Raw genomic sequence first — 50,257 nt, forward strand, 5'->3', positions numbered from 1 at the left:
CCGGACATGGTTGTGCCAATATTGGCGAAGATAATCGGTGGTTTATTCGGGTTTTCCTTAAGAGCGGACTCTAGCGCGTCATAATCCATTTCGCCATTCGCCTGAGACTCTACAACACAGTGTTCGACGTTGAGAAAGCGAACAATCTTCATCACCGAATAGTGAGTATCCTTAGAGAAATACACTACACCGTCAGGGAAGCGTTCACGTGCCAGGTAGCATCCGTACATATTGCCTTCAGTGCCACCATTGGTGACATAGCCCCAAGCTTTTTCTGAGTTGGTATGAAACAGCTGACAAAAGTACTCAACAACATCCTGTTCAAACTGAAAGGTATTCATTGGGTAGTTCGACGTTTCCGCCCAGTCACCAACGTTGTTAATGGAAAACTGGAAGAAAGACGATAAGTCCTGATAGTCGTAATCTGTCGCAACTGGATATCCCAACATCTGATGTTGGCTGTCGAGGCAAACTTTGTAAAACTCCCTAAGTCTTTGAGTATCATCATAAGAAAGTGGCATGTTCAATCCTTTACGTCCGATTTATCGACGTCTAAATGCCCTTTTCGACAAGCAATTACAACAATAAATCGAACGCTAAATTCGGATGTGTGACTGGCGATAGAAAACCACTATATTTAGCTGATGAAAGACTAAGAGAGTAGTTGTTAAAATATTATATATATCAATTATTTCTAGTTAAAAGCATTGATGTGTCTGCGCTTTTTCAGGCCCTTAAATAGTGACTTTGAACAATAGCACCCAGATGAGTTTCACTCTTATGCAGCTTGAAATTCAATGGTTTCACTAAGTCACCAAACAGCGGCGCGCCACCACCAAGTAATACTGGAATCGTAGTGATGACCATCTCATCAATCAGGTCTCGCTGAAGGAAGCTTTGTACTGTTTTTCCACCATCAATGTAGAGTTCTTTGTAGCCCTGACCATTCAATTCATTCAACACATCCTTCAGCTCACCTTTGACCAGAAAGACCTTGTCTTCATAACCTTCAGGCACCTTGTCCATTGTATTGCTCAATACAAAAACAGGTTTAGAGTAATGCCACTCACCACCAAAACCTAATACCACATCCAATGTGTTTCGCCCCATCACAAGTGCATCGACACGCTCCACGATTGCAGAGAACCCCATGTCATGATTGTCTGGGTTCGGGACCGAATGCAGCCAATCAAGGCCACCTTCTTTATCCGCGATATACCCGTCTAGACTAGTAGCAATAAACACGATGTTAGACATAAAACAGCTCCGATAGTGATAGATAAAATGAACTCGACACTATTAATTCTACAATGTAGAATTAATGAAAATACTATAACGAGATAACAAAATGACTGTCAAGAAGAAACGCGGAAGACCAGCAGGAGAAAAAACTCAATTGGGTGAGGAACGCATTCTTTCGGTTGCAAAATCAATGATGAAAGAGCAAGGAAAAATTCCCAGCATACGGGCACTTGCCAGCGAGTTAGATGTCGATGCGATGGCCATCTACTACTATTTCAAAAACAAAGATGCGCTGCTGGAAGCCATCACGGTTTCCTTGATTGAAGACATCTATCTGCCTAAGACTAACGAAAACTGGCAGCATGAGCTCACGCAGTTAGCAACCAGCTATGTCCAGTTGTTGAAGAGCTATCCAGGATTATTGACCACGTTGCTCAGCATGGAATCTGTCAGCCCAGCGATGGTCTTCATTGAGCGTTTCAAATCTATTATCGCACCATTGTCTTTAAGCGAAGCGGAAGAGCGTAATGCCATTGATCTTTTGGCGGATTACCTTCACGGGTTTGCTTTAGCCCTTAACTGCAACCCTAACACCGACCAACTCGATGAAAACATGATGACAGGGCCGCTTTCACTCTATTGCCGAGCTTTAATGTCTGGTCAATAAGGTAAGGGCTATGCTGCGTAGTGGCAGGGTAAGCAGTTACTCATTTCCGATTTAAGCCAACTGACGAATGGCTTTCTTAATGGCGAATGATGTTCGGCGGCTTGGATGGCAACATACTTGTGCCCAGTGAGAGAAAACCCCATAGGTGCGATTAACCGCCCCTGCTGAATGTCATGGTGTACCAGTGGGTAAGAACCTATAGCGATCCCAAGCCCGTCACTGGCCGCCTGCAAACAAAAATAGAAATGAGCAAAGCTTTGCTGGGATTTTGTTGTGACTCCTGAGAGAGACGAAGCATTTAACCACTCTTGCCACGCTGTTAAACGCGTTTGAGAATGCAGCACCTTGGCATTTTGTATATCACCTTGAATGCTCTCCCAGTATTCTTTGGTACACACTGGCCCCGCCCACTCTTCCACCAAAGAAGTTATCTGATAGTGCGACGGGATCGGGAAATCATCACGACGAATCGCGACATCCAGCCCCGCATTGACGAGATTAATTGGGCCACCTGCCGTGGATAAGCGGACATCCGTCCCTGTTTGAGAGAAGAATTCGTCCAGCTTGGGCATCAGCCAGCGCATTGTGAGCGTGGGTTCACAAGACACTTCCACAGAGTGAGCATCGAGGCTGTTGAGCTTGGCAACACCTGCCGATAAAGCGCCAAACGCCTGCTCGGTATAGCTCTTGAGCAGTTGCCCTTCTTCCGTTAGCACCACATTTCGACCTTGTTTATGAAACAGGCGCTTATCCAAATACTGCTCTAATGTCTTGATTTGCTTACTGACGGCCCCATGGGTCAGATTGAGCTGCTCTGCTGCCTGCGTATAACTGCTGGACGAGGCGGCGATGTGGAATGCGTGAAACGCTTTAAGGTGGCGCATATGTGAAATTATCTCACAACTCTATGGCAATACTTTCGATTATAGAAAGGAGGAAAGCTTCCTACAATAGCTGCATCTTATAAACAAAATACAAAGGTTCACAATGGAATTTGTTAGCTTAGCCGTGCTCGGTTTCTTTATTGTCATTAGTCCCGGGGCGGATTTTGTCTTAGTGTTGAGGAACAGTATTCAACAAGGAAGAGCGGCAGGTGTTTGGACAGCCATTGGCATTAGTACCGCGATTACGGTTCACATCGCCTACTCTATTCTAGGTATTGGTTACTTAATTTCACAAAACCTTTTTCTTTTCCAATGCCTGAAATATCTCGGCGCTGCGTATCTGATTTATCTAGGTATAAAAGGATTTTTATCCAGCAGCCACGAACTAGAGCAACAAGCAGGTATGGAAAGCCATCAAGCTCAGTGGCGCTATGCATTGCAAGGCTGGCTATGTAACGCATTGAACCCAAAAACCATGTTGTTCTTTGTCAGTATCTTTAGCCAAGTCATTTCTCCCAACGGCGAAGAAATGACTCTAGCGCTGTTTTACGGTGGCTATATGATTCTGCTCCACGGGCTGTGGTTTGGTTTAGTCGCCGTCCTGCTGACTTCGCCAACCCTTCAAACGCGCTTGCTGAAATTGAAGAAAAGGCTGGAACAAGCCTGCGGCATTGCGCTTGTCTCTTTCGGTGCCTTATTGGCAACCAAAGCGTGATAAGAATCAGTCAAGCAGTTGCTTGAGGTGCTCTTCCAACCATAAGAGTGCTGGCCCCTTACCTGAACTTTTCAAGGTCGCCACATCCACAGGTGGGCTCCAAGTCTTGTGATCAATCGAAACACGTAACTCAACCAAGGCGCCTGACTCAATAGCAGGATCCACCATGTGAGCAGGCAGATAGGACCAACCTAAGTTGCCGTGCAGAATAGTGTGCTTAATCGAGCTAAAACTGTTTGACCACCACACCTTGGACGCCAGCACGGGAAATTGCTGTAAGGTGGCGCCTTGGTTACCACGCGGTAACAACTGACGGTATTTGATGGCATCAGTGATCGTGACCGTATCCAGCTCAGCCAGAGGGTGAGCTGGATGGCAGATCGCTTTAAACGGCAAATGCCCAATAAAGCACGGGTGAATGTCCTGACTAAAATCCAAATCAGTAAACATGATGCCAATGTCTGCCAGACGTGAAGTCAAAGACTCGACGACATCCATACTGGCGGTCGAAATCAGTTCAATCTCTGTGGCCGGAAAGGCCTCCGCAAACTGATGAAGTATCTTCGGTAAACTCGGCACCATGAGCGCATCGTCGACGGCAAGACGAATGAGTTCCTCATCGCCGTTTTCAATCGATTCCACTGATGCGTTCAGCTCTTCCACCTGCAAGACAATCGCTTTGACCTGCTTAAACAACTGACGCCCTTCACGGGTTAGCGTTGGCTTACGCGTCGAACGATCAAATAGCTGAATATTCAGATCAATCTCTAGATTGTTGATTCCCTGACTCACCGCTGACTGCACTTTGCCCAACTTTCTCGCACTAGCGGAAAAGGAGCCCTGCTCAACGGCTTCAACAAACATCCTTAGTTGCTCAATGTTATACATATCATCATTCGTGATAGTTACTATCTTTATTCAATCATAAATACCGATACTATTTATAGCAAATAATCAGTACATAAGTGAGAGAGAAACAATGTCACATAAAGAACGCATTCTACATATGGTGCTATTTGAACTGGTTGCCTTGATTTTAATGGCGACGCTAGCAACGCTGATCACTGGAAACGGCGCGGGCAAAATGGCGGGGCTAGCAATCGCACTATCGCTGATAGCGATGGGTTGGAACTACATTTACAACTATGGTTACGACAAAATATTCGGCGCAGACCGCAGTAAGCGAACCGCCAAAGTACGTATTCTGCACGGGCTCGGATTCGAATTAGGCATGATGATCATCTCTTTCCCAGTTCTAATGTGGACATTGCAACTCGGATTCTGGTCAGTATTAGTCATGGATATTGGCGTGGTGATTTTCTTCGTCCTTTACTCCATCGGCTTCAACTGGGTTTACGACACTATTCGTCAACGTATTACCGCTCAGCGACTAGCCACTTCAGCATAAACACAGATTCACGGGCTTTGGTTTTATCAAAGCTCGTGGTATTTAGCCGCTGTTCGCTTTACACTTCGCTTATGACTCCGCAAATCCACTTCATTAATGCTCACTATTTCAAACACAGTCACGCTTCAGGCCTGGGAGATTCAACTTACGGCAATTCGCGCTCAAGGTGCTGGCGGCCAGAATGTGAATAAAGTCTCTTCTGCGATACACCTGCAGTTTGATATAAAGCACTCAACACTTCCTGCGGTTTATAAAGAGCGCTTGCTGGCCTTAAATGATTCACGCATCTCCAAAGAAGGCGTTATCACCATCAAAGCGCAGCAATTCCGCACTCAGGAGCAGAACAAAGAAGACGCACTTAATCGTCTCGCCGAATTGATTCGCTCCGCTAATGTCGTACAGAAAAAACGCCGCGTAACCAAACCTACAAGAGCTTCGAAAGAAAGACGCCTAAAAGCCAAAGGGATAAAGTCACAAACTAAATCCTTGCGCGGTAAGGTGAGCCACTAAAAGAAGCACCGTTGGCCAAAGCGAGTGCGCGCCTGCCACAAAATATCAGCCTCAAACCACTGACGTTTCGCGTCTTGCTTTCTTCCCTCCGAGACAAAAGGTTCTGTACTAAACTGAACGGTATCTGTTTTGATTTGGTGCCAGGTTGGATTGTTATGCAACGTAAGTTTATACGCCGATATATTCCAACCAGCCGCCCAACAAACCTTTGCTACTTAACCGCGATGCTATTGGCTTCATTCAGTTCATCACAAGCAAGCGACACTCAGCTTCAAGGCAACACTCTAGTGACTCAGCTTGCCGAACACTTTTCTTCATCAACACTTTCATTCGATCAGCGAGAAGATGAGCTTCGCTGGTTTCAAAACGCCGCGAAGCCATATCAGGGAATGAAGATTAACGTGGTGTCGGAAGACATTCCCACTCACCGTTATGAATCGCTCGAACTGGCCAGAATGTTTACTCAACTTACTGGCATACAGGTAATCCATGAAGTCGTTGGGGAAGATGACTTGGTTAAGCGGTTGCAGCTACACATGCAAACTGATTTAAGTATCTACGATGGCTATGTCAATGATACCGACTTTATTGGTACCCACATCCGTAGCCAAAAAGTTGTGCCGATTTCCGAGTTTATGAAAAACGAATGGAAACACCTCACACTGCCTACATTGGATATCGACGACTTCATTGGGCTTAAGTTTGCAAAAGATGAAAATGGCACGGTTTACCAGTTACCCGATCAGCAATTTGCCAATTTGTACTGGTATCGACATGACTGGTTCAGCCGTCAGGACCTTCAACAACAATTTGAACAAAAGTACGGCTACCCTCTCGCAGTGCCACAAAACTGGCGAGCCTATCAGGACATTGCGCATTTCTTCACCTACGACGTAAAAGAGATAGATGGAGAACGGATTTGGGGACACTTCGACTACGGTAAATATGAGCCTTCACTTGGCTGGCGTATCTCTGATTCTTGGCTCAGTTTAGCGGGAGTTAATGATGTCGGTTTACCGAGCGGCTCTCCAGTGGGCGACTGGGGAATCAGGGCTGAAAACTGTGTGCCTGTCGGCTCTAGTGTCAGCAGAGGAGGCGCGCTGAATAGCCCCGCGGCTATCTATGCATTGGAGAAGTACAAATTTTGGTTAAACGAGTATGCGCCACCGGAGTCAAAAACACTGACCTTTCGCACGACAGCGGATTGGCTGGCGCAAGGCAAAGTCGCCCAACAAATTTTCTGGTACAGCGCCTTTATCCCGACTCTGCTCGCCCCAGATTCAAAAGTGATCGATGAAAACGGTCACCCGCTATGGCGGCTGGCTCCTTCCCCTCGTGGACAATATTGGCAACCTGGCATGAAGTCGGGTTATCAAGACGCGGGATCTTGGACGTTTTTGCAGTCCACTCCAGCGAAGCAGAGAGAAGCAGCTTGGCTATACGCTCAATTCACAGTGTCGAAAACCGTGAGTTTTGACAAACTACTTCACGGGTTTACCCCCATCAGGCATTCAGATGTCCACTCTGAGGGCTTTACGCAGTTAAAGCCTAAGCTCGGAGGGTTAGTTGAGTTTTACCAAAGTCCGGCCAAACACGTCTGGACCCCTTCCGGAGTGAACATTCCTGATTACTCAACCATGGCTGCAATGTGGTGGCAGCACATCGGGGATTTTCTGTATAGCGATATCACCGCAACACAGACACTGAATCAGCTCGCGGGTAAGTTTGATCAACACCTCGCAACACTGTCTTCCGACGACTCTCTGCTCTGTCGCCCTCAACTCAGCAAAGAAAGGCCTGTTGAGTATTGGCTTAACCAGCCCGGCTCACCTTGGCCTAAGCGCGTAGGCGAACCTGAAGGTAAAACGCTCCCATTCTCTGAGGTTTATGACGTATGGAATACCTTAGAAGATTAATCGTGTTTTATGCACTCACCTCATCCATGTCCTATGCAGATAACATTCGGCTTTTTACCTTCTATTCACCGCCACTGGTAAACGAAGAAACCAGTGCGGACGCTGGTGATACTTACTCTATGGTCACACAACTCTTCGAACGCGCCAGCGTTAACTTTGTGATAGGCCACTCTCCTGAAGCAAGAGCCATGAAGTCAGCTCAACGGCTGGAAAATGTCTGCTCCTTTCCTGTCGCCCGCTCACAAATTTTGGAAGCCAATTTCCAGTGGATAGGGCCTATCGCAATCAGCCAGTACGCCCTGTACCAAGCACCAAACAATAAGCCACAGCTGCTTTCTCTACAGGATGCTTCCCCTTACCAAATTGTCGCTTATGAAGGCTACAGCATAGCCCAACAACTCAAAGATCAGGGGTTTAAGATTCTGATGACCAAAGAAATTGATGATGGTTTACAGATGCTCCGGCGCGATGGTATCGACTTATGGTTATCAGACACTCGCACCGCACAGGCACTGTCGGAAAACTTGGGCATTGAGCTCTCTACTCAACCATTGGTGTTTCTTACCGATATTAAGTACCTCGCCTGCAACAAAGCCATTCCTGCTAACCAGCTCAGTAGACTTCAGCAACAAGTCAACAGCATGATTAGAGCCGGAGAAATTATCCTGATACCACGGCTCAACTAGCCGTGGCGACAACGTGAGACTATCACTCACTCTTACTCGGTTTGCTTTCGAACATCTGATTAATAAACAAGGCTGACAAAATGATAGCTAACGCTAGCCAAGTGTTGCCTTGGACAGACTCATCGGTAAGGAAAACACCAATCAATACGCCGACGGCGGGAACCAAATAATTGGTCATCGAAGTGAAAACCGCGCCCGCATTTTTAATACTCATCATATAAAGGTAATACACGACACCAGCACATATCACACCTAGGTAAAGCAAAGATATAACTGATGACGTATTCGGGTGCGACTGATTGAGCGGTGCCGTCATCAAAGCAATCACAGTCAGCTGAACACTGGCCATACATAGAACATTACGCGCCACAATAAGTGGGTGCTCGCCTTTGACGCGATTAAGTAGCAGCAACGCAACAGCAAAACAGATAGCAGAGAACACAATCGCCATCGAGCTAACAAGATCGATACACCCTGCCTGAGTGACAAGCTCAGGATAAAATAACACCAGCAGCCCACCGAATCCTACGATAACGCTAATCGCACTACCTATACTGATTCTCGCGCCTTTAATAAATACAGGCGCAAGCAATAATGCGTAGAAAGGCAATGTTCCCATCAATATCGCCGTAATCGAGCTTGATAACTCCTGCTGTGCCCAAGGGACCAAAACAAACGGAATTGCCGCCTCCAAAAGGCCAATTATTGCAAACAGCCCCCATTGCCTACTCACACTGGTTATGCCGATCATTTTGCATATCAGAGTTAATGTTAGTGCACCGAGAATAGCGCGGAATGTGCCTATCCATACTGGGTCAAATCTCATCAGCGAATATTTCTGGAAAACAAACTGAGAGCCCCAGATGAGCCCGATCGCAAGCAGAGTTAAATAGTTTTTAAACATGACGTGATTACCTAAAGTGCATCATTTTTCACTAGATGTGTATGTTGTCGTTGTTGGAATAAGTTCGGTGGGCACATCGATTACATCGCTGTAAAAGCAACCGCATCCACCTCTATTTTCATCCCATCAAGCGCCAACCTAGGTACTGGGATCAACGTACTGGCAGGTAAGCGATCAGAAGGCCAACGCGTGAGCATCTCATCACTCCAGACTTTCAGTTTGCTTTCATCGTGATCGACGATTAACACGGTAATTTTTAAAACATCGCCGAAGCTGATTGCATGGGCAGTCAGAGCAATATCTAAGTTGGTTAACACACTCCGCACTTGCTGGCGAAAATCTTCACTTAAACGGTGCTCGACGCCTTCTCCACCACTTTGGCCTGAGATATAAACAAGCTGCCCGTTAGAGGGAGCCGTTACTGTGTGACAAAAGCCATACGGTGTTGGATTGAATAAATCTGAGGGATTATGAAAAGTAATTGTTTTATTGGACATTTTTTACCTTCTAGCCATTTTAAGTTCAAATCTCAGGCACTATAAAAGCTCAACTTAGCTTGAGGTCAATAGCATTTTTTAGTCCCGCAGATATAGCCAAAAGCGGGATAACAAATAAAACCCACAGACATGTATTTTCTGGTTCGCTAAGTATGTCGAAAGGCTTTATTGCGAGCAAAAATGTTATGTTATAACATAAGAAAAAAATAATAATGGAACATCAGAAAATACACGGTTTGGGTGAATGTTATGGACACAATCGAGACAATGATTGAACAGGCAGAGAAGCGCTGCCGGGCAAATGGAAAGCGGCTCACTTCAAAACGTAAGCAAGTACTCACAGCGCTCCTTCATGCTGATAAAGCCCTGTCTGTTTATGAGTTGATTGACTATGCAAAAACTCACTTTGGCCAAACGGTTCAAGCCATGTCTGCTTACCGAATTCTGGAGTTTTTGGAAGAAGAGCACTTGGCACATAAGCTCAACGCCTCAAGCAAATACGTCGCCTGTGCTCATATCCATCACGAGCACGAACATGGCGTCCCCCAGTTCTTGATTTGCCGCCAATGTAATAAGACTCAGGAACAAACTTTAGACCCATCCCTTATTACCAACCTAGAGTCAGATGCCAAGCAAGTCGGGTTTAAGGTGTTGACACCACAACTAGAGATCGATTGCCTGTGCAGTGAATGCAGCCAGAATTCCGATTAACACTCAGTAACTCAGCCAAAAGGAGCCGGTCCAACATTATGACCTCAATACTAATTAAGAATGCACACATCGTCAGCGACGGTATCGTGAGTCAAATGGATGTGCGTATTGTCGGTCAAAGAATAGAGAGAATAGAGGCAGATATTGTCGCCACCTCGGGTGACGAAATTGTCGATGCAAAAGGAGGTTACCTACTGCCCGGAATGATCGATGATCAGGTGCATTTTCGTGAACCTGGCCTGACACACAAGGGATCCATCGCTTCAGAGTCACGAGCGGCAGTAGCCGGCGGTATTACCAGTTACATGGAGATGCCAAACGTCAACCCTTCCACGACCACCATTGAAGCGCTCGAACAGAAATACGCGATTGCAGCCCAGCACTCCTGCGCCAACTACGCGTTTTACCTTGGCGCTACCGAGGATAACCTAACTCAAATACAACAGCTGGATCCAACAAAGCACTGTGGTGTAAAAGTGTTTATGGGCGCTTCAACAGGTGACTTGTTAGTCGAACACCCGCAAGCATTAGAGCGAATCTTCGAGGAATCGCCCACGTTGGTAGTAACACACTGTGAAAGTAGCCCTATCATCGCCCAAAACAGCGAAAGATTACGGCAATCTCGCTCGGTATTCACTATTGAAGACCACCCTATACTCCGTGATGATGCCGCATGCTTTGCGTCTTCATCATACGCCGTTTCATTAGCTAAAAAGTACCGCACGCAGCTGCACGTTCTTCACATCACTACGGAAAAAGAGCTTTCGCTATTTGAACCGGGGCCCATTCAACAAAAACACATCACAGCCGAGGCATGTGTACATCATTTGTGGTTCAGCAATCAGGACTACGCTAAGCGAGGCAACCTGATTAAATGTAATCCAGCGATTAAGTACGCCAGCGACCGAGATGCCTTGATCCAAGCCTTGCACACCAATCAGATTGATATCATCGCTACCGACCATGCACCGCATACCTTGTCAGAAAAACAGGTGCCATATGAACAGGCTCCCGCTGGTATGCCATTGGTCCAACATGCCCTACTGAGCTTACTCGATCACGTCGACAAAGGAAGGCTGAGCTTGACTCAGGTGGTCGAGAAAGTATCGCACAATCCAGCACTCAGATACGCGATTAAAGACCGAGGATTTATTCGCGAAGGTTACTACGCCGATCTGGTGCTGGTCGACAGAGACAATTCCACCAGCGTCACTCATGACAACAGCCTGTATCACTGCAGCTGGAGTCCATTCGCAGGTCACACCTTTTCGTCGAAGATCCAAAGCACTTGGGTGAACGGCAACAAGGTATTCGACGGGAAACAAGTGACTTTTGAGCCATCAATCGCCAGTGCCCTGTCCTTCACACGTTAGAAGCAGTTCCTATCCACTGAGATATTAAAATGTTAAGAAGAAACCCAAACGGGCATATGCCTGTCGTCTCCGAAACGGCATTCATTGACCCAACCGCCATCATCTGTGGCAAAGTGATTATTGAAGACAATGTATTTATTGGCCCCTACGCGGTGATACGAGCTGATGAAGTTAACGCGCAGGGAGAGATGGATCCTATTGTCATCAAGCAGGATACCAATATCCAAGACGGCGTTGTGATCCACTCCAAAGCAGGCGCAGCAGTGACCATTGGTGAACGCTCTTCTATCGCCCACCGCTCCATCATCCACGGCCCATGTGAAGTTTGCGATGACGTTTTTATCGGTTTCAACTCGGTCGTTTTTAACGCGACGATAGGAAAAGGCTGTGTCATTCGCCATAACTGTGTTGTTGATGGTTTAGATTTGCCTGAGCAATTTCATGTACCACCAATGACCAATATTGGCGCAGGCTTTGATTTAAGTAGCATTTCTAAAGTCCCGCCTGAATATTCAGCATTTTCAGAGTCCGTTGTCTCTGCCAACCACACCCTTGTGAAAGGGTATAGGAGAATGGCCAATGAGCTCTGAACAACCAATCAAAGCGGTTCCGACAAATATCGTTACTGGCTTTCTCGGCGCGGGAAAAACCTCTGCCATTCTTAAGTTACTGCAGCACAAACCGGCTGACGAACGCTGGGCAATTCTGGTTAACGAGTTCGGTGAAATCGGTGTCGATGGAAGCTTGTTTCAAGGCCAACATAGTCAAACAGAGCAAGTATTTATTCGTGAAGTTCCCGGTGGATGCATGTGCTGCGCGGCTGGGCTACCCATGCAAATCGCGCTTAACCAACTGCTTACCGAAGCCAAGCCTGACCGTCTTCTCATTGAACCGACTGGCCTCGGCCACCCGAAAGAAGTATTGCAAGTGCTCTCTTCTGACCATTATCAACAAGTCCTGTCTTTACAAAAAACACTCACGCTGGTTGATGCGCGGCAGCTGTCTGATGAGCGTTACACACTCCATGACACATTCAACCAACAGATTGCGATTTCAGACACCATAGTTGGCAGCAAAGTCGATTTATATCAAGGCGATGAGAAACGGCAGTTAGACGCTTATGTGACAAAGCTGGGTGGCTCGGACAAACGAGTGATTTTCGCCGAATTTGGCAATATTCCTTTTGATGAATTTGAGGGGCCTACTTTAGCTAACGAACAAGGCGGTCACCATCACCACCATGGCCAATCAAAACCTCTGGCCGCTGACCTACCTATGCCAGAGAGTGGCATCATCAAAGCAGTAAACGAAGGTGAAGGTTTTCGAAGCATTGGCTGGCGCTTCTCACCAGATAAAGTTTTCAGCCGACGAAAACTGGCGTTAATGCTACTTGAACTGAACGTTGAACGTATGAAGGCTGTATTCATAACCGATATGGGCGTTTTAGGCTACAACATGACTTCAGACGGATTGACCGAAGTGGTTCTGGATGATGGCTTTGAAAGCCGCGTGGAGTTTATCTCAGACAACCTTGACGATGCGATTGAAGCCCAACTGCTGGCTTGCGTGATAGCCTAATCAACAAAGTCTCAGAGGGTAGACAGTCCGTCTACCCTCTACACATCCACTTTACAATTTTACACGTACTTTTTCGGCCAATGCCATGGCTATATTGCTGGCACAATACGCACTTTCATTGATGAAATGGGGGTACACTTCATTGCTCCCTTGCCAATGCACATCATATCCATTGAACGTGGCAAGGATTGGCTCTCCGGGCTTAACAACTTCAAAGTCTTTCCCGCAAATTGTCGGGTGAACCGTCGCGATACGCATCCCATCATTGTCCAGAGGAAATGCGACGTCCTCTAAGTAACGATATGCATCATACTCGGCACCGTGAACGGTTTTACCTAAGTTGTGTAGTTCAATGAAGTCTAACACTGCGGTAAGTAAGTTTTTCATCAGATCTAATGTTTCATAAGTCAAAGCACCGTGTGCTTGCGCACCGACTTCTAACATCACACCATACTGTCCAACCGAACATAAGTAGGGCTGCTCATGCCATGGTTTACGATCTTCAAATAGTATATTAGCACTCGGCATGCGGTGCTTCACGTATGACCCCATTTGATTGTAAAAAGGATCATCTGACAGCAGGATCAGCGTTGCGCCCATGTTGCTGGCCGTGTTGTGTAAATCAATAATCAGTTGGTTTTGCGCATCGCCATATCGTTCTGAAAATTTTGTGGCAAGTTCAGACTCCTTTGACTCTGAAGCTCCCGGTAATGTCTTTGTTGAAAACTCGCGGTTTAAATCACATTCAACGAAACGAACACGACGCTCTACCGCCTCAGGGTTACCTACTACATTGTTAACCTCAAACGTTGATCGGTCGGCGGGGTAATGTCCATCTCTGATCAGCTTATGGAGATAAAGGCCTGTTAGCTCATTACCATGAGTGCCTGCCACGAGAAGCACTCGGTTTATTTTCGGCATAAATTGACGTCCTAAGTTAAATACAATGCAATCAATAGAACGTTATAACATAACAATTTAATATTCGCGACTCGATGAGAATGAGAGAAACGTATTCTTGATGTTAAACCGGGACATCCAGCAACAACCTCCCCATAGGGTTCACCAGTACTAGATAGACGAAGAAGTAAAAGCAGTAGCAATATAAAATCAGTGGCTAGGAACTAGAGATGGCGTATAAAAAATGGCTCCCTTTTATTGGGAGCCATTTGTTGTGAAGGTATCAGCTAGGGGTTACCCCCAAGCACCTTTACTGAGGGTTAAGACCAAGAGTTTGTAGAACAAGCTTGAAGTTATCTTGTCGCTCTTTAATCGCGTGAACTTCACCACTCACCGGACAAGTGTGATCCGGACAACCTCGGTTGACGATACCGGATACTGCATCAATAAACTCAGTACCTTGCAAGCCACCGTCTACATACTTCTTCAACTCAGTGTGATAGTTCCAGTGTGCGTATGGACCACCTTCATCGTTGTAAGCCTGTACCGAGGTTACCCAATAGAACAAGCCCGCAATCCACTTGATCTCTCTATTCTCTTCCGAGCTACAAATCAGCCCAGGGTTAGAACAGAAATCAAGGTCAGCATAAAGTGGGTTAGCAGGTGGTGCTTCTACCGTAACCCCATTCACTGTTGTACCGACGGTATCAGGGTCTACGTGCGAACGGCCCATGAAGTGGTTCAATGTACCGAAGTTCTGACGGCCTGTGGTTTGAATAACACCACGGCCCCACCAACCACATCCTTGGACAGTACCGTTAGTATCAGTGCCGTCCCAAATAAACGAGCCTGCTTTTTGATCAGCGTAGACTTTACATTCATCACGCTCCCATACCTGTTTCGACGTATCGACAACAGTTGGCACTTCATTACAGTGACCGCTGTTCGTCCAGCGCCCAACATTACCGTTCACTAACAGTCCTTGCTCTTCCAACACCGAATCCGGAGCTGCGAAGATAGGGGCAGGTGCACCATACCACTTGGCATTGGTTAGTGCGCTCACTTCCATCTTCGGATCACGAGGACAAGAGTATGGGTGATCCTGACCCGTCACCGGATCCATACCATAGTCAGCATACTTCTGACCTAGCTGACCACAGCTTGCAGTCATAGGGTAGTTAACAGGTGCACCGTATCTCACTTCAGACCAGTTGTTTTCATCACAAGCATTGTAGCGAATCGTCTCTTGCATACTCTGTGACAAGAATGCAGCAATGGCGACTTTGGCATAAATGGTATTCGTTGCATCATCTGCCACGTCATCCAATAGCCAGAAGGTATTCCCTGCTACACCAACGTTGTGCATAGAGTTAAGGCCCGCTAAGAAATCAGCCCACTTGTACACCGTTGAAGGAATCCACTGTGATTGAGGTGTTTCAAACAGGAATGCTTGGTTGTTCATTGCTGTTTCTGCACTGGCTAACTCATTGTTCAATGAATCAATGCGAGTTAACGGCCCATTCGTGACACTTTCTCCAGCATAATAAAGCGGCACAGTGGCGCTTTGGTAGCGAGCAATTTTATCGCTCAAATCCGCCGTATCAGTATCAAACGAAATGGCGAAGATGTTGCTGTGCGCGGCTTTACGAATATGGCGGTCACCATTCGTATTCCCCAAGAAGTAAGACGCGGTTTGCGTGGTAGGAAGAGAAGACAGCAGTGCTGGCGTTTGGAGATAATCAGTTACTTGTTTGACGTATTCCAAAGCGTAATGCCACTGCTCATCAGTTAGAGCAGGCGATGTGCTTACTTTGGTGAAAGCAACAAAGTCTGCTTTGGTCAACGACTCTGCTTTATACAGTTCAAAGCTAGACAATAAATCGGACGTTGCGCCTGACGCTGCATTCCAGACCGCTCTGCGACCAGAGTGAGTATCGTAAGCAAAATCACCGATACTTAATGTCCAACCAAACGTGGCTTGAGGCGCAAGTGTTGAGATAACCAGATTGTACGCCTGAGCCCAACCTTGTGCATCGTCACTTAGCGCATTGATATCATTGATATCAATTTGGCTACCTGTCGCATCAACAGCGGCAGTAAGCGCTTGCTTAACCGCAACGGCACCTAATGCTTGGCCTTTGTCTGCAGTCGCAGCATCCAGTACATCACTATTGATAATAACCGATGTTGAACCCGCAACTTCTACTGCTTGAATAAGAGATACAAACGCATTAGTTAACTTCGTTGTATCAGAGAGATCCGAGCTACCGATAGTATCAATCACTAGCGTCGCTGGTGCATTCAATGTCGCAGGGCTAGTCACGACAAAATTGCTTGGCCATCCGCTCACTTCAAGACGAACAGGATCCATTGGGTTTGGTAGTGACAGTAACGGTGCCGTACCCGGAGGTGTACTATCACAATTCAGGTGATGTCCCCAACTATCATCGCTACCAGGAACAGAAGCAGTCCACCATTTCGCTTCATAAGCGATATTGTCGTTTACCATGATGTCCCCACCGTTCGCATGATCTCCACGCGTCCAGTTTGGATACACATTGAATTCGACACATAAGTCATCAACTGGTCCAGGGGTAGGATCTGGGTTTGGCGTCGGACCTGGGTCTGGTGTCGGATCTGGGTCCGGTGTCGGATCTGGGTCCGGTGTCGGATCTGGGTCCGGTGTCGGATCTGGGTCCGGTGTCGGATCTGGGTCCGGTGTCGGATCTGGGGGTCCGGTGTCGGATCTGGGTCCGGTGTCGGATCTGGGTCCGGCGTCGGATCTGGGTCCGGTGTTGTATCGCTGATCAATTTCCACGGCGAGTCCCATTCATTTGCATACTCATCCGTTGGGCTTTGCCCAGCATTAGCCCACCACTTGGCTTCATATGTCTTTCCATCAATTGTGACTTGTGAGCCACCAGAGTAAGCCTTGGTTGAGTCATAAGGTTCCGCTGCATATAAACTGCCGCTTAAAACAATACACGCCAACGTGGTCGCTATCTTGTTCATCCTAAACATAAGTCTACCTTTGAGTTAATTTTATAATGTTTGTTTCACGCTTAATAAGGGTTTTAGATTCACTAATCAGATAAATAATGATCTAAAAATAAGCTAGCACCTTCCAGCCGTTTTATCTGGCCAATCCGCTGATTTCGCACCGTTATGCGGCTAATATCACGCGAATTTAGCCATTTTATTCCCAGTTAGTTATCGAGTTAAAATAACTTATGTACGCGTTAAAGTAGCTATTTACAGAATGAAATTTGGGGTAAGGGGTAGGTAAAGTTTAGTTACAAAAGAATGTGCATTTTGAGATGTAAGTGGCTCAATATATTGAATTTATTTCGAATATTATCGTTGAACGAATTATCATTAACTGGCCAGTCCATTAGCGGAACACTATGGTCCAGTAATCGCATGCAAACCTTGGTTCTGCATGAATGGCACAGCTATCCAAGGCTACTGATGTAGCCTTGGTGCTTTTATATAGGGTGACTTAGCGTGATTCGAGTGGATAAGAACGGTAACTCCACATACCGTAAGTTCGTAGAGCATCTCGGTAAATACCCAGCAGCTCGCTGTCGCTAGCCTTTGCCAGCTCTTTTAGCGGTTTGTCTGGGTAGCCTACCGTGTCAAACGTGATACCTTGCGGGCCTGTTTGCCAGCTTGCCACTTCAAACAGAGTCTGCCCACGTCTCACGTGGCTCGCAGAGCTGATAATGGTGGCGTGTTTGATGCCGTGACGAGCCAAAGCGTAGCTGCTAAACAACGCATTACCGACTGTGCTGGTCGCATAGTTTTCTTCGATGATGCGATCTTTACTTACACCTTTAGAAATCAACCAGTCTGCCATGAGTTTGCCTTCCGTTTTATGGTTCTTTGGCACCCCGCCCGTTAACACAATCAATGCATCAGGGTTGGCTTTCGCCATTGCTAACGTTGTTTCTAGGCGTTGAATCAATATTTCATGCATCGAGCCATCTGGATTTAGTGCGTAGCCCAAAGTCACAATTGCCCCTTTGTCATCCAGCTTGCCTTTGTCCGCCGAGTCTTTCAGCGGTGTCGCCAACACGCTATCTACGGTTTCAAAGAGACGAGTAATGTCAGCCGCTTTGCCTGCATTTAAGGTATTCAGCTTTTCCATATGCTTACTTGATTCAGCATCATTGCCTTTAAAGCGTTGCCAAACGGCTAAGTAGGCATGCAAATCAACATCATCAGGCGCCACTGCCAAAGCTTGTTCAAACAGTTCAATCGCTCGGTCAACATTCTTGTTGTAGATCTGCGCATTCGCCGCTGAAATCAGCAAGTCGGTACGGTAAGGCTCAAGCTCATACGCTTCCAGAAGTCGATTCGTAACGATTTCCATATTGCTTGGCATTTTTGCAGTAAACCCAGCGTGTGAGATACGCGCTGGTGACTTAAATGCAGTGACTGCGTCTGCCAACAATTGATCCACCACTTGGCGCTTAGTCACGAACTGCGCGTAGTCCGTTGACGCTTGAACCGTCGCGTCGTTCGCAGCCAAAGAGTAAGGAGCAGCAGTGAGCGCCAGTGCGCCACCAAGAGCAAGGGCAATGATGTTCTTTTTCATGTAGAGGTCCTGATGTTGTTATGTTCGAACTGTGTCGATTAATTTTTTCGCAGTGTAAATTTACTCACCAGCAAAACCGTGAACCAATACGCATTTCATGCTTATGGCATTGATAAGGCTTTGAAAAAACGAATTAAGATCACAAATCAACAGCATAAATAAATCCACACAGATAATAATTTCACCTCATCAAATAACTTGTTATAGGCAACCCATCTGTTGTTATTGAGATAACCAAAAGTTAACCCGTCTCTTTGTATCATTCGATCTTACACTGAAAAAGAAGGACGAATTGGAGTCAGGTTTCGCAGTGCTACGTTATCCAACGTGACCTTGTTGGCTCCGGCGTTATCAACACAAGGACAATCTGATGAAACACACCCAACAGCAGGTCAGTCGATTCTTAATGCAAGCCACACTTGGCGCGGATCAAAAGCTTATCGACACTGTCGCTCAACAAGGGATCGAAAAATGGTTGGCGAACGAGTTCAAATCAACGCCCTCTCGAGGTCACTCATATGAGTCAACTACTCGTGAAATCTGGCACTATTTCAGAAGCAAGCTCGTCAATGCCCATGGTCAAAGAGCGATAGATGGTGATGGCAACAACCCAGCTTTGCCATACAAGTGGTATTTCCATATGGCTTGGTGGCAAAAAGCACTGGAAAACAACGAAAATCTGCTTCGTCATCGGGTCGCACAGGCACTGAGTGAAATTCTGGTCATTTCCGACAATTCTGTACTTGAGTTGGATGCGATTGGTATGGCGAGCTATTACGATCTGCTCTACAAACACGCTTTTGGCAGCTACGCTGACTTACTCTATGACGTCTCCATGCACCCATGCATGGGGGTCTACCTTAGCCACATGAACAATCGCAAAGCTGATCCTTCACAGCGTATCCATCCCGATGAGAACTACGCACGTGAAATCATGCAGCTGTTTTCAATTGGCCTCTATCAGCTCAATCCTGATGGTACTCGTAAAACTAACCAACATGGTCACCCAATCGCTACCTACGACAATCGAGATATCAAAGAACTCGCCCGAGTCTTCACGGGTCTCAAAGCAGCGAGTTATCAGTTTGAGTGGGAAAACAGTTTTTGGAGTAAAGATTACAACGGTTACCAAGTCAGCTTTGAAGACGGTATCGACAAGCGCTACAAAACCATCCCATTTGTGAATATGACTCAGCCAATGGAAGTTGAAGAGAGCTATCATGACAGACAGGAAAAATCATTGCTCAACGGTCACATCTCGCTGCGCAGGAATACTTCTGCTCAACAAGAAATTCGCACTGTAGCAAACAAGCTGGTCTCTTACCCGAGTACGGCACCGTTTATCGCGACTAAGCTCATTAACCAGTTGGTGACTTCCAATCCCAGTGCCGAGTACGTCGAAGCCGTAGCGGTTGCGTTTGGTCCACAAGGTAACCTCAAGAATGCCATTCACGAGATCCTGACATACCCACTCAAGCACCCGGTGGGTAAAGTGAGATTTCTCAGCGCAGCCGTTGAAAATGGCACTCTGGTTCAATCGCAAAAACTGAAATCTCCCGTTCTTCGAGTCACTCAGCTCTTACGGGCATTTAATGCCTCTAACCAGTCAAAAAAATTGTGGGTGATTGGTGATGACATTGAAGATCAACTAGAGCAACACCCACTTTCCTCTCCTACCGTGTTCAACTTCTACAAACCGAGTTACACACCTCATGGCCCCATTGAAGACGGTGGACTGGTCGCGCCGGAGTTTGAGCTGCATAACTCGGCCACGTCCATCGCTTACGTCAACTACATGTATTACTGGCTATTTGGTGGCTATTTGCCTGCGGTCAGTACCGAGATAAGTCGCCAGCCGGGCATTCATAACGTCGCTGAACTGGACATCGAAACTCTGCAGGCGAACAAAGCGAATCGCCTTAAACTCAACTTTGCTAAGTACATTGGCAAAGCACAAGATCCTTCAAACCACGGCGCTCTCATTGATGAAATCAGCCTACTGTTGACGGGGAAAACCCAATTAAGCATCAAGCCGCAGATTCTGTCTTCGTTTGCTGTATACAAAGATCAGCCTGAATGGGTGGTTCAAACCATCGTATTCTTCATTGCAATTTCATCTGAATTCACGGTGCAGGAGGCGTAAACCATGGGCATTTCAAGACGACAATTTATTAAATCATCCACCGCCGCTTCTGCCTGCGCAGGGCTGATGCTTGCTGGCACCGCGCCGGTTTATGCTGCGCCTAAACCAGTCAAAAACACACTTGGTAACATCAAACCAGCTAAAAAAGCACTGGTGTTCATCATGCTTGATGGTGGCAATGATTCTTACAACATGCTGGTTCCCACCTCTGAACGTCACTATCGTGACTACCAAACATCGCGCAGCAATCTGGCGTTAAACAAGAACGAACTTCTTGCCCTGAGTGGCTACAAGGATGCTCAAGGGCGGCGTTTTGGTCTTCACCCCAGCATGCCAGAAGTACAGCGACTGTTTGATACCAACAAGCTCGCTTTTGTGGCTAACACTGGCCCTATGATCAAGCCGATTGAAAAATCTCAGTTTTACAGCGGGAATGTGCCTCTGCCGCTGGGTTTGATGTCCCATTCTGATCAGTTCAAACACTGGCAGACAGCTAGACCAGGGGAGCGTATCAACCGTGGCTGGTTTGGCTATTTCGCAGATGCCCTTCAATCCAATAAACCGATTGAAGCGATTCCGATGAACATCTCACTCGCTGGTAGCAACATCATGCAAAACGGCTTGCAGTCCGCACCTTATTCGATCACGGAATCTGGCAGCGTTGGGTTAATCATTAATGAGAGCCCAACCGAGCTCAACAAGTTGCTGCTGGATAACTTTGAGAGCAGCCTCAATCAGAGCTACCCCAACGATCCTTTTAAACAAAGTTATCTCGCAATCACTCGAGAATCCCAAGCTCAGCACGAAATCTACCGTAAAGCAGTTGAGGGGATCAGGGTTAAAACGACCTTCTCTGATTCGCCATTGTCTAAAGAGCTACGCAAAGTGGCTCAGTCAATTAAGGCGGCAGACAACCTCGGCCACCAGCAGCAAACCTTTTTCCTACGCTACATTGGCTGGGACCACCATGATGAACTGCTGAACAACCACGCTAGCATGCTCGCCATTCTGAGTAAGGCTCTTGGGGAGTATCAACGCAGCCTTGATGAATTGGGAATTGCCGAACAAGTCGTGACGTTTACCGGCTCCGACTTTGGCCGCACACTGACCTCCAACGGTAACGGCACCGATCACGGTTGGGGTGGCAATACGATAGTGATGGGCAACGCGGTTAATGGCGGTAAAGTATACGGCGACTACCCTTCTCTGACATTAGGGGACAAAAACCCGCTGGATGTTGGGGATGGCGTGCTGATACCCACCACGGCCATTGATGAGCTCTACGCAGAGCTCGCCCGTTGGTTTGGCGCCAGTGAAGAACAGCTTCATCGCTTACTGCCTAACCTCAAAAACTTCCGGACTAAAGGTGAGAAAGACAAATTGTCAGGATTGCTGAAATAGCAATTTAGATACGAAAAAAACCACCAAGTATGGTGGTTTTTTATTTTTGTCATGCATCACAGCGTTATCTGAGATGCTCACCAATGTACTCTTGGTAGCTCAACTTTTTATCCGCATTGTTATCCAGGTAATCAAAGGCATACGCAGCGTATTGATTAAGATTTTGGTAGTACTCCTGCCAATATTCCATGTCCGCTTTACACTCAACCGGAATGTTGGCATCAGCGTATTGCGTCTTCAACTTCTCAACATACGCATTGGCCTGTTTCAGATATTCGTCCTTGACCAGAAATTTGTCGCTATTGGTGTCCGCTTTGTCAAACGACGCTTCCCAGTAAGCATTGTAAATCACTGTACCTTGCTTGGTGAATTCTGATTTAGAAACCTGACTGTTGCCATCTTTATCCAGTTGTTTAAATGTTTTAACCAACTCAGGCTCGGCGACCTGTAACGTTTTCTCTGAACACACTTTGGAGAGCCCTTGATTCCAATGTTCTCCTTCCGCATCCACGCCACCATTTTTAAATTCTTGAATGTTCAGAGATCCGTTTTTATCGGTATCAAAGTAATCGAACATTTCATCAACGGCAGGCGCAGCGATAAGGTTAAAACTCAGCAGGGGTAACGGTAAGTAAACGGCTTTATGTAAGTGCATATCAGTTCCTTTTAATCGTGAATACCGAGCCAGTATAGAAAGCAGAACGTAAACGAATGGTTAACACGTCGAGATGATGATTAGGGCGAGAATAGAAAGAAGAAACCAAAAAAAAACCGTCTGAGTAACAGACGGGCACCTAAGTTTGGCAGTTAAACAAAGAGAAATTAATTCAGCCAGTACTTCATTTTGTCGATGAAGCTCGTATTCTTATTCCAGATCCAGTAGATACCTTCTTCCAATTCGCTTTCGGTCATGTTCTTAGGTCGATAGACGGGATGGCTTCCGTCATATTTGGACCAGTCTTTGGTCAAAATACGTCCTTCTTCGTCCAGCTTTTTGAAGGTCTCGGTTCCCGGAAAAGGAATCATGTAATGTGGAATCACTTTATCGACTTTAATGTCCTTCACAAACGCTTGAGTCTGCTTAAAAATCGTCGAATCATGCTCATCAAAACCAAACAGAAAATCGCCCCACACTTCAATGCCATGACGACGGATTTTAGCGATGTACTCCTTCATTTTTTCTGGTTTCACGAAGCCTTTCTTTTGCGCTTTTAGAGCTGCTTCAGACGGGGTTTCAATCCCGAGTAATACCGCTTTAAAACCGGCTCGGCTCGCAGCAGCCAAAAGCGCTTCATCACGTGCAATCAGCACCGTTGTCTCACCGTAAAAATTCATTTTGAGTGGCTCTAACGCAGCAAACAGATCCATGGCGTACTGTCTATCATGAGTCAGATTGTCTGAATGCAGTTCTACCCACTCGACACCCAGCGTTTTTAGCTGCTTCACTTCTTCCACAATGTGGGCGATGGGCCTTTGTTCAAACTTGTTAAAGAATCGAGGCACCAAACAGAAATTGCACTTAAAAGGGCAACCCCGGGTAACAACCACCGACCACGTATAATCGTAAACCGATGGTGGAATTATGTCGGTCGGATATGGATTCAAACAGCTCAAATCAACAGGTTCGTTGCTTTGATACTGAGCCTTAAGTTGCCCGAGCTCTGCATCATTGAGCAGCTGAACCCAGTAGTTCTCCACTTCACCAAAAATTAGGCTGTCCGCGTATTCAGCCGCTTCTCCAGGGTTGAACTTGGTATGCAAACCACCCAAAACCACCCACTTACCCTGCTGACGATAATGCGAAGCCAGCTCATAAGCTCGATATGCGTCTGGGGTTGACATAAAAATCACTACCAAATCCGCATCGGGAGAAGAATCCGCTTTCATTCCAATGGTTTCGTCCACCATACCAACCCCATACCATTTCGGTGTGGCCGCGGCGGCAGCAAAGATGTTCTGCGGCGGCCCACCCGTTTCGGCTTTGTATTTGGAGTAATCGCTACCAGCAGATGCTTTAACCAGATAGATATTCATCGTTCCCCCTCAACTCACAGACGGTAAAAGAAATCAAAAATGTTCTTATCCATGAAGAAATACAACGCGCCCATTGCCAGCCAGCTCAATACGATAATCCAGAACAGAATTGGATTTTTCTTCAGCTCGATCCGTTCGACAAAGTAAGCTTCTTTTGAGCGGAAATTCTCCCAGCTCCAAAACACACAAAACATTCCCCAGACGAAAAACAAGTTCTGCTTTAGGGCGATCACCGCCATCAGTAAAGCCAGAATGGTTTTCCATCGCTCGGGAATAAAACGCTGCATAAAGCCTCTCACAAGTAACAAATTCAGCGGTGTTCTGCTTCAGTACGAGTATCTTACTAAGCTAAGGGTTAACTTTTGGTTACCAGATGAGAACCGCTTCACGAATCATTTGGCTGCTCTCGCATAGGTCAGCCGAGCGATATAGTCTGATAATCTAGCTTTAAATACAGGGATTTGAGATGACAATTCCTCCTGCGCTAAAACATGGCTCACTCACCAAGTTTCGAGATGACCTCTATTGGATACAAGGGTGCGTAAAACTCAAAGCACCTCACCCTAAGTTCGGCCCGCTTACCATGCAGTTCAGCCGCAATATGACCATCATTCGTGACAATGATGAACTGACACTGGTGAACTCTGTCCGACTGGATGAACAGACACTGAAAGAGCTAGAAACCTTAGGCGAGGTTAAGCACGTTGTCAGACTGGCGGCATTTCACGGAATGGATGACCCTTATTACCAACAGCGTTATGGTGCCACTATGTGGTCGGTGGATGCGCCCTACTTTCATGGCGTTAATCCGAATCAAGCTGACAGTCGTTACTTCACTCCTGACGAAATTCTCTCTGAGGATCATCTGCCTCCGCTAAAAGGGCTGCGCTATTTTGAAATTGGCTCAGGAAAGCTCAATGAAGGGTTGTTTTGGCTCGAAAGGGATCGAGGTATCGCCATTGCCGGAGACAGTCTGCAAAACTGGGTGGAGCCGGATGCGTTCTTCAACCTTACCGCCAAGTTTATGATGAAGAAAATGGGGTTCTTTGCCCACGCAGGGATTGGGCCAGGATGGATGCAAGCCGTAAAACCCGATTTGAGTGAGCTGAATGACTTTTTTGACTGGTCGTTTGAAGCCCTTATTCCTTCTCACGGCAGCCCGATAGAGGCAGGAGCCAGTGAAGCCTATCGTGCCAGTGTGAAGAAACTGATAGAGAAATAGAAACGGGAACTAGAATTCCTGATTCATTTTGCTCAGACATTCTAAAAGCACCTCAGACTGCTCATCGCTGATATGTCTGGTTAGATCCTTGACTAACGCTAGGTGGAGCTGGTTGTGATGCTGATAAATTTCATCGCCAGCCTCCGTCAATTTGACGACAATCGCGCGGCGATCTTCAGGGTGATCACAACGCTCAATCAGGTTAGCTTTTACCAGTTTTTCAATCTGTACCGTCAAGGTGCCTGTGGTAATCCCCAGCTTTTGCGCCAACTCTTTCATCCGCAGTGCACCAAAACTCCCCAGCACTTCAATAGTATGAATTTGTGCCAGAGAGTAGCCCGTTTCTTTGACGACGGACTGCTCCCATGAGGACATTTTGTCGTAGAACTCGGTCAGTGTTTGGTTAAGTAACTCTAGGTTGCGCATAGTTTCGCTGGATGAACTTCAAGTGTCAGGTGATGAATCTTATCAAACTTCGCCAGCATTTGTTTATAGTCTGATAAGGATTTGTCTGTGAATGACTCAATCGCAATCGCTGCCGAGTAATGGTCACCGCTGATTTTCCACATATGGAAATCTTTTACCAAAGCGAAGCCCGCCAGCTCAGATTCAATTTTTTCTCGGTAATCTGGCTCAACACTTTCATCGAGTAACACTGGGCTGGTCTGGTGAATCAACCCAAGAGTCCATTTACCAATGACGATGGCACCAACTATACCCATAATCGCATCGAGCCAGTTCCAACCGTAAAATTTACCCATAAACAGAGCAACAATGGCCAGTACGGAAGTGAGGGCATCTGCCAACACATGCATGTAAGCAGCTCTTAAGTTGTGATCATGGTGATGTTCATGCTCGCCATGGTGGTGATGGCCGTGATCATGATGATGCCCATGAAGTAGCAGCATACTGGCGACATTCACCAACAAACCGATCACCGCAACCATAATGGCTTCATTGAACTGAATCGCTTCCGGGTTAAACAGTCGGTGTACAGACTCCACAACCATAAGCAAAGCGACAATACCAAGAGCAATGGCGCTGGTGTACCCACCAAGTACACTGACTTTGCCTGTACCGAACGAGAATCGAGCGTTGCCGGCATTTTTCTTCGCATAACGATAGGCAAACAGAGTGATACAAAATGCCGCGGCGTGAGTCCCCATATGCCAACCGTCAGCCAGCAGTGCCATCGAGCCATAAACCGTACCTGCAACAATTTCAGCCACCATAGTCGCCAATGTCAGCAATAGTACGTAAAACGTCCTCTTCTCCCCTTGCTGGTTGTGTGAAGAAAAATCGTGATGATGTTCAGTGGCAAATTTCAAAACGGAACCTTTAGTTTGACTATCAAATTATTTGAAAATCAATTTAGTTTGACTATCAAACAAAGTCAACCTTAAAAAGTGCGCCAGACCACTCTCTCAATCATATGAACGGTAACGTGCAGCCAAATAAAACAAAAACGCCGCCACTGATACGATTGAACGTGCCACCGTGGTTATGAAGAAAGCTCTGCATATGGTGCGCGAGCAGTACATAGCCATACTCAACCGCAAATTCCACCACGGCAAAAGTGACCACTAAGACGAAGATTTGTGACGCCAAAGGCTGTGCTGGGTCAATGAACTGGGGCAAAAACGCAACGTAGAACAACAATACTTTGGGATTGGCCACTGCTGTGAAAAAACCACGTCGAAACAGACCTTTAGTCGCTTGAACGTCATTCTCTTCATCTTCATTTTTAGTCAGCGTGCGCGTTCTCACCAGCCCAATGCCCAACCAGATCAAGTACAACGCACCTGCGACCTTCAAACCATTAATGACAGCGGGAGAAAGTATGGCTAAGGCGCCGACACCAATGCTGGCAATCAATATCAGCCCGACAAATCCGGTAATGCCGCCAAGCACCGTATATTTCGCTGCACGGCGACCGTAATTTACCCCGTGAGTCAGGGCGAGAATGCCATTTGGGCCGGGGGCTAAGCTCACCCCAATCACTGCTACCAGATAGACAAGCCACATCTCAAATTGCATTACGTTCTCCCATTCATTGTTAACTTGATAGCCTGACGATAGCGTCAATCTTGTATTGTGACTTGGTAAAATTTGGACGTAATAAGTGAAAATATTACTTGGTCGTTTATAGTGGTAGGAAGATTGCTTAGCGGAATACACTCATGATCACCACTCCGAAAGTTCGATTTTTAATCTTGCCCTGTGAGAGCTTTTCCCTGCTGGCATTAGGAGGGTTTATCGACAAACTGCGCTTTACCGCAGACGAAGCCGATCTGAGTGAACAGAAACTGTGTTCGTGGACAGTGGTAGGCCATGAGCATCGCCAGCTTGCTAGCTGTGGCATTTATATCGAAGTCGATCACCTGATCGATGACATAGAGCTTCAACACTTTGATTATTTGGTTTTGTTTGGCTCACGCACCGCCAGACAAGCTCATCAGTGTGCCTCCCTGTATGCGAGTTGGTTGCGAAAAGCCGCCGCTCACAACATGCCGCTGGTTGCGATTGATAACGCAACCTTTACCCTTGCCGAGCTTGGCTTACTTGAAGGGTACGAAGCAACGATCCACTGGCGCCACGAACAAGAGTTTCGTGACCTGTACCCTAAGATACAGGTGCACTCAGACCGATTATTCAGTTTTGATCGCAAGCGAATTACCTGTAGCGGTGGCAGTGCCAGTGTCGATCTGGCGGCGGAGATCCTCTCGCGTCACTTTGACAAATCTCGTGCGCTGAAAGGCCTAGCAGACATGCTGATTGATGAGAGCCGAGAACCATTCCACCAGCTTCGTTCAGACAAAGATGAGCAATATCATCACCCCATTCTTAACCGAGCTATCCGAACCATGCGACAGCAACTGGATAGGAAGCAGACCATTGAACAGATAGCCGATTCCGTAGGCCTGAGTCGACGCCAGTTAGACCGCTTGTTCGAAGTGCAAACTCAGCAGAGCGCGCATCAGTACTGGCTTGAAATGAAGCTCCAGTATGTCTATTGGCGACTGCTCAACTCCAGCACACCACTGACCACAATTGCCGATGAAGTCGCGATCTGCGATACCAGTTATCTGAGCAAACTGATAACAAAACGCTTCGGCGACTCACCGAGTCATATCCGCTCAGGTAGAAAAAATAACGCCCTGGGACAAATCAGGGCGTACAGGGAAAGTTAGAGGCGCAAAGTTCACCGTTAAAACTCGTCACTGACCTCATAAGAATCCTGCAAAGTATGGAATCGTATTATTCGGTAATTCCGCGAATTCGGGCATTGCGCCTGCGTAACATTTCCAATGTCAGCAACAGCATAACGGACATCAAAATAAGCAAGCTGGCAACGGCCAGAATGGTTGGGCTAATTTGTTCTCGGATACCTGACCACATCTGACGAGGAACGGTTCTTTGTTCAACACCAGTGATAAACAGTGCCACCACTACCTCATCAAACGAGGTTCCAAACGCAAACAGGCCGCCGGAAATCATTCCCGGGCGAATCAGAGGGAACGTGACATGGCGAAAGGTATAAACCGGACTCGCGCCCAAGCTGTAAGCGGCTCTCACCAGTGAATGATCAAACCCACTGAGTGTGGCGGTCACGGTAATCACCACGAACGGTGTCCCAAGTGCCGCGTGAGCAAGGACGATTCCGATGAAAGTTTGAGATAAGTCGAGCCGAGTGTAAAAGAAGTACATTGCGGCAGCGGAAATGATCACCGGGACAATCATCGGCGAAATCAAAAATGCCATGATGGTATTGCGAAACGGAACATTGTTAGCTGCCAGTCCCATCGCAGCCAAAGTACCGAGCGCGGTCGCAACCAAAGTGGCACAGACGGCTATCAAGGTACTGTTCTTTAACGCCGACAGCCACTGGCTATTGGTGAACATATCCGCATACCAACGAACCGAATACGCGTCTGGATCGAGATTGAGCATGCCTTCCGTAAAAGTGAAGTAAGGCGTCGCGTTAAACGACAACGGTACAATGATCAAAATAGGCGCAATCAGGAACAAGAAGACGAGTGTGCAAAACAGCAAGTAACCCCAATAGCCGATGCGCTCGGTTTTGCTGCAATATACAGGTAACGCCATGATCAACCTCCAACCTTAATGTTATTGATGCCAACCACGCGGTTAAACAGATAGAACAGTCCTAGAACCACGGCAAGCAGCAAGCCTCCCAACGCCGCCGCCATGCCCCAATTCAACGAGGTTTGCATATGGTACGCAATCATATTGGAAATCATCTGCCCACTGCGTCCGCCGACCAGAGCAGGAGTAATGTAGAAGCCAATCGACAGAATAAATGTCAGTAACGCGCCAGCCCCAACGCCCGGCATCGTCAGTGGCATATACACTTTGACAAAAGCTTTAGCGGGCGTCGCACCCAGAGATCGCGCGGCACGAAAGTAGCTCGGACTGATGCCTTTCATCACGCTATACAGTGGCAAAATCATAAACGGCAGCAGAATGTGCACCATTGCCACAATAGTGCCGAAGGTATTGTGGATCATGGCAAGACGTTCCGTTGCAATGCCCGACCACAACAAGAGATCGTTAATCACACCTTGATTTTGCAGTAACACAATCCACGACGTCGTCCTCACCAGTAGTGAGGTCCAGAAAGGCAATAGCACTACTATCAACAGCAAATTGGCCTGCTTGTCGGGGAGATTCGCCAGAAGGTAAGCCACCGGATACGCCAGAACCAAACAGATAACGGTGATCGCCAGTGACATACCGAAGGTTTTGGTAAACAGATCGACGTAAACCTGTCGAGTTTCTGGTTGCTGAACGACCTGACCTTGCTCATCAAAACGCAGATCCAGCGCCGCCAGATAATAGCTTAGGGTGTAAGGCTGGCTAAGATTCTTTATCGCCGCCCAGTATTGCGGTTTTGCCCAGCGTCTATCCAGTTTAGCCAGTTCTTGAGTTGATTGAGGAAGGCTTTCCAACTTGCTCAGCTTACGGCCGGATTTCATCAGTAGGCTACGCATCCCAGAGACTTCGATGTTCATCCGATTCGCCAGTTTGGGCAATGATTTATCCTGGTATCGCACCAACAGCTCGCTCATAAAGGTTTGCTGAATTTCAAGAGGAGGCAACTGCTGATAATCCCAACTCTCCATCGCCTCCACGGTTTGAGGAAAGGCTTTCGGGATGGCGTGATTATCGACGCTGCGATACAACATTTCGACGATAGGAAAAGCAAACGTCACGCAGATAAAACAGACCAAAGGAAGAATGAGTAAAAGGGAGCGGATCTGTTTATGGCGTTCAGCGCGTTTTAGCTGGGATCTAAGATCATTGTTTGAGCGCGAGAGCTTTCTTTGCAATGCGAGTACCGAGCCCAAACCTGTCAGTTCGCGACTCATGCGGCTTCTCCTTCCACTCTCAGCGGCTCTTGGCCATCAAGCGCATGGCAATCGTGACTGTGCCAACCCAGCTGGCAAGTTTGTCCGGGGGTAAAACTGCGGGCGTGACGGCTATCGTTAGGCACCTTTACAATCAGCTCACCCATCTCATCCACATCGATAACCAGTCGGTAATGATCGCCATGATAAATCAGCTCGCACAGCAGACCTGAGACATGGTTGTCGCATTCTGTTTGTTTGGGTTCGACCATGATCTTTTCAGGACGAATGGACAAGGTTGTTTGCTGATACACTGCCGATACTTTCACCGCTTTTGCGTGTATCTGGTGGCCCCCGACCTCCACTTGGCAAATATCCCCTTGAAGCGATATCACCTGCCCTGTTATCTGATTATTCTCACCAATAAACTGCGCCACAAACGCATTGCTGGGAGCTTCATAAAGCTCAGATGGTGATGCTAACTGCTGGACAGCCCCATGATTGAATACGGCTATCCTGTCCGACATCGTCAACGCCTCATCCTGATCATGAGTCACATACAGCACAGTAATGCCAAGTTTCTCATGCAGGCGTTTAATCTCTAGCTGCATTTGCTCTCTGAGCTGTTTGTCCAATGCCCCCAGAGGCTCATCCATCAGCACCAGCTTAGGTTCAAACACCAATGCTCGCGCTAAGGCCACACGCTGCTGCTGACCACCAGACAGTTGCTTGGGGTAACGGGTCGCAACGTGTTCCAGTTCCACCATTTGTAAAGCGGTAGCCACTTTTTGCTCAATCTCTTTTTCACTCATATGGCGAACCTTGAGCGGAAAGGCGAGATTCTCGGCAATGGTCATATGGGGAAACAAAGCGTAGTTCTGAAACACCATGCCAATGTCCCGCTTGTGCGGCGCAAGGTTGTTCACGGGTGTTCCATCAATATAGATTTCACCACGTGTCGCGGTTTCAAACCCAGCTAACATCATCAAACAAGTTGTTTTGCCTGAGCCTGATGGACCAAGCATGGTGACAAACTCACCGGGTTTTATCGACAGGTTGAAGTCTTTAACCACCAGATTCTCGCCATCATAGGTTTTCTGGACATGCTGAAAACTGACGTATTCCTTTTGCGCAGTCATGATTTATCCCTTTGGTTGCTGTAAATGCGAAAGCAATCCAGCTAAGTAAAGGGTTTAACATCTTCATAAGCCGCTTACGTAACTGGATTAAATGGGCGGTTTATACCGCCCAATTTAGAGTTAGAGTTGGTATTTAGTCAGATCCGGGCGTGTAGCAATGGCGTGCTCAACCATAGCGATCACTTTGGCGCGCTCCTCTCCTTTTAGATTTTGTCGAGGTGCTCGAACCTGCTCAGATCCGCGGCCGCAAACCTGTTCAGCCAATTTAATGCACTGAACCAGAGTCGGAATCGTATCCAGACGCAACAACGGCAGGAACCAACGGTAGATTTCCAACGCTTCCGCATAGCGTCCTTGGCTGGCTAACTTATAGATCGCTACCGACTCTTCTGGAAAAGCATTCGTCAGACCAGAGATCCAACCGGTAGCCCCCAGCATCAACGACTCTAGTGCAATGTCATCTACACCACTGAACACTGTAAATCGGTCATCAAATCGATTGTAGAGCTCAGTAATGCGGCGCGTGTCTGTCGTTGACTCTTTTACCGCAACAATGCTGTCGAACTCAGCAAGTTTCTCCATCAAATCTAGGTTAACGTCAACACCATAAGAGACCGGGTTGTTGTAGATCATGATGGGCATTTCCGGAGTCGCTTGCGCTAAGGTGGAGTAGTAATCGACCGTTTCACTGTCTGAAGTACGGTAAACCATGGCAGGCATCACCATACAACCGTCGATTCCTATCTTTTGTGCTTCCTGCATGTAATCAATTGATGCCGATGTAATCGACTCCGCAGTGCCCGCAATCAGGGGCACTCGACCTGCAACCACTTCGTGTGCTGCTGCAAGCACCTGACGTTTTTCATCTGGGTACAGCGCACAGTTCTCACCCACGGTTCCTAGGCAGATAATGCCATTGACACCATCATTAATCTGATTGTCGATCACCGTTTGTGTCGCATCTAAATCAATGCTCTGATCTTTGCGAAACTGAGTACTTACTGCCGGGTATACACCTTTCCAATCTACGTTCATCAATAACCTTCCACTTGTATATTGTATGCAATTTAAAATAGCGGCCGAAACCACGTGATGAGTAGTCATGCCACTCAGAGTTAAAAAACTTGTTTCTGCGTTAAAATAAACTTCACTGCCGCCAAATCCGCCAATGCACTGCCCACGGATTTATAGAGAGTGATTTGCTGCGAGTCTTCGCGACCAACATGATGTCCACTGCACAGCTCAGGCAGTTCCGCACTTATCTGTTGCTTACTGAACACGCCTTCTTCAATAGGGATCAATAGGTCGCCAGCTTCCGCCAGTACGTTGATTCTGCTGTCGACAAATACTGTGGAGCGAGTGACCGCTTGCGTATCACACTCTCGTTTGTCTTTGTCGTGGTTGCCAATCAGATCGATGTGTGTGCCAGCTTGGATATTTCGACCATTAAACAGCGGCTGACTCGCGCCTGTTACACACGTCACCATATCCACTTCACTCAGCGCTTGATCAACGGAGTCAACCACTTCAACACTAAAACGTTTTGATTCAGGCAGCGCCTGATATTCACTAGCGGATAAAATTTCATCCATCGTTTGACGAGCTTTTGCTTCATCGCGTCCCCAAACCAATACCTTGCTCAAAGGTCGTACCGCTGCGTACGCCCAAGCCATGTATGGGGCGAGATTTCCAGTGCCGCAAATCAGCAGCCTGCTTGCATCCTGTCTGGCCAGATAATCCGCCGCGAGCGCTGACGCCGCCGCTGTGCGCCAGAAGGTCAACACTTTGCCATCGAGTAACGCAAGCGGCTCACCGTTAGCGCGATCAAAGGCGAGAATTTTCGACGCCAGACTGTCTTTGCCTTGCTCAGCATTGTTAGGGAAATACGTGAACGCTTTAACGGTGATCAGCGACTCGCTCCATGCAGGAAGCAGAGCAAAAGCGTCATAACTACCGTCTTCAAGCGGCATCACTCGACGCTGCGGAATGGTTGCCTGCTCAGTGTAAGTTTGGCGCATCGATTCGATAAGTCCTCGCATCGAAAGACAATTGACGATTTGCTGCGCGTCGATATTAATCATAGATCCTCCAGAAATGGTCAGAGGCCATAGCCTCTGACCTGCACGTTAGTTAAGTAGCCAAGTATTGAACTCTTCATTGAGTTCATCGGCATAGTCAGACCACCACTCATCATCGATCAAAAAGGCCGTTTTAAAGTTGTTTGGTGCGGTTGGCAGGCTGGCTAATATCTCTGGGCTGATCTGCGCAGAGGATGACTTGCGGGTTGGGCCATAAGCGACGTACTTCGCTTGATCGGCCAATGGCTTAGTCCCGGAAGAAAACTTAATGAAATCTAGGGCTTGTTGGGTATTCGGGCTGCCTTTTGGAATCGCCCAACCATTCATATAACCAAGTTGATGATCCCAGATGATTTTGAACGGCTGGCCTTCTTCTTCTGTCGCACTATGGATACGACCATTAAACGCTGACGCCATGATCACTTCTTTATCAGCCAGCATCTGAGGCGGTTGTGCGCCTGTCGTCCACCAAACCACGTAAGGCTTGATGCTATCAAGTTTGGCAAATGCGCGGTGTCGGCCTTCGCGTGTCTCCAGCATCTGGTACACATTTTCCGGCTTTACACCATCGGCAATCAGTGCCCATTCCAAATTGCCCTGTGGCATTTTTTGTAACGCACGTCGACCTGGGTATTTTTGCAAATCGAAAAGATCCACCAGTTTGGTAGGCGCCGACTTACCTTTGAATGCATCTTCGTTAATGGTGAGCACCGTAGATACGACGATGGTATTCACTGCGCACTCATGGATTGCACCGGGAATAAAATCCTCTTGCGCTGGAGTACCATCTGCGCCCGCTGGCAAAATGCTTGGATCAACGGGTTCGAGCAACCCTTCCGCACAGCCGCGAACGATATCGGGTTTATCCAAAGACACCAGATCCCAACGAACGTTATCCGCTTCTACTTGGGCTTTGATTTCCGCCAAGCCGCCACTGAAGTCTTCGGACACCAGTTCGACCCCAGTTTTCTCAATGTATGGCTTGTGATAGGCCTCCACCTGACTCTTTGTAAACGCGCCTCCCCATGAAACGATCGTCAACTTATCCCCCGCCACGGCAGAACCAGCCGTACCTAACAGCGTTGTGGCTATCAATAAAGCCAGTGGTGTAAATGTCTTGCTTGACATGATGTTGTGCTCCTTTGTTGTTGTCTTATCGGGTTTAACCCGAATTTTTCAGACGCCTGAATACCGCTGTTAGGCACCAAATTTACATTAACTTTTTATTAACATAATACGACAGTATATTTTATACAATATTAAATTTTAAAATTTTTTAGCCAAATCGATTTAGGCAAAATGGCGCTAAATTTATATGTGGTTGCTCGCCACGATGAAGTTGAACAATTAAATCTGCAGTCACCGCCGCTTGAGTCAGCCCCAGATGTTGATGACCAAAAGCAAACAGCATTTTTCCGTTTTTCAGGCTATCAATCACAGGTAAAGAATCCGGTAATGAAGGTCGATTTCCCATCCAGGATGTTCCTGTATTTTCCAGATTACAATCTGGATTAAGCACCGATTTCGCGAGATCTTTTAGCATGGTTGCGCGGCGCATATTGGCTGGTGAATTCAGGTCGGCATACTCGACAGTGCCCGCTAATCTCAACCCATTCTGCATGGGCGTCATGATGAATTTTCTGTCGGCTGAGCTCACCGGAAACGGCAGAGTTTTCGCCAGATCTGGCATCATTAGATGGTAGCCGCGCTCCGCTTGTAGTGGCACTTTTATTCCCGTCATTTGCTTAACCAGGGAAACGGATTCTGCCCCTGTGGCAACAATGACCTTATCAAAACTCTGCGAACGTTCCTGAACAGTGACGACCATTTTCTCGTCCTTTTCTTGGATGTTTTCGACTTCCCCTTTGCTCCACTCCCCCGATAAACCTTGAAAGTAAGACTTAAGCTCAACGCACATATCATAAGGGCTCAAGCTATGTGAGGTTCTTGGAAAGAACACACCGTGGTTCACCGAATGAGAAAGTTTAGGCACTTTTTCTCGTACCGTATTTCTATCCCAAACCTGATAACTCACTCCTTGCTCATCCATGGCATTCAAAGTGGATTGGTAAGCCGAAAATAGCTGAGAGTCTTCGAAAACAAGTAGTGAGCCTTCATCCACGATCAGATGACTCAGCCCAATCTCTTCTAACAAGCGTTGCCAACTTTCCATCGCCGAATGATTGAGTTCAGTCAATGCTTGAGTCGCGTGTCCAGTGGCTGATTTTCTCGCTTTCATCAGAAAGCGAATCATCCATGGCAGCGTTTTGTGGATGTCTTGAAAACGGATAGAAACCGGGCTTGATGGGCTCAATAACATCTTAGGAAGTTGCGGGATAAGTGCCGGTGTTGCTAATGGGAAAACTTGCTCCGTTGCGAAGTGGCCAGCGTTGCCTTTGGAGCATCCTTCTCCCACATTGTCTTTTTCAAATATCGTGACTTTTTCGCCATTCATTTGCAGCTTGAGCGCAATACAAAGTCCAATAATACCACCACCAATGACCGCAATTTTTTGCGCTTGTGAGGAATTTTTGTTCACCATTTATTTTGCTCCTTATCACGTTTCAAAAAAGAAATTGTATAAAATATACTTAACATCACGATAACATCCCTCCAAAGCAGTTCAACCAATTTCGTATCCAAGGAGCGAGAAATGAGACAAGGAACCTTCTTCTGCATTGATGCACACACCTGTGGTAACCCAGTGCGTCTGGTTGCGGGTGGCGTACCGCCACTGCAGGGCGAAACAATGAGTGAGAAAAGGCAGTTCTTCCTTAAGCATTATGATTGGATCCGCCAATCCTTAATGTTTGAGCCACGCGGTCACGCCATGATGTCTGGTTCTGTTGTCCTGCCACCCTGTAGCGAAAACGCTGATGCTTCGATCCTGTTTATCGAAACCAGTGGCTGCCTGCCCATGTGTGGGCACGGCACGATCGGCACAGTCACCTCAGCATTAGAACAAAAATTGATTACTCCACGAGAAGAAGGCCGACTGATCCTTGACGTTCCAGCAGGTCAGATAGAAGTGCACTATCAACGCGATGGCGAAAAGATCACTTCTGTGAAGATCTTCAATGTGCCTGCCTATCTTGCTCATCAAGATGTCACCGTCGATGTGGATGGCCTTGGCGAGATCACCGTTGACGTCTCTTATGGCGGTAATTACTACGTTATCGTTGATCCTCAGGAAAACTATCTGGGGCTGGAGCATTACACATCGGACGAAATCCTGATGTTTAGCCCTCGGGTACGTAAAGCCGTATCCGATGCCGTTGAATGTATCCACCCCGACGATCCAACAGTATGTGGTGTCTCACACGTACTCTGGACTGGCTCACCAACTCAGCCCCAAGCTACCGCTCGCAACGCTGTCTTCTATGGTGAGAAAGCACTCGATCGCTCCCCTTGCGGCACAGGTACCAGCGCCCGAATGGCACAATGGCACGCTAAAGGAAAACTAAAGCAAGGTGATGATTTTATTCATGAAAGCATCATTGGCAGCCTGTTTACTGGCCGCATCGAAGGCATTACGGAAGTCAATGGGAAAGCTGCCATCTTACCCAGTATTGAAGGCTGGGCGCAGGTTACCGGACACAACACCATCTGGGTGGATGATAACGACCCATATGCATTTGGATTTGAACTTAAATAGCCCAAGATCAACAGGACACAACCATGAATAAAACCAGCACTTTTTCTGCCCTCAATCCTGCAAACGAGCAAGTATTGGAAGGACAATTTCCAGAGCATCAGCAATCTGATATCGACTTTGCGGCCAATGCCGCGGCTGAGGTGGCTAAATCATTTCGCCAAACCTCCCCAGCGATTCGAGCTCAGCTGTTACACAGTATCGCCGACCAACTGGAGCAAGCCAGAGAAGGTATTGTGGAACGAGCTCATCTTGAATCAGCGCTGCCGCACGCAAGACTTAATGGTGAGCTAAGCCGCACAACTGCGCAGCTTAAGTTATTTGCCAATGTCGTAGAAAGTGGCTTGTGGCAGGAAGCGATTTTCGACACCGCAGATCCTCAACGTTCGCCGATACCAAAACCGGATATTCGCCGTCAGAACATTGCTCTTGGCCCGGTTGCGGTTTTTGGTGCCTCTAACTTTCCTCTCGCTTTTTCCACGGCCGGTGGGGATAGCGCGTCAGCATTGGCAGCGGGTTGTCCGGTGGTCGTCAAAGGGCACCCAGCACACCCTGGCACCAGTGAAAAAGTCGCTGAATGTATTGCCAAAGCATTGGATGAGATGAGTTTGCCTCAAGCGGTGTTTACTCTGCTGCAAGGAACCAGCCATGAGTTAGGTCAGTCCGTAGTTTCTCATCCTAAAATCAAGGCGGTCGGTTTTACCGGATCGATTGTTGGCGGACGTGCACTTTATGATATTGCGCAGCAGCGTCCAGAACCGATTCCGTTTTACGGTGAACTGGGCGCTTCCAACCCTGTCTTCATCCTCCCCCAACGTATGGCGCAGCATGGTCAGTCTTTAGCCGAAGAATACCTGCTGTCGATGAATATGGGCTGCGGTCAGTTCTGTACTAAGCCTGCGGTGGTGTTCATCGTCGATGATAACGCTGGCACGCAATTCCTATCGTCGGTACGCCAAGGGATTCAAAACCAGCCTGGGCAGATCATGCTTACAGAAGGGATCAAACAGGGTTACCTGCAACAAAGTGAGCTGCGATCTCGCGAGCAAGGGCTAGCACTCACCCAATCCCAGCCTGAACAAGGTGTACCCGCGTATCTATTTGAAACCACCAGTGAACAGTGGCGACGCAACCCACAATGGCAGGAAGAAATTTTTGGCCCTCAATCCATCATCGTCAAATGTGAAAGCGCCGAAGACATGCTTGAGTTGAGCCAGAATCTGGCCGGAAGCCTGACGGCTACCATTCAGGCAGAAGAAGCAGATTATGCACTCGCAGCGACACTGGTGACTGAGCTTGAAGAAGTCGCTGGTCGCTTAGTGTTTAATGGCTGGCCCACCGGGGTTGAAGTCAGCTATGCCATGGTGCACGGCGGTCCTTACCCAGCTTCAACCATGCCTGCAAGCACATCAGTGGGGGCGGAAGCGATAAAACGTTGGTTACGTCCGGTCGCTTATCAGTCCATGCCGGACCAATTATTGCCTCAGGCTCTACAACAAGCAAACCCACTTAACGTGCGTCGGACTATAGATGGTCAGTAGTCACTGTTCAAAAAGGTACCAGCTGGTACCTTTTTGTTTTGACCCATCCCAAAAAACAAACAGGTGAACGGCTGCAAGGGTCGCAATGCCGGACGCTAATGGTATATTGAATAAAATATTGAATAAGAATGATGTGAGCGGAGACTTGGATGTCGCAAAAACCTGTTTTTAAAACTCGAACGCAGTTGGTCGAAGAAGCGATCCGAACCAAGATCCTCAAAGGGGAATTAAAGACGGGCCAACCCCTACGTCAAGATGCCCTCGCCAAAGAGTTCAACGTCAGCCGAATTCCGGTGCGTGAAGCTCTGATGCAGTTAGAAGCGCAAGGATTGGTTGCGTTTGAAGCACATAAAGGCGCCACTGTTACCGAGCTATCGCCTGAGAAGATTGATGAGCTATTTGAACTGCGCGCCGTCGTAGAGTGCTTTATTCTAGAACGTGCTATCCAGAAAATGACCGATGAAGATCTCGCTAAAGCGAATGAAATTCGTCAGCGATTTGAAAATGTTGTCAGCCGCGGAGACGAAGTGGAAGAGTGGAGCAACTACAACTATGAGTTGCACAAAGCCTTGTATGAACCCGCCGAAATGCCGGAAACCATGGATGTGATCTACAACCTGAATACCAAGTGCGACCGCTATATTCGTATGCAGCTTCTGTTTACATCAGGCATCGTCAAAGCCGACAAGGAGCATGTCGCCCTGCTGGAAATGTGCCAGAACCGTGATATTGAAGGGGCGAAATACATGTTGAAGAAACATATCCTCGAAGCTGGTGCTGATATTCGCAACTTGCTTATCGAGCGCCAAAACAATCAGGGCTGAAACCCATGCATATTGGACCAGAATTTTTGCTGGCTGCCATCCGCCAGAAAATCAAGAACGAAGGTTTGTGCTATAGCGAATTGTCTGAGAAAACCGGCGTGCCGCTTTCGACCATAAAGCGGCACTTGCATAATCCTTCATTGGGTCTGGACAAGATCCTGATGTACACCAACCACCTCAATAGTGATCTGATGGAACTGACGCAATTAGCGGTTCAGATCCAACGAGACAATGAGCAGTTCCTCTCTGATGAGCAAAACGCTCTGTTTGTTGAGCACCCTTACCTTCTCGACTTTATCTACCTCATCACCTCACGTAACCAAACACCGCAACAAATTGCCGAGCAGTATCAACTCTCAGATACCAGCCTGAGATTCTACCTGAGCATTGCTGAAATCCTTGGCTATCTGGAAGCGCACGGTGACAAGATAGTGTATCGCTCTGGCAGGCGATTTATCATGGAAGAAGGCACTGCACTCGATACCTTATTCAAGCGCCGTTTTGAAACGATCTCGATGGAAGACTCAACCCTTTCTCAAGTTTGTCAGGCCCGAGTGCGTTTGACCCAAGAGCAGAGGCTCAAACTCGAACAGGAAGTGGATCGTAAAGTCAGTGAAATGCACGCGGCGAATTGCGCCAACGAAGAAGGTGAGTTCACCAATGTGCTGTTTCGAATGACGCCCGGCCAGCAGATCTACTTCTCGGACGGATTACCAGAGATAGATGGGGAGCTGCTTAAACAGGTTTCCGCAAAATTCCGCAGACGCTAGGGCCAGAGCGAGTTTGAAGTATCATTTTCATCAACTTTCTGTGACTCTGGATTCATTCTCAGACTTTCATTTGTTCATTTTTCGCTCAGTCTCATTTTATAAGACCACAAGTCTCTGAAACTGCCACCTTGTTACAACAATGTTAAATATCGATTGTTGAAAGATTTTATACAATATACATTTTCTCTATCCCTTTCACTCTGTGCAGTACTCGCCACTCCGGTCGTTTTGAGTGTCTGATTTCCCTCCCTTCAGATGATAGGGATTTCATCCGATAAGGACATTACGAGGAAGCTATGAAAGCAAAACAACTGATCGCACTGAGTGCTATTGCAACGGCATTATTTGCCAGCAATGCTCTCGCCAAACCATACCCATCAGGAACGCAGCTCGCTGAAAAACAAGAGATTGTTTTAAACAATGGAGCTGAGGTCACTTCAATTGATCCGGCAAAACAGGCCGCAGAGCCAGCGTTCAACCTAGGGCGAGACTTGTTTGAAGGTCTGACAGTACAGGATAAGCAAGGCAAAACCATTCCCGGCATCGCTGAAAGCTGGCAAGCGAATGACAACAATACTGTCTACACCTTTACGTTGCGTCAGTCTCAGTGGTCGAATGGTGACCCATTAACGGCACACGATTTTGTTTATAGCTGGCAGCGCCTTATCGACCCGAAAACCGCGTCACCTTATGCTTGGTTTGCCGCGATTCCCGGAATCAAAAACTCCGCCAAGATTATGAAAGGTGAAGCACCAGCTAACACCTTAGGCGTGCGCGCCATTGATGATCACACCTTTGAAGTGACATTAGAAAAGCCAGTGCCTTTCTTCATCAAACTTCTGAGCCACCCTGTCCTTGCACCAGTTCACCAAGCCACGGTAGAAAAATACGCCAGCGAGTGGACTCAGCCAAAAAACATCGTCACCAATGGCGCTTTCACTGTGTCTGAGTGGAAAGTAAACGAAAAAATGGTGATGACAAAGAATGAGAAATACTGGGATGCTGACAACGTCATACTTGACCAAATCACTTGGCTACCTATCGGAGATGCCAATGTTGCACTAAACCGCTACTTAGCCGGCGAAATTGACCAAGCTCTGTCGATTCCCGCGGCTCAAAAGAACAAGCTTCTAAAACAATATCCAGAGCAAGTGGCGGACACCAGTGCATCACTTGGCTCGACGTTCTACTATCTCAACACCAGTAAGGGCCCGACCAAAGACCTTCGTGTCCGTCAGGCACTCTCCTACGCTATCGACCGAAACATCATCACAAAAGCCATCGCCAAAAATGGCGGCATTCCAATGTTTACTCTGGTTCCCCCTCAAACCGATGGTTTCAAATCTCACACACCGGAATTCGCGACTTGGACTCAGCAACAACGTAACGCCAAAGCTAAAGCGCTGATTAAAGAGGCCGGTTACAGCAAGAGTAATCCACTTAAGCTCACTTTCACCGTGCCGACTTTTTCTAAAGACGTCAAAATGGCCACCGCGATGGCTGGCATGTGGAAAAGTGTGTTAGGCGCAAAAGTCGAAATTAAGCAACTTGAGCCAAAGGTATTCTATGCGCTGAAAGATCCGGGCAACATTAACCGTGGTGGCTGGACGGCTGACTATAACGAAGCCTCAACCTGGCTGGACATCTTTGTCTCGACCGGTGAATACAATGACTCAAAGTACAACAACCCAGAATATGATCGCCTGATGGCTGAATCGAAGAGCCTCAGTGACCCGTCACAGGAATACATTGCTGCGGAACAGCTTCTGATTCAGGACATGGCGATCATCCCTATGTACCGCAATGGCAACGATCAATATCTGATCAAGGATTACATTGGTGGCTATGAGCGTACCAATCCAGAATCCTCTTATTACCGCAAAAATGTCTATGTGAAAGCACATTAACCCGAGTTTGCCCGAGCCTGTCACTTATCCCTAGCACAGGCTACGGGCTTTTTTCTACGCAAGGAAATGTCATGTTGTTGTACATATTGCGCCGCTGCCTGATTGCCATACCGACATTGCTGTTTATTGCACTGGTGTCGTTTTGGTTAATGCATATCGCGCCCGGCGGCCCATTTGATATGGAACGCCCAATGCCAGAAGTGGTACGGGCAAATATCGAAGCCAAATTTCACTTGAACGAACCCTTTCTGGTTCAGTTTTTCATTTACATCACCAACTTCCTTCAAGGCGATCTCGGCCCAAGCTTTGTCTATCAGGATTTCACCGTCACCCAGCTTGTTGCTCAATCTTGGCCAGTGTCGGCGATCCTTGGTGTTATCTCGTTTTGTATCTCTGTGCCATTAGGTATGTTACTTGGCACCATTGCCGCCTTAAACCGCAATGGTAAAGTTGACTATTTACTTATGTCACTTTCAATGACAGGAGTGGTCATCCCTGCGTTTGTATTGGCTCCGGTATTAGTCACGATTTTCTCGATTCAGCTCGGTTGGCTACCCGCCGGAGGGTGGGAAGGGGGGGAGCTCTCTTTCTTGATCTTACCCGTGCTTAGCTTGGCGATTGGATCCGTTGCCAGTATTGCGCGCGTGATGCGCGGTGCCATGATCGAGACGCTCAATCAACCTTACATCCGCACCGCAAAAGCGAAAGGCCTGTCGACCAGCTACATTCTGTTTCATCACGCGCTGCGCCCTTCACTCATCCCTATCATTGCCATGCTCGGCCCCAGCTTCGTCGCGGTAGTAACAGGTTCGGTCATCATCGACATCTTTTTCAGCACTGGCGGCATGGGGCAGCATTTTGTCTCAGGTGCCCTTAACCGCGACTACGGTTTGGTGATGGGCATAACGCTGATCGTCGCCTCTTTGACCATCTTCTTCAATTTGGTGGTCGACATCCTTTACACCATCATCGACCCACGCATTCGAATTTAGGAGCGTCGCTATGTTAACCAAACGCATTGATGCCACGGAACTGACAGAGCAAATGAGTGCTCAGATTGAAGCGGTTGAAGGCAGGAGTCTATGGCAGGATGCCTGGACACGTTTTCGTAAAAACCGCGCCGCCATGACGTCGGTTTATGTCTTGATGTTTATCATCGTATGCATCATTTTTGGCCCGCAGGTCGCGGCATTCGGCCATGACGAGATTGACTGGAATGTCGTCGTCGATCCCTATGAGCTAGGTAAACCGTCGTTTAGTTCTGGTCATTACTTTGGTACCGATGATCTTGGTCAGGACATCTTTGCCCGCACCATGCAAGGTGGGCGTCTCTCAATCATGGTCGGATTCATGGGCGCACTGGTTGCCGTGATTATCGGCACAGCTTGGGGAGCATTATCCGGATACATCGGAGGCATGGTCGATAGTGTGATGATGCGAATCATTGAAGTACTCGACTCAGTGCCCTTCATGTTTATGGTCATTTTGTTTGTCACCCTGTTCGGCAACAACATCTATCTGATTTTTGTTGTGATTGGCATGGTGTCTTGGCTAGGAATTGCCCGTGTTGTTCGCGGCGTGACCTTTAGTATCAAGAAACGCGAGTTTATCGAAGCCGCCCATTCCATTGGTGTCTCCCGTTTCACTATCGTTCGTCGCCATGTACTGCCTAACGTCCTGGGCATTGTGATGGTGTACTCCTCACTTATGGTGCCCGGTTTTATTATGTTTGAATCCTTCCTTAGTTTTCTCGGGCTCGGCGTTCAGCCGCCCGATACAAGCTGGGGCATTCTGATTGCGGAAGGCGCTAAGACCATTGATGTGGCTTTGTGGCAACTGATGTTCCCTTCCATATTCTTAGTCGCCACCCTGTTTTGCTTCAACTTCATCGGTGACGGGCTGCGAGATGCCCTCGACCCTAAAGATCGCTAAGGAGGCCCCATGAGTATTTTATCGATCAAAGATATGAATGTGCGTTTCAAAACACCTGATGGTGAAGTTCATGCCGTCAGTAATCTGTCCTACAACATCCACAAAGGTGAAACACTGGGTATTGTTGGTGAGTCTGGCTCAGGGAAAAGTCAGTCCGTTTTTGCCTTGATGGGGCTGACTGCCGATAACGGTATTGTTTCTGGTCAAGCGAGTTTTCATGGCGAAAATTTACTCAGCATGTCCAAAAAACAGCTTAACCACATCCGCGCAGAAAAAATCGGCATGATCTTTCAAGATCCGATGACATCACTCAATCCATTTATGAAAGTCGGTAAACAACTTGCCGAAGTGTTAATGGTTCACAAAGGCATGAACCGCAGTGATGCCAACCGTGAAGCGCTCACCATGCTTGATGCCGTTAGGATCCCTTCTGCTGCCACTCGTATGGCTCAATACCCTCACGAGATGTCTGGTGGCATGCGGCAACGAGTGATGATCGCGATGGCCTTATTGTGTAAACCGGAACTTCTGATTGCTGATGAGCCCACCACCGCTTTGGACGTCACAGTACAAGCGCAGATTCTCTCTCTATTACGCGATCTGCAGTCTGAATTTCACACGGCAATCTTGTTGATTACGCACGATATGGGCGTGGTCGCTGAGATGTGCGATCGGGTGTTGGTTATGTATGGTGGGCAGAAAATGGAAGAGGCGGATACAGACTCTCTGTTCAACCACCCAGCTCATCCGTATACCCAAGGCCTACTCGAAGCTATCCCTTCTATTACTAAAGATATGGACAGGCTTCCGACCATTCCCGGTAACCCACCGAGTGCTCTCACAGAACGTAAAGGCTGCCCGTTTAAAGAGCGCTGCAATCACTATCGACCAGAATGTAACGCGTCAGTACCACCATTTCGGTCACTATCCCAACATCAATCTCTGGCTTGTCATGTTAATGGGCCTCAGGCCGTTACTCAGATAGCGCGTCGAGCATAGGAGAGCAACATGAAACAGCAAGTATTGCTTTCAGCGCGTGATTTGCGCGTGCACTTTAACATCAATAAACACATCCTGCCGAGTAAGCGCAAAGTGGTCAAAGCGGTGGATGGCATCGACCTCGATGTTTACCGCGGCGAGACGCTCGGTATTGTTGGCGAATCGGGTTGCGGTAAATCAACAGTGGCGCGGGCACTATTAAGACTGATTGAACCGACAAGCGGGCAGTTGCATTGGAAAGGACAAGATCTGTTGGCGCTGGGGAAACATCAGCTCGCTGATAAGCGGCGTGAGTTTCAGATGGTCTTTCAAGATCCATCAGCCTGCCTCAACCCTAGGCTCACGATCTCAGAGTGTATTGCCGAGCCTTTATTGACCCACGAACCCAGTCTGTCACGCTCAGAAGTGGAGCAGCACGTGATAAAAATGATGGATAAAGTCGGTCTTCTAGCCAGCCAGCGGAACCGCTACCCCCATGAGTTTTCAGGCGGGCAGTGTCAGCGAGTGGGGATTGCCAGAGCGTTGATTCTCAAGCCCGATCTTGTGGTTTGTGACGAACCCGTTAGCGCACTCGATGTTTCTATTCAGGCGCAAGTCATCAATCTTCTTGACGATCTTAAGCAAGAGATGGGATTAACCATGGTGATGATCGCTCATGATCTTAGCGTGGTACGTCACATCAGTGATCGAGTCATGGTGATGTATCTGGGTAAGCCGATGGAGGTTGGTCGATACGACAAAGTCTTTGATCACGCTCACCATCCTTATACCAAAGCCTTGTTATCCGCCGTTCCGGTTGCCAACCCGACCTTAGCAAGACAGAGAAACGTTCAGCTATTGCCCGGCGATCTTCCCTCGCCTCTCAATCCGCCAAGTGGTTGCGTGTTTAGAACGCGCTGCCCGGACTCCAGTGAGCAGTGCGCTCAGCAGAAGCCCACACTTAGCGGACATTCCGACCACCAGATTTTCTGTACTCATATACAAATAGGAACCCATAACCCATGACCTTAACGACCGTTCCTCAGCGCCTTAATGCTCTGCGCGAGAAAATGGCTGAGCACCAATTTGACGCCTATATAGTGACAAACAATGACCCACACTCCAGCGAGTACTCGGCAGATTACTGGCTGGCGAGAGAATGGATTTCTGGCTTCACTGGCTCAGCGGGTAACGCCGTCATCACGACACAATCCGGCGGCCTTTGGACAGATGGACGCTACTATATCCAAGCTGCCGAGCAATTAGAGGGCTCGGGATTAGCCTTGTTTAAAGCCCGCTTACCAGAAACTCCAACCATTGCACAGTTTCTTGCGGACAGTTTGGAACAAAGCAGTCGAGTCGGTGTCGATGGACGAAGCATCAGCCAGCAATTTTATCTGGAGTTGAAAGCCGCCTTTAAAGCCAAGTCGATACAGTTGGTCCTTGATCAGGATTTGATCAGCCCAATATGGGCTGACCGCCCTGCAAGACCGAGCGCTACTCTGTTCAATCATCCACTCGAAATTGCGGGACAAACGGCAGGTGAAAAAGTCACGAGAATTCGTCGCGTACTCAAGCAGAAAGCGGCTGATGCACTGCTCGTTTCCACGCTTGATGATGTGATGTGGACACTCAATATCCGCGGCGGGGATACCCTGTACTGTCCAATTTCTGAAAGTTATCTGCTGATTACCCTTCACAAATGCCAACTCTTTGTCGATAAGCAAAAGCTGACAACTGAAGTGATCTCAACTCTGACAGAACACGGTATAGAGATGGAAGACTATACGCAGCTTATCAAGGCATTAAAGGGAATTACTCCTGATTCAGTACTCATTCATGATCGCAGAAACACCGACAGTTTGTTGATCAGTCACATTCCTTCTCAAGTACGTTTGCTCAATATGGCTTGCCCAGTCACTGCAATGAAAGCACGTAAGAATCACACTGAACTTGCCAGCATGGAGGAGACATTACGCAAAGATGGCGCCGCCGTCGTCAGATGTATGAAGTGGCTGGACGAGCAAGTACCCAGCGGTAAGGTAACAGAGCTCAACGCTGAACAAACCTTAATGGGATACCGCAAGGAAATTAACGGCTATATTGGGGAGAGCTTTCGAACCATTGCTGGTTTCGCCGAGCATGGTGCGAAAATGCACTATGCTGCCGACGATAAGAGCAATTACCGCGTTGATGAAAGCCAGTTCTTTCTAGTCGATTCAGGCGGTCAATACCTAGGCGGGACGACAGACATTACCCGCACCTTCCATTTTGGTCAGCCATCGGCGCAACAACGTCGCGACTACACCTTAGTGCTCAAGGCCGTGATTCGTCTCACCCAAACCCGTTTTATGAAAGGCTCCACTGGCGCTAATTTGGATATCATGGCACGCGGCGTTCTGTGGCAACACGGTATAGATTACAAATGTGGTACTGGGCATGGCGTTGGCATCTGTCTGAATGTCCATGAAGGGCCGCAGAACTTCTCTCAAAACCCAGCAGAAGTTGCTTTAGAGCCGGGGATGGTCATCACCAACGAACCGGGCGTTTACCGTCAAGATCAATACGGGATTCGCATTGAGAATATCCTCAAAGTGGTTGAACTGGAAGAAAACGAGTTTGGGACGTTTTATGGTTTCGAAACCATAACTTTAGCGCCCATTGCGACTAACATGTTGGATAAATCCATGCTGTTAAAAGACGAGGTGCACTGGCTCAACGCCTACCATCACCAATGCCTAGAACAACTCAGCCCATATTTGGATTCAGATACCCAGAATTGGCTGAATTCGGCCACAAAGCCGATTTAACCATTTGTCCTTTGTAACTTCTTTGCCAACCGTAAGGTTGGCTTTTTTACGACTAACCATTTGATAGATTTGTGATTTATCAATATCGATCAGCATAACCAATACTGATAGAATTCCACCAAATAAATAATCAATACAAATACCAACACACTTCCACTGATGTATTGGCTCGGAATGTTAAAACCATGAAATCGCTATCTATTCTAATCGCTACGCTTGCCATATCCGGCTGCGTTACCACACCAAAGTTTGAACAAGACATCTCTGGTCAGTGGCAATGCTCCGCAGAATCGACCATCGAACTCGTTAACCTCAAGTACAGTGACAACGTCCATTACTTCAAAGATGGACACTATGAAAAAGAGTCACTTCTGAAAATAACCAATTTAGACACCGACATCACTTATGACGTCAATATATTCAGTAGCGGGAAATGGATGAAACGCAACGCTTCGCTGCTAGAGGTGATTGATGAGCTTGAGACCACTTTTTCAGACAACTCGCCTGAAGAGTTGCAAAAAGTTTTCACTGACAAACTTTTTCCTACCGTAACCGAAAAGTGGAAATTGAAAGCAGTGAATGAAAGTAAAATTTCAATGACGGCGCTATCGGGAAGCCAGCTTTCTTGCGAAAAAAACTAATGAAGAAAGAGTAAATACACAGGGTATTTACTCTTTTTAATCTCAGGTGAGGTTAGTCATTATTGAACGGTAATTGTTTGAGTCGCTTCGTCTGCACTCACATTTCCATTATTCTTTCCTGTTACCTGAACATTAAAGTCTCCGGTGTTCCAACTTGAAGCATTGATCTTTCCGGTAGACCAAGAGCCATCCGACTCTACTGTCACAACTTCATCAAGCTTGGTACTAAAGTTCCGCTTAACTTTCACGGTTAGCGTGCCATTGTGTTCGATACCTTTAGATTGCCCTGTGATATAAAACTCGCTAATTTCGTCTGATTCAATAACGTTATCGCCTGTTACTGACTCAATTTCGATCAGAGGTTTAACAAAAAACGGTTCTTTATATGCTTCTTCTGCTTGATTCGCAGAAGCATCTTCAAACGTGATCAATACAAACTCTTCCGTCGCACTGCCCGCCGTTAAATCAATCCCACTTTCCGTTTCGGCCATCCAATGATCAGATAGGTCACCAATCATACCAACTTTAGTGAACTTCATCGGCACGCCAGCAAAGGTCCCCGACAACCCTTTCACAGGTTCATCAAAATTGATGGTTAAACTCACTACGCTACCAAGTTCAGGTTCAGATGGCGTGAGAGATTCCACATCCGTTACGGTTGGCGGCAAAGTATCTACAATAGATACCTTATCATTCATCACAAGCTCTGCGTCTATCCCTTGTTGGTTCAAACCAGTGACTTCTACAGTAATGAACCCTAATGGCCAATTGGACATATCCTGACCACTACTGTTTGTAGTCCATACACCACCTTCGGAAATAGACACAGTTTCTTGCCAATTAAAAGATGACTCTTCTTGCGAGGTCACTTTAACGGTAATCATTTTTGAATCTCCTGCGAACCCAATACCCGTGCCATGGATAACAACATGCCCAGCTTCTTGAGAGTCGATCTGATTGTTACCTTCCACTGTGTCTAGAGACAGTACCGGTTTCACCCCAGTTGTTGTCTCTTTATCACTGTCCGCTACATTACCCGAGAGGTCCTTATAACCCGCATTCACCACCGCTGTAATCGTGTCTTCATTGGACGACAGCGTAACGGCCTCTTCCGTTTCACCTAACCACTGCTGGGCGGGGTCGTTACCCTCGAACTTCACTGCCACACCACCCACAGTCGCCGTCACATCCGTCACGAGCTCACTGAAGTTCACCGTAATCGTTACCT

Annotated in this window: 47 protein-coding genes and 1 pseudogene (1 of these 48 running past the window's edge); 25 read left to right on the top strand and 23 right to left on the bottom strand. The window is 47.5% G+C overall.

Annotated features, from left to right (window positions below; all coding sequences use genetic code 11):
* Together F0265_RS23695 and F0265_RS23700 are read right to left on the bottom strand one after the other, a co-directional pair.
* Positions 1-521, bottom strand: partial view of a histidine decarboxylase gene (locus F0265_RS23695; RefSeq protein WP_171750553.1) — the 5' end (the start) only. Its footprint begins 634 nt before the window's first position; only the first 521 of its 1,155 coding nucleotides appear in the window; its start codon is at positions 519-521; the stop codon falls past the left edge of the window.
* Positions 522-726: 205 nt separating this feature from the next.
* Positions 727-1,257, bottom strand: coding sequence for a dihydrofolate reductase family protein (locus F0265_RS23700; protein ID WP_171750554.1), 531 nt, complete (start codon positions 1,255-1,257; stop codon positions 727-729).
* A 91-nt stretch (positions 1,258-1,348) separates the two neighbouring features.
* On the opposite strand from F0265_RS23700, the gene F0265_RS23705 reads away from it, so the two are divergent.
* Entirely contained in the window at positions 1,349-1,909 is a 561-nt protein-coding gene (locus F0265_RS23705; RefSeq protein ID WP_171750555.1) for a TetR/AcrR family transcriptional regulator, read from the top strand.
* Positions 1,910-1,917: 8 nt separating this feature from the next.
* Here the strand turns inward: F0265_RS23705 and F0265_RS23710 are convergent, their stop codons facing one another.
* Positions 1,918-2,793, bottom strand: coding sequence for a LysR substrate-binding domain-containing protein (locus F0265_RS23710; RefSeq protein WP_171750556.1), 876 nt, complete (start codon positions 2,791-2,793; stop codon positions 1,918-1,920).
* A gap of 103 nt (positions 2,794-2,896) precedes the next feature.
* Between F0265_RS23710 and F0265_RS23715 the strand changes: the two genes are divergently transcribed.
* A complete protein-coding gene (locus F0265_RS23715; protein ID WP_171750557.1) occupies positions 2,897-3,508 on the top strand; it encodes a LysE family translocator in 612 nt (203 codons plus the stop codon).
* A gap of 6 nt (positions 3,509-3,514) precedes the next feature.
* Here the strand turns inward: F0265_RS23715 and F0265_RS23720 are convergent, their stop codons facing one another.
* Positions 3,515-4,396 carry a LysR family transcriptional regulator gene (locus F0265_RS23720; RefSeq protein ID WP_171750558.1) on the bottom strand — a complete coding sequence of 294 codons (882 nt, stop codon included), beginning with the start codon at positions 4,394-4,396 and terminating at the stop codon, positions 3,515-3,517.
* A 91-nt stretch (positions 4,397-4,487) separates the two neighbouring features.
* Here F0265_RS23720 and F0265_RS23725 point away from each other — a divergent pair, with 91 nt between their 5' ends.
* The 4 genes from F0265_RS23725 (at position 4,488) to F0265_RS23740 (ending at position 8,028) form a co-directional block, all read left to right on the top strand.
* Positions 4,488-4,916, top strand: coding sequence for a PACE efflux transporter (locus F0265_RS23725; protein ID WP_171750559.1), 429 nt, complete (start codon positions 4,488-4,490; stop codon positions 4,914-4,916).
* 96 nt (positions 4,917-5,012) lie between these two features.
* Positions 5,013-5,426: an alternative ribosome rescue aminoacyl-tRNA hydrolase ArfB gene (gene arfB, locus F0265_RS23730; RefSeq protein ID WP_171750560.1), complete on the top strand. Its 414-nt coding sequence runs from the start codon at positions 5,013-5,015 to the stop codon at positions 5,424-5,426.
* A gap of 155 nt (positions 5,427-5,581) precedes the next feature.
* On the top strand, positions 5,582-7,342 hold the full coding sequence (locus tag F0265_RS23735) for an ABC transporter substrate-binding protein (protein WP_171750561.1): 1,761 nt from the start codon (positions 5,582-5,584) through the stop codon (positions 7,340-7,342).
* Complete coding sequence (locus F0265_RS23740; protein WP_171750562.1) at positions 7,321-8,028, top strand: hypothetical protein; 708 nt, start codon at positions 7,321-7,323, stop codon at positions 8,026-8,028. The genes F0265_RS23735 and F0265_RS23740 overlap by 22 nt, the downstream gene beginning before the upstream one ends.
* A 22-nt stretch (positions 8,029-8,050) precedes the next feature.
* Here the strand turns inward: F0265_RS23740 and F0265_RS23745 are convergent, their stop codons facing one another.
* Together F0265_RS23745 and F0265_RS23750 are read right to left on the bottom strand one after the other, a co-directional pair.
* Positions 8,051-8,932 carry a DMT family transporter gene (locus F0265_RS23745; RefSeq protein WP_171750563.1) on the bottom strand — a complete coding sequence of 294 codons (882 nt, stop codon included), beginning with the start codon at positions 8,930-8,932 and terminating at the stop codon, positions 8,051-8,053.
* 80 nt (positions 8,933-9,012) lie between these two features.
* On the bottom strand, positions 9,013-9,429 hold the full coding sequence (locus F0265_RS23750; protein ID WP_171750564.1) for a RidA family protein: 417 nt from the start codon (positions 9,427-9,429) through the stop codon (positions 9,013-9,015).
* Between the two features lie 249 nt (positions 9,430-9,678).
* Between F0265_RS23750 and F0265_RS23755 the strand changes: the two genes are divergently transcribed.
* Genes F0265_RS23755 through F0265_RS23770 form a run of 4 tightly spaced genes read left to right on the top strand, consistent with a single transcriptional unit; the run spans position 9,679 to position 13,091 of the window.
* Entirely contained in the window at positions 9,679-10,140 is a 462-nt protein-coding gene (locus F0265_RS23755) for a transcriptional repressor (RefSeq protein WP_006960296.1), read from the top strand.
* A gap of 38 nt (positions 10,141-10,178) precedes the next feature.
* On the top strand, positions 10,179-11,513 hold the full coding sequence (locus tag F0265_RS23760; RefSeq protein ID WP_171750565.1) for a dihydroorotase: 1,335 nt from the start codon (positions 10,179-10,181) through the stop codon (positions 11,511-11,513).
* Between the two features lie 29 nt (positions 11,514-11,542).
* Complete coding sequence (locus F0265_RS23765) at positions 11,543-12,103, top strand: carbonate dehydratase (protein ID WP_031342569.1); 561 nt, start codon at positions 11,543-11,545, stop codon at positions 12,101-12,103.
* Positions 12,093-13,091 carry a GTP-binding protein gene (locus F0265_RS23770; RefSeq protein ID WP_171750566.1) on the top strand — a complete coding sequence of 333 codons (999 nt, stop codon included), beginning with the start codon at positions 12,093-12,095 and terminating at the stop codon, positions 13,089-13,091. The genes F0265_RS23765 and F0265_RS23770 overlap by 11 nt, the downstream gene beginning before the upstream one ends.
* A 51-nt stretch (positions 13,092-13,142) precedes the next feature.
* Here F0265_RS23770 and F0265_RS23775 read toward each other — a convergent pair whose 3' ends face one another.
* The 3 genes and pseudogenes from F0265_RS23775 to F0265_RS23785 all read right to left on the bottom strand — a co-directional run bounded on the left by F0265_RS23775 (position 13,143) and on the right by F0265_RS23785 (position 18,588).
* Positions 13,143-14,012: an aspartoacylase gene (locus F0265_RS23775; RefSeq protein WP_171750567.1), complete on the bottom strand. Its 870-nt coding sequence runs from the start codon at positions 14,010-14,012 to the stop codon at positions 13,143-13,145.
* Between the two features lie 289 nt (positions 14,013-14,301).
* A pseudogene (locus F0265_RS23780) lies at positions 14,302-17,012 on the bottom strand (cellulose-binding domain-containing protein).
* Positions 17,013-17,490: 478 nt separating this feature from the next.
* Positions 17,491-18,588, bottom strand: a complete 1,098-nt coding sequence (locus tag F0265_RS23785) for a YdcF family protein (protein WP_171750568.1) — start codon at positions 18,586-18,588, stop codon at positions 17,491-17,493.
* 370 nt (positions 18,589-18,958) lie between these two features.
* On the opposite strand from F0265_RS23785, the gene F0265_RS23790 reads away from it, so the two are divergent.
* Both F0265_RS23790 and F0265_RS23795 read left to right on the top strand, forming a co-directional pair.
* The gene (locus F0265_RS23790) at positions 18,959-20,731 is read left to right on the top strand and encodes a DUF1800 family protein (RefSeq protein WP_171750569.1); all 1,773 of its coding nucleotides are present in this window, start codon (positions 18,959-18,961) and stop codon (positions 20,729-20,731) included.
* A 3-nt stretch (positions 20,732-20,734) separates the two neighbouring features.
* Positions 20,735-22,132, top strand: a complete 1,398-nt coding sequence (locus F0265_RS23795) for a DUF1501 domain-containing protein (protein WP_171750570.1) — start codon at positions 20,735-20,737, stop codon at positions 22,130-22,132.
* A 64-nt stretch (positions 22,133-22,196) separates the two neighbouring features.
* On the opposite strand, the gene F0265_RS23800 is transcribed toward F0265_RS23795, so the two are convergent.
* The 3 genes from F0265_RS23800 to F0265_RS23810 form a co-directional block, all read right to left on the bottom strand.
* Positions 22,197-22,787, bottom strand: a complete 591-nt coding sequence (locus F0265_RS23800; RefSeq protein ID WP_171750571.1) for an EF-hand domain-containing protein — start codon at positions 22,785-22,787, stop codon at positions 22,197-22,199.
* 167 nt (positions 22,788-22,954) lie between these two features.
* Positions 22,955-24,166, bottom strand: a complete 1,212-nt coding sequence (locus F0265_RS23805) for a radical SAM protein (RefSeq protein WP_171750572.1) — start codon at positions 24,164-24,166, stop codon at positions 22,955-22,957.
* 14 nt (positions 24,167-24,180) lie between these two features.
* Positions 24,181-24,453 (bottom strand): hypothetical protein, encoded by a 273-nt coding sequence (locus tag F0265_RS23810; RefSeq protein ID WP_019275375.1) that lies wholly within the window; start codon positions 24,451-24,453, stop codon positions 24,181-24,183.
* Positions 24,454-24,632: 179 nt separating this feature from the next.
* On the opposite strand from F0265_RS23810, the gene F0265_RS23815 reads away from it, so the two are divergent.
* A complete protein-coding gene (locus F0265_RS23815) occupies positions 24,633-25,388 on the top strand; it encodes a hypothetical protein (protein ID WP_171750573.1) in 756 nt (251 codons plus the stop codon).
* Positions 25,389-25,397: 9 nt separating this feature from the next.
* Here F0265_RS23815 and F0265_RS23820 read toward each other — a convergent pair whose 3' ends face one another.
* The 3 genes from F0265_RS23820 to F0265_RS23830 form a co-directional block, all read right to left on the bottom strand.
* Positions 25,398-25,814 (bottom strand): MarR family transcriptional regulator, encoded by a 417-nt coding sequence (locus F0265_RS23820; protein ID WP_006960274.1) that lies wholly within the window; start codon positions 25,812-25,814, stop codon positions 25,398-25,400.
* Positions 25,802-26,716, bottom strand: coding sequence for a CDF family Co(II)/Ni(II) efflux transporter DmeF (gene dmeF / locus F0265_RS23825; RefSeq protein ID WP_019275373.1), 915 nt, complete (start codon positions 26,714-26,716; stop codon positions 25,802-25,804). The genes F0265_RS23820 and dmeF overlap by 13 nt, the downstream gene beginning before the upstream one ends.
* A gap of 100 nt (positions 26,717-26,816) precedes the next feature.
* Entirely contained in the window at positions 26,817-27,425 is a 609-nt protein-coding gene (locus tag F0265_RS23830; RefSeq protein WP_171750574.1) for a LysE family translocator, read from the bottom strand.
* 143 nt (positions 27,426-27,568) lie between these two features.
* Between F0265_RS23830 and F0265_RS23835 the strand changes: the two genes are divergently transcribed.
* Positions 27,569-28,579, top strand: coding sequence for a helix-turn-helix domain-containing protein (locus F0265_RS23835; RefSeq protein WP_171750575.1), 1,011 nt, complete (start codon positions 27,569-27,571; stop codon positions 28,577-28,579).
* Positions 28,580-28,646: 67 nt separating this feature from the next.
* Here the strand turns inward: F0265_RS23835 and F0265_RS23840 are convergent, their stop codons facing one another.
* The 7 genes from F0265_RS23840 to F0265_RS23870 form a co-directional block, all read right to left on the bottom strand.
* Positions 28,647-29,495 carry an ABC transporter permease gene (locus F0265_RS23840; RefSeq protein ID WP_045987550.1) on the bottom strand — a complete coding sequence of 283 codons (849 nt, stop codon included), beginning with the start codon at positions 29,493-29,495 and terminating at the stop codon, positions 28,647-28,649.
* A 2-nt stretch (positions 29,496-29,497) separates the two neighbouring features.
* On the bottom strand, positions 29,498-30,778 hold the full coding sequence (locus F0265_RS23845) for an ABC transporter permease (protein WP_171750576.1): 1,281 nt from the start codon (positions 30,776-30,778) through the stop codon (positions 29,498-29,500).
* A complete protein-coding gene (locus F0265_RS23850; RefSeq protein WP_171750577.1) occupies positions 30,775-31,896 on the bottom strand; it encodes an ABC transporter ATP-binding protein in 1,122 nt (373 codons plus the stop codon). Before F0265_RS23850 ends, F0265_RS23845 begins: the two co-directional genes overlap by 4 nt.
* A 120-nt stretch (positions 31,897-32,016) precedes the next feature.
* Complete coding sequence (locus F0265_RS23855) at positions 32,017-32,931, bottom strand: dihydrodipicolinate synthase family protein (protein WP_171750578.1); 915 nt, start codon at positions 32,929-32,931, stop codon at positions 32,017-32,019.
* A gap of 80 nt (positions 32,932-33,011) precedes the next feature.
* Positions 33,012-33,977: an ornithine cyclodeaminase family protein gene (locus F0265_RS23860; protein ID WP_171750579.1), complete on the bottom strand. Its 966-nt coding sequence runs from the start codon at positions 33,975-33,977 to the stop codon at positions 33,012-33,014.
* Between the two features lie 45 nt (positions 33,978-34,022).
* Positions 34,023-35,102, bottom strand: a complete 1,080-nt coding sequence (locus F0265_RS23865) for an ABC transporter substrate-binding protein (RefSeq protein WP_021455962.1) — start codon at positions 35,100-35,102, stop codon at positions 34,023-34,025.
* A gap of 148 nt (positions 35,103-35,250) precedes the next feature.
* Positions 35,251-36,516, bottom strand: coding sequence for an FAD-dependent oxidoreductase (locus F0265_RS23870; protein WP_171750580.1), 1,266 nt, complete (start codon positions 36,514-36,516; stop codon positions 35,251-35,253).
* Positions 36,517-36,627: 111 nt separating this feature from the next.
* Between F0265_RS23870 and F0265_RS23875 the strand changes: the two genes are divergently transcribed.
* From F0265_RS23875 to F0265_RS23925, 11 genes are all read left to right on the top strand, one after another.
* Positions 36,628-37,629 (top strand): 4-hydroxyproline epimerase, encoded by a 1,002-nt coding sequence (locus F0265_RS23875; RefSeq protein WP_171750581.1) that lies wholly within the window; start codon positions 36,628-36,630, stop codon positions 37,627-37,629.
* Between the two features lie 23 nt (positions 37,630-37,652).
* The gene (locus tag F0265_RS23880; RefSeq protein ID WP_171750582.1) at positions 37,653-39,167 is read left to right on the top strand and encodes an aldehyde dehydrogenase (NADP(+)); all 1,515 of its coding nucleotides are present in this window, start codon (positions 37,653-37,655) and stop codon (positions 39,165-39,167) included.
* Between the two features lie 149 nt (positions 39,168-39,316).
* Positions 39,317-39,991, top strand: coding sequence for a GntR family transcriptional regulator (locus tag F0265_RS23885; protein WP_171750583.1), 675 nt, complete (start codon positions 39,317-39,319; stop codon positions 39,989-39,991).
* 5 nt (positions 39,992-39,996) lie between these two features.
* Positions 39,997-40,761 (top strand): transcriptional regulator, encoded by a 765-nt coding sequence (locus tag F0265_RS23890; protein WP_043010831.1) that lies wholly within the window; start codon positions 39,997-39,999, stop codon positions 40,759-40,761.
* 296 nt (positions 40,762-41,057) lie between these two features.
* On the top strand, positions 41,058-42,668 hold the full coding sequence (locus tag F0265_RS23895; protein WP_171750584.1) for a peptide ABC transporter substrate-binding protein: 1,611 nt from the start codon (positions 41,058-41,060) through the stop codon (positions 42,666-42,668).
* A 71-nt stretch (positions 42,669-42,739) separates the two neighbouring features.
* Positions 42,740-43,660, top strand: coding sequence for an oligopeptide ABC transporter permease OppB (oppB, locus tag F0265_RS23900; protein WP_006960248.1), 921 nt, complete (start codon positions 42,740-42,742; stop codon positions 43,658-43,660).
* 10 nt (positions 43,661-43,670) lie between these two features.
* On the top strand, positions 43,671-44,600 hold the full coding sequence (locus F0265_RS23905) for an ABC transporter permease subunit (protein ID WP_006960247.1): 930 nt from the start codon (positions 43,671-43,673) through the stop codon (positions 44,598-44,600).
* A 9-nt stretch (positions 44,601-44,609) separates the two neighbouring features.
* Positions 44,610-45,599 (top strand): oligopeptide/dipeptide ABC transporter ATP-binding protein, encoded by a 990-nt coding sequence (locus F0265_RS23910; protein ID WP_171750585.1) that lies wholly within the window; start codon positions 44,610-44,612, stop codon positions 45,597-45,599.
* Between the two features lie 9 nt (positions 45,600-45,608).
* Complete coding sequence (locus F0265_RS23915; protein ID WP_171750586.1) at positions 45,609-46,604, top strand: dipeptide ABC transporter ATP-binding protein; 996 nt, start codon at positions 45,609-45,611, stop codon at positions 46,602-46,604.
* Positions 46,601-48,388, top strand: coding sequence for an aminopeptidase P family protein (locus F0265_RS23920; RefSeq protein ID WP_171750587.1), 1,788 nt, complete (start codon positions 46,601-46,603; stop codon positions 48,386-48,388). Before F0265_RS23915 ends, F0265_RS23920 begins: the two co-directional genes overlap by 4 nt.
* A gap of 185 nt (positions 48,389-48,573) precedes the next feature.
* Positions 48,574-49,029 (top strand): hypothetical protein, encoded by a 456-nt coding sequence (locus tag F0265_RS23925; RefSeq protein ID WP_171750588.1) that lies wholly within the window; start codon positions 48,574-48,576, stop codon positions 49,027-49,029.
* A gap of 59 nt (positions 49,030-49,088) precedes the next feature.
* On the opposite strand, the gene F0265_RS23930 is transcribed toward F0265_RS23925, so the two are convergent.
* On the bottom strand, positions 49,089-50,257 hold a 1,169-nt coding region (locus F0265_RS23930; protein WP_171750589.1), incomplete at its 5' end, for a hypothetical protein.

Origin of the sequence: Vibrio sp. RE88 (genome assembly GCF_013113835.1) — a bacterium.
In the GTDB taxonomy this organism is placed as follows: Bacteria; Pseudomonadota; Gammaproteobacteria; order Enterobacterales; family Vibrionaceae; genus Vibrio.

Bases quoted from the DNA above. Each gene is read 5' to 3' on its own strand.
- F0265_RS23700 (WP_171750554.1), bottom strand. From the start codon at position 1,257: ATGTCTAACATCGTGTTTATTGCTACTAGTCTAGACGGGTATATCGCG.
- F0265_RS23705 (WP_171750555.1), top strand. From the start codon at position 1,349: ATGACTGTCAAGAAGAAACGCGGAAGACCAGCAGGAGAAAAAACTCAA.
- F0265_RS23710 (WP_171750556.1), bottom strand. From the start codon at position 2,793: ATGCGCCACCTTAAAGCGTTTCACGCATTCCACATCGCCGCCTCGTCC.
- F0265_RS23715 (WP_171750557.1), top strand. From the start codon at position 2,897: ATGGAATTTGTTAGCTTAGCCGTGCTCGGTTTCTTTATTGTCATTAGT.
- F0265_RS23720 (WP_171750558.1), bottom strand. From the start codon at position 4,396: ATGTATAACATTGAGCAACTAAGGATGTTTGTTGAAGCCGTTGAGCAG.
- F0265_RS23725 (WP_171750559.1), top strand. From the start codon at position 4,488: ATGTCACATAAAGAACGCATTCTACATATGGTGCTATTTGAACTGGTT.
- arfB (WP_171750560.1), top strand. From the start codon at position 5,013: ATGCTCACTATTTCAAACACAGTCACGCTTCAGGCCTGGGAGATTCAA.
- F0265_RS23735 (WP_171750561.1), top strand. From the start codon at position 5,582: ATGCAACGTAAGTTTATACGCCGATATATTCCAACCAGCCGCCCAACA.
- F0265_RS23740 (WP_171750562.1), top strand. From the start codon at position 7,321: ATGGAATACCTTAGAAGATTAATCGTGTTTTATGCACTCACCTCATCC.
- F0265_RS23745 (WP_171750563.1), bottom strand. From the start codon at position 8,932: ATGTTTAAAAACTATTTAACTCTGCTTGCGATCGGGCTCATCTGGGGC.
- F0265_RS23750 (WP_171750564.1), bottom strand. From the start codon at position 9,429: ATGTCCAATAAAACAATTACTTTTCATAATCCCTCAGATTTATTCAAT.
- F0265_RS23755 (WP_006960296.1), top strand. From the start codon at position 9,679: ATGGACACAATCGAGACAATGATTGAACAGGCAGAGAAGCGCTGCCGG.
- F0265_RS23760 (WP_171750565.1), top strand. From the start codon at position 10,179: ATGACCTCAATACTAATTAAGAATGCACACATCGTCAGCGACGGTATC.
- F0265_RS23765 (WP_031342569.1), top strand. From the start codon at position 11,543: ATGTTAAGAAGAAACCCAAACGGGCATATGCCTGTCGTCTCCGAAACG.
- F0265_RS23770 (WP_171750566.1), top strand. From the start codon at position 12,093: ATGAGCTCTGAACAACCAATCAAAGCGGTTCCGACAAATATCGTTACT.
- F0265_RS23775 (WP_171750567.1), bottom strand. From the start codon at position 14,012: ATGCCGAAAATAAACCGAGTGCTTCTCGTGGCAGGCACTCATGGTAAT.
- F0265_RS23785 (WP_171750568.1), bottom strand. From the start codon at position 18,588: ATGAAAAAGAACATCATTGCCCTTGCTCTTGGTGGCGCACTGGCGCTC.
- F0265_RS23790 (WP_171750569.1), top strand. From the start codon at position 18,959: ATGAAACACACCCAACAGCAGGTCAGTCGATTCTTAATGCAAGCCACA.
- F0265_RS23795 (WP_171750570.1), top strand. From the start codon at position 20,735: ATGGGCATTTCAAGACGACAATTTATTAAATCATCCACCGCCGCTTCT.
- F0265_RS23800 (WP_171750571.1), bottom strand. From the start codon at position 22,787: ATGCACTTACATAAAGCCGTTTACTTACCGTTACCCCTGCTGAGTTTT.
- F0265_RS23805 (WP_171750572.1), bottom strand. From the start codon at position 24,166: ATGAATATCTATCTGGTTAAAGCATCTGCTGGTAGCGATTACTCCAAA.
- F0265_RS23810 (WP_019275375.1), bottom strand. From the start codon at position 24,453: ATGCAGCGTTTTATTCCCGAGCGATGGAAAACCATTCTGGCTTTACTG.
- F0265_RS23815 (WP_171750573.1), top strand. From the start codon at position 24,633: ATGACAATTCCTCCTGCGCTAAAACATGGCTCACTCACCAAGTTTCGA.
- F0265_RS23820 (WP_006960274.1), bottom strand. From the start codon at position 25,814: ATGCGCAACCTAGAGTTACTTAACCAAACACTGACCGAGTTCTACGAC.
- F0265_RS23830 (WP_171750574.1), bottom strand. From the start codon at position 27,425: ATGCAATTTGAGATGTGGCTTGTCTATCTGGTAGCAGTGATTGGGGTG.
- F0265_RS23835 (WP_171750575.1), top strand. From the start codon at position 27,569: ATGATCACCACTCCGAAAGTTCGATTTTTAATCTTGCCCTGTGAGAGC.
- F0265_RS23840 (WP_045987550.1), bottom strand. From the start codon at position 29,495: ATGGCGTTACCTGTATATTGCAGCAAAACCGAGCGCATCGGCTATTGG.
- F0265_RS23845 (WP_171750576.1), bottom strand. From the start codon at position 30,778: ATGAGTCGCGAACTGACAGGTTTGGGCTCGGTACTCGCATTGCAAAGA.
- F0265_RS23850 (WP_171750577.1), bottom strand. From the start codon at position 31,896: ATGACTGCGCAAAAGGAATACGTCAGTTTTCAGCATGTCCAGAAAACC.
- F0265_RS23855 (WP_171750578.1), bottom strand. From the start codon at position 32,931: ATGAACGTAGATTGGAAAGGTGTATACCCGGCAGTAAGTACTCAGTTT.
- F0265_RS23860 (WP_171750579.1), bottom strand. From the start codon at position 33,977: ATGATTAATATCGACGCGCAGCAAATCGTCAATTGTCTTTCGATGCGA.
- F0265_RS23865 (WP_021455962.1), bottom strand. From the start codon at position 35,102: ATGTCAAGCAAGACATTTACACCACTGGCTTTATTGATAGCCACAACG.
- F0265_RS23870 (WP_171750580.1), bottom strand. From the start codon at position 36,516: ATGGTGAACAAAAATTCCTCACAAGCGCAAAAAATTGCGGTCATTGGT.
- F0265_RS23875 (WP_171750581.1), top strand. From the start codon at position 36,628: ATGAGACAAGGAACCTTCTTCTGCATTGATGCACACACCTGTGGTAAC.
- F0265_RS23880 (WP_171750582.1), top strand. From the start codon at position 37,653: ATGAATAAAACCAGCACTTTTTCTGCCCTCAATCCTGCAAACGAGCAA.
- F0265_RS23885 (WP_171750583.1), top strand. From the start codon at position 39,317: ATGTCGCAAAAACCTGTTTTTAAAACTCGAACGCAGTTGGTCGAAGAA.
- F0265_RS23890 (WP_043010831.1), top strand. From the start codon at position 39,997: ATGCATATTGGACCAGAATTTTTGCTGGCTGCCATCCGCCAGAAAATC.
- F0265_RS23895 (WP_171750584.1), top strand. From the start codon at position 41,058: ATGAAAGCAAAACAACTGATCGCACTGAGTGCTATTGCAACGGCATTA.
- oppB (WP_006960248.1), top strand. From the start codon at position 42,740: ATGTTGTTGTACATATTGCGCCGCTGCCTGATTGCCATACCGACATTG.
- F0265_RS23905 (WP_006960247.1), top strand. From the start codon at position 43,671: ATGTTAACCAAACGCATTGATGCCACGGAACTGACAGAGCAAATGAGT.
- F0265_RS23910 (WP_171750585.1), top strand. From the start codon at position 44,610: ATGAGTATTTTATCGATCAAAGATATGAATGTGCGTTTCAAAACACCT.
- F0265_RS23915 (WP_171750586.1), top strand. From the start codon at position 45,609: ATGAAACAGCAAGTATTGCTTTCAGCGCGTGATTTGCGCGTGCACTTT.
- F0265_RS23920 (WP_171750587.1), top strand. From the start codon at position 46,601: ATGACCTTAACGACCGTTCCTCAGCGCCTTAATGCTCTGCGCGAGAAA.
- F0265_RS23925 (WP_171750588.1), top strand. From the start codon at position 48,574: ATGAAATCGCTATCTATTCTAATCGCTACGCTTGCCATATCCGGCTGC.